Annotated in this window: 55 protein-coding genes and 3 tRNA genes (2 of these 58 cut by a window edge); 21 read left to right on the forward strand and 37 right to left on the reverse strand. The window is 59.0% G+C overall.

The window, feature by feature from the left end; translation table 11 throughout:
* Positions 1-112, reverse strand: partial view of a malate dehydrogenase gene (gene mdh / locus H7A77_RS08005; protein ID WP_033636811.1) — the 5' end (the start) only. The gene continues 827 nt to the left of window position 1, outside the view; the window shows 112 of its 939 coding nt (coding positions 1-112); its start codon is at positions 110-112; its stop codon lies beyond the left edge, outside the window.
* 464 nt (positions 113-576) lie between these two features.
* On the opposite strand from mdh, the gene argR reads away from it, so the two are divergent.
* From argR to yhcN (H7A77_RS08020), 3 genes are all read left to right on the forward strand, one after another.
* Positions 577-1,047: a transcriptional regulator ArgR gene (gene argR, locus H7A77_RS08010; RefSeq protein ID WP_016929335.1), complete on the forward strand. Its 471-nt coding sequence runs from the start codon at positions 577-579 to the stop codon at positions 1,045-1,047.
* 403 nt (positions 1,048-1,450) lie between these two features.
* Positions 1,451-1,714 carry a peroxide/acid stress response protein YhcN gene (yhcN, locus tag H7A77_RS08015; protein ID WP_004933574.1) on the forward strand — a complete coding sequence of 88 codons (264 nt, stop codon included), beginning with the start codon at positions 1,451-1,453 and terminating at the stop codon, positions 1,712-1,714.
* A gap of 120 nt (positions 1,715-1,834) precedes the next feature.
* Positions 1,835-2,098, forward strand: coding sequence for a peroxide/acid stress response protein YhcN (gene yhcN, locus H7A77_RS08020; RefSeq protein ID WP_025305042.1), 264 nt, complete (start codon positions 1,835-1,837; stop codon positions 2,096-2,098).
* 197 nt (positions 2,099-2,295) lie between these two features.
* Here yhcN (H7A77_RS08020) and mpl read toward each other — a convergent pair whose 3' ends face one another.
* The gene (gene mpl, locus H7A77_RS08025) at positions 2,296-3,675 is read right to left on the reverse strand and encodes a UDP-N-acetylmuramate:L-alanyl-gamma-D-glutamyl-meso-diaminopimelate ligase (protein ID WP_033651482.1); all 1,380 of its coding nucleotides are present in this window, start codon (positions 3,673-3,675) and stop codon (positions 2,296-2,298) included.
* 169 nt (positions 3,676-3,844) lie between these two features.
* Here mpl and fbp point away from each other — a divergent pair, with 169 nt between their 5' ends.
* A complete protein-coding gene (gene fbp, locus H7A77_RS08030) occupies positions 3,845-4,849 on the forward strand; it encodes a class 1 fructose-bisphosphatase (protein ID WP_004933587.1) in 1,005 nt (334 codons plus the stop codon).
* Between the two features lie 45 nt (positions 4,850-4,894).
* Here fbp and H7A77_RS08035 read toward each other — a convergent pair whose 3' ends face one another.
* Positions 4,895-6,448, reverse strand: a complete 1,554-nt coding sequence (locus tag H7A77_RS08035; RefSeq protein WP_089192485.1) for a methyl-accepting chemotaxis protein — start codon at positions 6,446-6,448, stop codon at positions 4,895-4,897.
* Positions 6,449-6,708: 260 nt separating this feature from the next.
* On the opposite strand from H7A77_RS08035, the gene ppa reads away from it, so the two are divergent.
* Positions 6,709-7,239, forward strand: a complete 531-nt coding sequence (gene ppa / locus H7A77_RS08040; RefSeq protein ID WP_004933594.1) for an inorganic diphosphatase — start codon at positions 6,709-6,711, stop codon at positions 7,237-7,239.
* A gap of 53 nt (positions 7,240-7,292) precedes the next feature.
* Here the strand turns inward: ppa and H7A77_RS08045 are convergent, their stop codons facing one another.
* From H7A77_RS08045 to H7A77_RS08055, 3 genes are read right to left on the reverse strand one after another with little or no spacing between them, the layout of a single operon-like run.
* Positions 7,293-7,640, reverse strand: coding sequence for a gamma-glutamylcyclotransferase (locus H7A77_RS08045; RefSeq protein WP_025159589.1), 348 nt, complete (start codon positions 7,638-7,640; stop codon positions 7,293-7,295).
* A 2-nt stretch (positions 7,641-7,642) separates the two neighbouring features.
* The gene (locus H7A77_RS08050; protein WP_089192484.1) at positions 7,643-11,461 is read right to left on the reverse strand and encodes a translocation/assembly module TamB domain-containing protein; all 3,819 of its coding nucleotides are present in this window, start codon (positions 11,459-11,461) and stop codon (positions 7,643-7,645) included.
* On the reverse strand, positions 11,458-13,176 hold the full coding sequence (locus H7A77_RS08055; protein WP_169539905.1) for an autotransporter assembly complex family protein: 1,719 nt from the start codon (positions 13,174-13,176) through the stop codon (positions 11,458-11,460). The genes H7A77_RS08050 and H7A77_RS08055 overlap by 4 nt, the downstream gene beginning before the upstream one ends.
* 304 nt (positions 13,177-13,480) lie before the next feature.
* On the opposite strand from H7A77_RS08055, the gene msrA reads away from it, so the two are divergent.
* The 5 genes from msrA to H7A77_RS08080 all read left to right on the forward strand — a co-directional run bounded on the left by msrA (position 13,481) and on the right by H7A77_RS08080 (position 17,806).
* Positions 13,481-14,119, forward strand: coding sequence for a peptide-methionine (S)-S-oxide reductase MsrA (gene msrA / locus H7A77_RS08060; RefSeq protein ID WP_089192653.1), 639 nt, complete (start codon positions 13,481-13,483; stop codon positions 14,117-14,119).
* Positions 14,120-14,330: 211 nt separating this feature from the next.
* Complete coding sequence (locus H7A77_RS08065; RefSeq protein WP_182074027.1) at positions 14,331-14,726, forward strand: hypothetical protein; 396 nt, start codon at positions 14,331-14,333, stop codon at positions 14,724-14,726.
* A gap of 2 nt (positions 14,727-14,728) precedes the next feature.
* Positions 14,729-15,571, forward strand: coding sequence for an SEC-C metal-binding domain-containing protein (locus tag H7A77_RS08070; RefSeq protein ID WP_182074028.1), 843 nt, complete (start codon positions 14,729-14,731; stop codon positions 15,569-15,571).
* Positions 15,572-15,585: 14 nt separating this feature from the next.
* Positions 15,586-16,056, forward strand: coding sequence for a hypothetical protein (locus H7A77_RS08075; protein WP_182074029.1), 471 nt, complete (start codon positions 15,586-15,588; stop codon positions 16,054-16,056).
* 418 nt (positions 16,057-16,474) lie between these two features.
* Positions 16,475-17,806: a hemolysin family protein gene (locus tag H7A77_RS08080; RefSeq protein WP_042783527.1), complete on the forward strand. Its 1,332-nt coding sequence runs from the start codon at positions 16,475-16,477 to the stop codon at positions 17,804-17,806.
* A 69-nt stretch (positions 17,807-17,875) separates the two neighbouring features.
* On the opposite strand, the gene H7A77_RS08085 is transcribed toward H7A77_RS08080, so the two are convergent.
* Positions 17,876-18,082: a DUF1107 domain-containing protein gene (locus tag H7A77_RS08085; RefSeq protein WP_033641639.1), complete on the reverse strand. Its 207-nt coding sequence runs from the start codon at positions 18,080-18,082 to the stop codon at positions 17,876-17,878.
* Positions 18,083-18,412: 330 nt separating this feature from the next.
* On the opposite strand from H7A77_RS08085, the gene H7A77_RS08090 reads away from it, so the two are divergent.
* The gene (locus H7A77_RS08090; RefSeq protein ID WP_025159587.1) at positions 18,413-18,970 is read left to right on the forward strand and encodes a YtfJ family protein; all 558 of its coding nucleotides are present in this window, start codon (positions 18,413-18,415) and stop codon (positions 18,968-18,970) included.
* A gap of 1 nt (position 18,971) precedes the next feature.
* On the opposite strand, the gene cysQ is transcribed toward H7A77_RS08090, so the two are convergent.
* Positions 18,972-19,712, reverse strand: coding sequence for a 3'(2'),5'-bisphosphate nucleotidase CysQ (gene cysQ / locus H7A77_RS08095; protein WP_033644177.1), 741 nt, complete (start codon positions 19,710-19,712; stop codon positions 18,972-18,974).
* Positions 19,713-19,967: 255 nt separating this feature from the next.
* Here cysQ and H7A77_RS08100 point away from each other — a divergent pair, with 255 nt between their 5' ends.
* A complete protein-coding gene (locus H7A77_RS08100) occupies positions 19,968-21,920 on the forward strand; it encodes a bifunctional 2',3'-cyclic-nucleotide 2'-phosphodiesterase/3'-nucleotidase (protein WP_033651488.1) in 1,953 nt (650 codons plus the stop codon).
* Between the two features lie 100 nt (positions 21,921-22,020).
* Here H7A77_RS08100 and fklB read toward each other — a convergent pair whose 3' ends face one another.
* A complete protein-coding gene (fklB, locus tag H7A77_RS08105; RefSeq protein ID WP_004933618.1) occupies positions 22,021-22,641 on the reverse strand; it encodes an FKBP-type peptidyl-prolyl cis-trans isomerase in 621 nt (206 codons plus the stop codon).
* 267 nt (positions 22,642-22,908) lie between these two features.
* Here fklB and H7A77_RS08110 point away from each other — a divergent pair, with 267 nt between their 5' ends.
* Positions 22,909-23,583 (forward strand): OapA family protein, encoded by a 675-nt coding sequence (locus tag H7A77_RS08110; protein ID WP_182074030.1) that lies wholly within the window; start codon positions 22,909-22,911, stop codon positions 23,581-23,583.
* Between the two features lie 3 nt (positions 23,584-23,586).
* Here the strand turns inward: H7A77_RS08110 and H7A77_RS08115 are convergent, their stop codons facing one another.
* From H7A77_RS08115 to rpsF, 5 genes are all read right to left on the reverse strand, one after another.
* On the reverse strand, positions 23,587-23,940 hold the full coding sequence (locus H7A77_RS08115) for a DUF488 domain-containing protein (protein ID WP_182074031.1): 354 nt from the start codon (positions 23,938-23,940) through the stop codon (positions 23,587-23,589).
* Positions 23,941-24,052: 112 nt separating this feature from the next.
* On the reverse strand, positions 24,053-24,505 hold the full coding sequence (gene rplI, locus H7A77_RS08120; protein ID WP_004933629.1) for a 50S ribosomal protein L9: 453 nt from the start codon (positions 24,503-24,505) through the stop codon (positions 24,053-24,055).
* Positions 24,506-24,544: 39 nt separating this feature from the next.
* Positions 24,545-24,772 carry a 30S ribosomal protein S18 gene (gene rpsR / locus H7A77_RS08125; RefSeq protein ID WP_000135199.1) on the reverse strand — a complete coding sequence of 76 codons (228 nt, stop codon included), beginning with the start codon at positions 24,770-24,772 and terminating at the stop codon, positions 24,545-24,547.
* A 4-nt stretch (positions 24,773-24,776) separates the two neighbouring features.
* Positions 24,777-25,094, reverse strand: a complete 318-nt coding sequence (gene priB, locus H7A77_RS08130) for a primosomal replication protein N (RefSeq protein ID WP_049233092.1) — start codon at positions 25,092-25,094, stop codon at positions 24,777-24,779.
* Between the two features lie 8 nt (positions 25,095-25,102).
* Positions 25,103-25,501, reverse strand: a complete 399-nt coding sequence (rpsF, locus tag H7A77_RS08135) for a 30S ribosomal protein S6 (RefSeq protein WP_004933634.1) — start codon at positions 25,499-25,501, stop codon at positions 25,103-25,105.
* 236 nt (positions 25,502-25,737) lie between these two features.
* Here rpsF and H7A77_RS08140 point away from each other — a divergent pair, with 236 nt between their 5' ends.
* Together H7A77_RS08140 and H7A77_RS08145 are read left to right on the forward strand one after the other, a co-directional pair.
* Positions 25,738-25,944, forward strand: a complete 207-nt coding sequence (locus H7A77_RS08140) for a hypothetical protein (protein WP_127897167.1) — start codon at positions 25,738-25,740, stop codon at positions 25,942-25,944.
* Positions 25,945-25,954: 10 nt separating this feature from the next.
* Positions 25,955-26,221, forward strand: coding sequence for a DUF1471 domain-containing protein (locus H7A77_RS08145; RefSeq protein ID WP_033638913.1), 267 nt, complete (start codon positions 25,955-25,957; stop codon positions 26,219-26,221).
* 99 nt (positions 26,222-26,320) lie between these two features.
* On the opposite strand, the gene H7A77_RS08150 is transcribed toward H7A77_RS08145, so the two are convergent.
* Positions 26,321-26,695 carry a hypothetical protein gene (locus H7A77_RS08150; RefSeq protein ID WP_182074032.1) on the reverse strand — a complete coding sequence of 125 codons (375 nt, stop codon included), beginning with the start codon at positions 26,693-26,695 and terminating at the stop codon, positions 26,321-26,323.
* Between the two features lie 124 nt (positions 26,696-26,819).
* Positions 26,820-27,572, reverse strand: coding sequence for an esterase (gene yjfP / locus H7A77_RS08155; protein WP_033651491.1), 753 nt, complete (start codon positions 27,570-27,572; stop codon positions 26,820-26,822).
* A 127-nt stretch (positions 27,573-27,699) separates the two neighbouring features.
* Between yjfP and bsmA the strand changes: the two genes are divergently transcribed.
* Positions 27,700-28,008 carry a biofilm peroxide resistance protein BsmA gene (gene bsmA, locus H7A77_RS08160; RefSeq protein WP_033651492.1) on the forward strand — a complete coding sequence of 103 codons (309 nt, stop codon included), beginning with the start codon at positions 27,700-27,702 and terminating at the stop codon, positions 28,006-28,008.
* 123 nt (positions 28,009-28,131) lie between these two features.
* Positions 28,132-28,407 carry a DUF1471 domain-containing protein gene (locus H7A77_RS08165; RefSeq protein WP_025305027.1) on the forward strand — a complete coding sequence of 92 codons (276 nt, stop codon included), beginning with the start codon at positions 28,132-28,134 and terminating at the stop codon, positions 28,405-28,407.
* On the opposite strand, the gene H7A77_RS08170 is transcribed toward H7A77_RS08165, so the two are convergent.
* The 16 genes from H7A77_RS08170 to nnr form a co-directional block, all read right to left on the reverse strand.
* On the reverse strand, positions 28,404-28,802 hold the full coding sequence (locus H7A77_RS08170) for a DUF350 domain-containing protein (protein WP_015376394.1): 399 nt from the start codon (positions 28,800-28,802) through the stop codon (positions 28,404-28,406). The two genes, H7A77_RS08165 and H7A77_RS08170, sit on opposite strands and share 4 nt — an antisense overlap.
* Positions 28,803-28,868: 66 nt before the next feature.
* Complete coding sequence (locus tag H7A77_RS08175) at positions 28,869-30,497, reverse strand: isovaleryl-CoA dehydrogenase (protein WP_182074033.1); 1,629 nt, start codon at positions 30,495-30,497, stop codon at positions 28,869-28,871.
* A gap of 116 nt (positions 30,498-30,613) precedes the next feature.
* A complete protein-coding gene (gene rlmB / locus H7A77_RS08180; protein ID WP_004933653.1) occupies positions 30,614-31,345 on the reverse strand; it encodes a 23S rRNA (guanosine(2251)-2'-O)-methyltransferase RlmB in 732 nt (243 codons plus the stop codon).
* Positions 31,346-31,406: 61 nt separating this feature from the next.
* On the reverse strand, positions 31,407-33,881 hold the full coding sequence (rnr, locus tag H7A77_RS08185) for a ribonuclease R (protein ID WP_033651494.1): 2,475 nt from the start codon (positions 33,879-33,881) through the stop codon (positions 31,407-31,409).
* Positions 33,882-33,940: 59 nt separating this feature from the next.
* Complete coding sequence (nsrR, locus tag H7A77_RS08190; RefSeq protein WP_015376391.1) at positions 33,941-34,366, reverse strand: nitric oxide-sensing transcriptional repressor NsrR; 426 nt, start codon at positions 34,364-34,366, stop codon at positions 33,941-33,943.
* Between the two features lie 233 nt (positions 34,367-34,599).
* Positions 34,600-35,898, reverse strand: a complete 1,299-nt coding sequence (locus tag H7A77_RS08195; protein WP_025159583.1) for an adenylosuccinate synthase — start codon at positions 35,896-35,898, stop codon at positions 34,600-34,602.
* 98 nt (positions 35,899-35,996) lie between these two features.
* Positions 35,997-36,197: a DUF2065 domain-containing protein gene (locus tag H7A77_RS08200; protein WP_004933666.1), complete on the reverse strand. Its 201-nt coding sequence runs from the start codon at positions 36,195-36,197 to the stop codon at positions 35,997-35,999.
* A 62-nt stretch (positions 36,198-36,259) separates the two neighbouring features.
* The gene (gene hflC / locus H7A77_RS08205; RefSeq protein ID WP_004933669.1) at positions 36,260-37,264 is read right to left on the reverse strand and encodes a protease modulator HflC; all 1,005 of its coding nucleotides are present in this window, start codon (positions 37,262-37,264) and stop codon (positions 36,260-36,262) included.
* Positions 37,265-37,267: 3 nt separating this feature from the next.
* A complete protein-coding gene (hflK, locus tag H7A77_RS08210; RefSeq protein ID WP_033641626.1) occupies positions 37,268-38,518 on the reverse strand; it encodes an FtsH protease activity modulator HflK in 1,251 nt (416 codons plus the stop codon).
* A 68-nt stretch (positions 38,519-38,586) separates the two neighbouring features.
* Complete coding sequence (hflX, locus tag H7A77_RS08215; RefSeq protein ID WP_033641625.1) at positions 38,587-39,867, reverse strand: ribosome rescue GTPase HflX; 1,281 nt, start codon at positions 39,865-39,867, stop codon at positions 38,587-38,589.
* A 98-nt stretch (positions 39,868-39,965) separates the two neighbouring features.
* Entirely contained in the window at positions 39,966-40,274 is a 309-nt protein-coding gene (gene hfq, locus H7A77_RS08220; RefSeq protein ID WP_004933678.1) for an RNA chaperone Hfq, read from the reverse strand.
* Between the two features lie 114 nt (positions 40,275-40,388).
* The gene (miaA, locus tag H7A77_RS08225; RefSeq protein ID WP_182074034.1) at positions 40,389-41,330 is read right to left on the reverse strand and encodes a tRNA (adenosine(37)-N6)-dimethylallyltransferase MiaA; all 942 of its coding nucleotides are present in this window, start codon (positions 41,328-41,330) and stop codon (positions 40,389-40,391) included.
* On the reverse strand, positions 41,323-43,206 hold the full coding sequence (gene mutL / locus H7A77_RS08230; RefSeq protein ID WP_182074035.1) for a DNA mismatch repair endonuclease MutL: 1,884 nt from the start codon (positions 43,204-43,206) through the stop codon (positions 41,323-41,325). The genes miaA and mutL overlap by 8 nt, the downstream gene beginning before the upstream one ends.
* 22 nt (positions 43,207-43,228) lie before the next feature.
* Entirely contained in the window at positions 43,229-45,025 is a 1,797-nt protein-coding gene (gene amiB, locus H7A77_RS08235) for an N-acetylmuramoyl-L-alanine amidase AmiB (protein ID WP_182074036.1), read from the reverse strand.
* 7 nt (positions 45,026-45,032) lie between these two features.
* Positions 45,033-45,503, reverse strand: a complete 471-nt coding sequence (gene tsaE / locus H7A77_RS08240) for a tRNA (adenosine(37)-N6)-threonylcarbamoyltransferase complex ATPase subunit type 1 TsaE (protein WP_025305017.1) — start codon at positions 45,501-45,503, stop codon at positions 45,033-45,035.
* 10 nt (positions 45,504-45,513) lie between these two features.
* Entirely contained in the window at positions 45,514-47,028 is a 1,515-nt protein-coding gene (gene nnr / locus H7A77_RS08245) for a bifunctional ADP-dependent NAD(P)H-hydrate dehydratase/NAD(P)H-hydrate epimerase (RefSeq protein ID WP_147880179.1), read from the reverse strand.
* Here nnr and queG point away from each other — a divergent pair.
* Positions 47,027-48,166: a tRNA epoxyqueuosine(34) reductase QueG gene (queG, locus tag H7A77_RS08250; protein ID WP_033651499.1), complete on the forward strand. Its 1,140-nt coding sequence runs from the start codon at positions 47,027-47,029 to the stop codon at positions 48,164-48,166. The genes nnr and queG overlap by 2 nt on opposite strands.
* A 311-nt stretch (positions 48,167-48,477) precedes the next feature.
* Here queG and H7A77_RS08255 read toward each other — a convergent pair.
* The 4 genes from H7A77_RS08255 to orn all read right to left on the reverse strand — a co-directional run bounded on the left by H7A77_RS08255 (position 48,478) and on the right by orn (position 49,563).
* A tRNA-Gly gene (locus H7A77_RS08255) sits at positions 48,478-48,553 on the reverse strand.
* Between the two features lie 54 nt (positions 48,554-48,607).
* A tRNA-Gly gene (locus H7A77_RS08260) sits at positions 48,608-48,683 on the reverse strand.
* Between the two features lie 66 nt (positions 48,684-48,749).
* Positions 48,750-48,825: transfer RNA gene (locus H7A77_RS08265), tRNA-Gly, on the reverse strand.
* A 192-nt stretch (positions 48,826-49,017) separates the two neighbouring features.
* Entirely contained in the window at positions 49,018-49,563 is a 546-nt protein-coding gene (gene orn / locus H7A77_RS08270; protein ID WP_033641618.1) for an oligoribonuclease, read from the reverse strand.
* 245 nt (positions 49,564-49,808) lie between these two features.
* On the opposite strand from orn, the gene rsgA reads away from it, so the two are divergent.
* The 3 genes from rsgA (at position 49,809) to mscM (ending at position 55,189) form a co-directional block, all read left to right on the forward strand.
* Positions 49,809-50,858 carry a small ribosomal subunit biogenesis GTPase RsgA gene (rsgA, locus tag H7A77_RS08275; protein WP_033641617.1) on the forward strand — a complete coding sequence of 350 codons (1,050 nt, stop codon included), beginning with the start codon at positions 49,809-49,811 and terminating at the stop codon, positions 50,856-50,858.
* A 76-nt stretch (positions 50,859-50,934) separates the two neighbouring features.
* A complete protein-coding gene (asd, locus tag H7A77_RS08280; RefSeq protein ID WP_147838218.1) occupies positions 50,935-51,828 on the forward strand; it encodes an archaetidylserine decarboxylase in 894 nt (297 codons plus the stop codon).
* A 13-nt stretch (positions 51,829-51,841) separates the two neighbouring features.
* Positions 51,842-55,189 carry a miniconductance mechanosensitive channel MscM gene (gene mscM, locus H7A77_RS08285; RefSeq protein WP_042783512.1) on the forward strand — a complete coding sequence of 1,116 codons (3,348 nt, stop codon included), beginning with the start codon at positions 51,842-51,844 and terminating at the stop codon, positions 55,187-55,189.
* Between the two features lie 67 nt (positions 55,190-55,256).
* On the opposite strand, the gene epmA is transcribed toward mscM, so the two are convergent.
* Positions 55,257-56,062, reverse strand: partial view of an elongation factor P--(R)-beta-lysine ligase gene (gene epmA, locus H7A77_RS08290; RefSeq protein ID WP_004929681.1) — the 3' portion only. Its footprint extends 172 nt past the window's final position; the window shows 806 of its 978 coding nt (coding positions 173-978); its start codon lies beyond the right edge, outside the window; it ends in the stop codon at positions 55,257-55,259.

Consider the following 56,062-nt stretch of genomic DNA (forward strand, 5'->3'; position numbering starts at 1 on the left):
CGGGGGCAATGTCGTAGAGAGAGAGTTCAGAACCTGAAGGAAGCTGGGTTTTGAGTAGAAGGGCGAGGGCCTGGCCGATACCGCCAGCAGCACCGAGAACTGCAACTTTCATCCTATACTCCTTTATTGTCTTAAATATATAAAGCGCCGTGAATGTGTTGGTGACGGACCTTAAATTATTACACCTTTAAAAACAATAAATTAGCTAATTGTTGCCTGCAGGTGCAATAAAATGACCGCTGTCGCGCCCATTTTAGATTAAATCGCTTACGCATGAAGGGCATAGCGCACACTAATCAAAAATAGTGCGAGGTTATTCACGAGCAAGTTAACCGGCCGTTACATTACACCCTTACGCAACATCAGAACAACATCATTTTAATAACATTTTATTTACCAGCGCAGGCCGATTTTCCGACGTCAAAAGGGCATATTCATCACGGCCGGATTTTGTTAAAATGCCGCCCTTTCCTCGCCGCCCGGTCATGTTTATTTTCTTTGGGTCGGCCTTTGTTGCATAAAAATTCATCTATATGCATAATCATGACTTCCATTATCAACATTCCACGGTGCAAAATGCGTAATCCCGCAAAACAGGAAGATCTGATCAAGACGTTCAAAGCGTTATTGAAAGAAGAAAAATTCAGTTCTCAAGGCGAGATCGTTTTGGCGCTGCAAGAAGAAGGCTTCGAAAACATTAACCAATCCAAAGTATCGCGCATGCTGACCAAGTTCGGTGCGGTACGTACGCGCAATGCCAAAATGGAAATGGTGTATTGCCTTCCTGCCGAACTCGGCGTGCCGACCACCACCAGCCCGCTGAAGAACCTGGTGCTGGACGTCGACCATAACGACGCCGTCGTGGTGATCCACACCAGTCCGGGCGCCGCACAGCTGATCGCCCGCCTGCTTGACTCCTTGGGCAAATCCCAGGGCATCCTCGGCACTATCGCCGGCGACGACACGATTTTCGTCACGCCGTCCAGCGGCTTTACCGCTCAGAAGCTGCATGAAGCGATCCTGGGCGTGTTCGAGCAAGAGCTGTGAAACCTGGCGCTAACAAAGTGCGGCTACCGCCCGCATTTTGTTAGCGCTTCTTTAACCCTCGCGTTACCTTTCCGGCCTTCAACCGCGTTTAACACTGCTTTTTTATCCCGCAACAACACATTTCCATGACATATCCATGTAACCAGCAGTACCCACTGTGATCTTCCGCACTTTTGGTCAAAAGCACTTACCTTATTGAAATTACATAAATTTAACATCGAAAGATCGTTTTATGAGCGTTTTTTATTCCTTGTAGTTATAAAAAATAAGGTTCATCGGTTTAAAGTTTCACTAGCAACTGTTAGCGAACTATTAATTTTTCACGTTACTAGCTGTATACTCATTTCCGTGAACTGAATCACAGTTCGTTGGAACTGATAAAAGAATACGATGAGGTGAGATGATGAAAATTAAAGCTACCGTTGCAACCCTGAGCGTTCTGTCCATGCTTTCCTTTGGCGCATTCGCAGCACAATCTGTTGACGCAACCCAGGCCGCAAAACTGCAGCCCGCCGGTGTGATCACCGTGAGCGGCGTCGCCGCTGCGCCTTCCGACATTCGTCAGGCGCTGTCCGATAAAGCCGACGCCAAAGGGGCAACCGCTTACCGCGTGATCGAAGCGCGCAACGACGGCAACTTCCACGCGACCGCTGAAATCTACAAATAAGTACCGGCATTACCCGGCAACGGGCAATACATCTCTGGAATCAAACGCTGTCATAACGGCCTTCAAGAATAAAAATCGCTGCCAAGCCCTTCCAGGCTGTTATGACCAAGGATCGCTATCATGAACATGAAAACTACTCTCGCTGCACTCGGTTTGCTGTCTGTCATCTCCTTTGGCGCGTCTGCCGCCCAGTTGGTGACTAACGATCAGACCGCCAATCTGCAATCTATCGGCACCATTACCGTCAGCGGTATCGACGGCGCACCGACCGACATTCGCCAGGCGCTGTCGGAGAAAGCCGATGCTAAAGGCGCGACCGCCTACCGCGTGATCGAAGCGCGTAACGAAGGCAACTACCACGCCACCGCCGAGATTTACAAATAACAACTCTGGGAACGGCTTTGCAGAGCTGATTACCCTCGTCACTGCCACTGCCGAGTTCTGACGCAAACGCCGATTTCCCAGAGACCCTCTCGTCGTCCTATCCGACGAACCCCGTTGCCCTCGCTCGCGAGGGCTTTTTTATGGGCGTAAAAAAGGCCGCGAATGCGGCCCTTAGGTTGGCTTATGCGGCTGAACAATCAGTAGGTCACCTTCGGTTCCTGCTTTTTCGCCAACGCGTCCAACAGGCGATCGTGAATGCCGCCGAAACCGCCGTTGCTCATCACCAGAATGTGGTCGCCCGGCTGTGCGGTTTTCACCACCATCTCCACCAACGTGTCGAGATCCGCGCTCCAGTGCGCCGGCTGCACGCAGGCATCCGCCACTTCCGCAACCTGCCACGGAATGTGATGCGGCTGGAACAGGAACACTTCATCGGCACGGCCGAGCGAAGGCGCCAGATCGTTTTTGCTGATGCCCATTTTCATGGTGTTGGATCGCGGCTCCAGCACCGCCAGAATGCGCGCCGTGCCGCCTACCTTGCCGCGCAGCGCGGCCAGAGTGGCCAGGATCGCCGTCGGGTGGTGCGCGAAATCGTCGTAGACCGTGACGCCGTTGGCTTCGCCACGCAGCTCCAGGCGGCGACGGGCGTTGATGAAGTCGCCCAAGGCGCGGCAGGCGTCCGCCGGCTGCACGCCGACGTGACGGGTCGCTGCGATGGCCATCAGGCCGTTATGCATGTTGTGCTCGCCCACCAGCGCCCAGTTCACTTCGCCAACCTGCTCGCCGTCGAGGAACACCGCGTAATGACTGGCGTCCGGCGTCAGCTTCTGCGCGCGCCAGGTGCCCTCTTCGCCCACCAGCTCCTGTTCGCTCCAGCAGCCCATCGCCATCACCTGCTTCAGGTGGCTGTCGTTGTCCGGCAGGATGATCTTGCCTTTGCCCGGCACCAGGCGCACCAGGTGGTGGAATTGTTTCTGAATGGCTTTCAGATCGTCGAAGATATCGGCGTGGTCGAACTCCAGGTTGTTCATGATCAGCGTGCGCGGGCTGTAGTGCACGAACTTGGAGCGCTTGTCGAAGAACGCGCAGTCATACTCGTCGGCCTCGATCACGAAGAACGGGCTGCCGCCGAGGCGAGCCGAGACGTCGAAGTTGCCCGGCACGCCGCCGATGACGAAGCCCGGCTGGTAGCCGCAGGCTTCGAGGATCCAGGTCGCCATGCCGGCGGTGGTGGTTTTGCCGTGGGTGCCGGCGACCGCCAGTACCCAGCGATCGCGCAACACGGCGTCGTGCAGCCACTGCGGGCCGGAAACGTAAGGGATACCACGCTCCAGCACCGCCTCCACGCACGGGTTGCCGCGCGTCATGGCGTTGCCGATGATCACCAGATCCGGCGCCGGATCCAGCTGGGCCGGATCATAACCCTGAATAAGATCGATCCCCTGGTTCTCCAGCAGCGTGCTCATCGGCGGATAGACGTTGGCGTCCGAACCGGTGACGTCATGCCCCAGTGAGCGCGCCAGCATCGCCAGCCCGCCCATAAAGGTGCCACAGATCCCAAGAATGTGAATGCGCATAGGTTTCTCATGTGAGTGCATCGAATGTCGGCATATTCTAACGCTCAGAATCGTCCAGAAGAAATGGATTTGCCTATGAATGGCGCGCATCTTTGGGCTACACTGCTCGCGAAAACGTTGGCGGTTTGTTAACAGGCCGCTATCCATCCGTAGATTCAGGGATTGTGTCATGAAAACGTTAGGCGAATTTATCGTCGAGAAACAGCACGACTTCTCGCACGCCACCGGCGAGCTGACCGCGTTACTTTCTGCCATTAAACTGGGCGCCAAAATCATTCACCGCGACATCAACAAGGCCGGCCTGGTTGATATTCTGGGGACCAGCGGGGTGTCCAACGTACAGGGCGAAGTTCAGATGAAACTGGACCTGTACGCGAACGAAAAACTGAAAGCGGCGTTGAAAGCGCGTGGTGAAGTTGCGGGTATCGCTTCCGAAGAAGAAGATGAAATCGTGATATTCGACGGCGAGCGAGCTGAAAATGCCAAGTATGTCGTATTGATGGATCCGTTGGACGGTTCGTCCAACATCGATGTCAACGTCTCGGTCGGTACGATTTTCTCTATCTATCGTCGCATCACGCCGGTCGGCACGCCGGTGACCGAAGAAGACTTCCTGCAGCCGGGCAGCGCCCAGGTCGCAGCGGGTTACGTGGTTTACGGTTCGTCCACCATGCTGGTGTACACCACCGGTTACGGCGTCCACGCCTTCACGTACGATCCGTCTCTGGGCGTGTTCTGTCTCTCTCACGAGAAAGTGCGTTTCCCGGCGAGCGGCAACATGTATTCCATCAACGAAGGCAACTACATCAAGTTCCCTCTCGGCGTGAAGAAATACATCAAGTACTGCCAGGAGCAGGATGAAGCGACGCAGCGCCCTTACACCTCGCGCTACATCGGTTCTCTGGTGGCGGACTTCCACCGCAACCTGCTGAAAGGCGGCATCTACATCTACCCAAGCACCGCCAGCCACCCGCAAGGCAAGCTGCGCCTGCTGTACGAATGCAACCCGATGGCGTTCCTGGCCGAACAGGCCGGCGGCAAGGCCAGCGACGGCAAAAACCGCATTCTGGACATCACGCCGGTGAAACTGCACCAGCGCGCGCCATTCTTCGTCGGCACCAAGTCGATGGTGGAAGACGCAGAACGCTTCATCGCCGAAAACCCAGACGAGTAACGCGTTCTTTGCCAGGGTTCGGCGCCTTGCCGAACCCTTATTGCCTTACAGCTTGAACGCCGCCATGCTCTGCGCCAGCAGCTGAGCCTGATCTTCCAGCGAGCGCGTCGCCGCCGCAGACTCCTCCACCAGCGCCGCATTCTGTTGCGCCACCTGATCCATCTGCGCCACCGCCAGGTTCACCTGTTCGATACCGCTGCTTTGTTCGCGCGTCGCCGCCGAGATCTCACGCATCAACGCCGTCACCCGGCCCACTTCACCGGTGATGCCGCTCATGGTCTGCGCCGCCGACTCCACCATTTGTTCGCCTTCCTGCACCCGGTTTTGCGACGCTTCGATCAGCCCTTTGATCTCTTTCGCCGACTGGGCGCTGCGCTGCGCCAGGTTGCGCACTTCACCGGCCACCACCGCGAAACCGCGGCCCTGTTCGCCGGCGCGCGCGGCTTCCACCGCCGCATTCAGCGCCAGGATGTTGGTCTGGAAGGCGATGCCGTCCATCACGCTGATGATATCGGCGATGCGGCGCGAGCTGTCGGTGATCGCCTGCATCTTGCTCATCACCTGGCTGACCACCTCACTGCCCTGGTTGGCGATATCGGACACGCTCAGCGCCAGCTGGTTGGCCTGTTCACAGTTCTCGGCGTTCATTTTCACCGTCGAGGTCAGCTGTTCCATGCTGGCGGCGGTCTCTTCCAGCGACGCGGCCGATTCTTCGGTGCGCTGCGCCAGATGCAGGTTGCCGGCCGCCAGTTCGCGCGAACCGGTGTCGATCTGGCTGCTGGCGTCGCGCACTTTGCTGACCGAACTGGCCAGCGCCTGCTGCATGCGCTGCATCGCCCGCACCAGGCGCCCCATCTCGGTATCGCCCTCGCCGCGGATCTCGTGGGTCAGATCGCCGGCGGCGATGTGTTCCAGCTGCGCGATGGACTCATCCAGCGGACGCAAAATGATCACGCGCAGCGCGAACCAGGCCAGCAACGCCAACAGCACGCTGAGCAGGCCCGCCACCACGATCAGCGAGATCTTGGTGCTGGCGTTGCTTTCCGCCTCATACACCTGCTTCTCGCCGAGCTTCATGGCGAAGCTGCGGAAATCGGTGAGATCCTTTTCAAACGCGATGCTCAAGGCGGAAATGCGCGTCTCCTGGATATGGTAATACTCATCGATCTTGCCGGCCTTGATGGCGGCGGCCATCGGCTTCACGCCCTGCTCCAGATAGGCGCGATAGCTGTTTTGCAGGCGGCTGGAGAGTTCGCGGCCGCGCTCGGTCACGGTGCCGACGCCGACAAAGCGCGCCATTTCCTTGTTCGACTGCTCGAGGTAGCCGTAGATGCGGCCCACGGTGGCGTCGGAGACATCAGTCTGGCCGATCTCCCGTTGGCGCACCGCCAGCGAAGCGGCGGTTCGGGCGCGCAGCGTCAGGTTGGAGCTGTTGGCCAGCGAGCCCAGCTCTTCGCCGAGGATCTGGTTTAAGGTATGGATCGAGCGCGATCCTTCGTTAATCGCGTTGACGCCAATAACGCTGACCATGATCAGCAGCATGGTCATCAGGCTCAGCAGGGCGATCAGCCCAGCCTTCACCGTAATCTTTTTTAGCATGAGTTCTTCCCGGCTTCAGAATAGTGAGATCAGACGTAGTAGGGGTGGCAAAACGCGGAGCCAGCTTTGCTGGCTCATTATTGTTTGTTGAAGTTATCGGCAGGCGGAGGCAAAACTTCATGCCGCAGCGGGATTAATCTGGAAATTCTCCCTGCGTCGGCGCGCGGGGTTTTCGACGATGAAAAGGGCAGGAAATCGCAAAAGAGTCCGCTATAATAGCCGCCACTCCATTTCTGGTTTGATGATTAAAGGAAACCGACATGAGCTTGAATCTGGTCCCTGCTGGCAAAGACCTGCCGGAAGACATCTACGTAGTAATCGAAATCCCGGCCAACGCCGATCCAATCAAATACGAAATCGACAAAGAAACCGGCGCGCTGTTCGTTGACCGTTTCATGTCCACCGCGATGTTCTACCCGTGCAACTACGGCTACATCAACCACACCCTGTCTCTGGACGGTGACCCGGTTGACGTGCTGGTTCCAACCCCATACCCGCTGCAGCCGGGCTCCGTGATCCGCTGCCGTCCTGTTGGCGTGCTGAAAATGACCGACGAAGCCGGTGAAGACGCCAAGCTGGTTGCGGTGCCGCACAGCAAGCTGACCAAAGAGTACGATCACGTGAAAGACGTGAACGACCTGCCGGAACTGCTGAAAGCTCAGATCGCTCACTTCTTCGAGCACTACAAAGATCTGGAAAAAGGCAAATGGGTGAAAGTGGAAGGCTGGGCAGACGCTGCCGCGGCTAAAGCGGAAATCATCGCCTCCTTCGAACGCGCTGCCAAGAAGTAATTCCAGCCGCCGTCCGATGAAAAAACACCGCTCATTGAGCGGTGTTTTTTTTCTTACTGTTCTTCGAGACGCTTCAGCCAGTCACCGCTGGTAATTCGCGGGTAACCGTCCACGCTGTGTTTGTACAGGTAGATCCACGCACTCCCATAAGGCGTCTGAATCAGCTCGCGCTTATAGTCCTTGGTGTTGCTTTTCAGTTCGTCCAGCTCTGCCAGAATCGATGAGTTAATACGATACACCTCGCAATGTATCGTGCCCTCTCCAGGGATCGCCGCCGGGTAATGGCCCAGATTGTAAATCTGATAGCCTTCGAGCTCGTGCTCGCCGAGCCATTGGGCGTTGGTCATCCAATGGCTGTTTCCCTGTTTGCGTCGTAAACTGCCGTAGACAATTATTCGCATCGCTAAAACTCAAACTGATAGAGCAAATCTAATGCCTGGTCGAGACCAGACACCGCTTCAAGATACAACTTAGGCATCAGGCGATAACGCAACGTCAGCGTGGCCAGCGAGTCGAAAATGCCCACCCCATATTTTACTTGTAAGCCTGGGAGGACATAGCCGCTCACGACAACCTGGGAATTGTCGCCAACCCCTTGAGTGTCCAGAGCCAAATTACTCACGCCGAATGCCTCGCCGATTTTACCCACAAGTTGACCACTTTGTGCAACCCCCATGCCGATTAACATCGACGTCATGGCGTTGCCGTCGGCGCCTGAGCTGTTCAAGCCCTGGCCGCGCAGCAGATAAGACAGAGCTTCCTGTTGCGATTTGGCCGGATCGGAGAACACTTCCAGCTTCGGCGCATCCGCCAGGCCGGTCACGCGCACGCCGGCGGTCACGTCGTCCTCGGTGGATTCCGGGTTGCGGATCGCTTCGATATTGAGCAGCGGCTGATCCGGCGGGCCGGAGAACATCAGCTGCCCTTTACGCACGATCAAATCCTGACCATAAGCATGGAAGCGACCGGAAGGGATGTCAATCTGGCCGTTGAGGCCCAGCCCTTTCTTGTCCTGCACCACTTTCAAATCACCCTTCAAGCGGGCTTTGAGGCCGAAGGCGTCCAGCCGCACGTCATTGCCGACGTGGATCATCAGGTTGCTATTGATCGGAATCGAGGCGGTCTTCGGTTGAATCGGCTTCAGCTGGTCGTCCAGCATCACTTCGTCGGAAGAGACGCCCACCGCGCTTTCCGGCAGCTCCTGCACCGTGATGCGCGCCCAAGGGATGTCGACCTTGCCGTTGAGCGAGAACAGCTGCGGCGTGGCTTCGAACACCAGATCCGGCGACACGTCGATGCGGATCATCGGCGGCACCGTCACCCGCAGCTTGTCGCCCTTGGCGGCAATGCGCGCACGCCAGGCGTTGATGTCACGCCAGTCGGCATCGCCCGCCAGATTCAGTTGGCCGCGCGTGGTGCTGAGCAGCCCTTCCAGCGTCGAGGTCATGCCATTGAAATTCACCGCCAGCCGCGCGTCGGTCATATCGAACGGCATCCAGTGGCCCTGCACCTTCGCCCGATCCAACGCCAGACGCCCGAACACCAGCGGCTTCTGCGCGCTGCCGCCCAGACGCAGGTTGGCGTTCAGCATGCCCGCCGCGCTTTCGCCCTTCATCAGCGCCGGGTTGATCAGCGCCAACGAAATGTTGGTGATATTGACATTGCCACTGATGGTGCGCCGCACCTGCGGATCCGCCACCTGGATATTGCCGTCGAACTGGCCGTTGTTGGTCAGTTTGATCCGCCAGTCGGCCTGCGCGCGGCCGTTGTTCAGACCGGCGTTGAGGGTCAGCGTATCGAAGGCAATCGGCAGCGCGTTGCCCTGCACCTGCTGCACCACCTTGACGCCGTTGCCGGCCAACGTGACCTTCGCCTCCGGCAGCGCGCCGCCCGGTTTCCAGCTGACGTCGGCTCGGCCGGTGAACACGCCGCTCAGGGCGGTCTCCGGGCCGAGGAACGGCTTGATCATCGCCAGATCGAACCGGTTGAGCACCACGCTGGCCTGGCCGCTCTGGCCGGCTTCGATGGTCTTCGGCACGCACAGCTCGGCATTCGGGTTCTGCCAACAGTGCGGCCCGATACTGATTTTCTGCGCGGTGTTCAGGTAGTCCAGCGCGATGGCGCGCGTCAGGCGCCACTCCCCCACCGGCGTATCGAAGCGGGTATTGTTCAGATTGCCGCGCCAGCGCTGCTGCTGACGATCGAAGCTGCCCTGCAGCGCCAGCTGGCCGGAGACCGGCTTACCGTCGATCTTCAACTGCAGCTGATGCTGCTTCTCGCTGCCTTTGGCGTCCAGGGTCAGCAGGCTGACTTCCAGCGCGTCCTGCTTCAGCTGCTCGACGCGAACCGCCAACTGCCCCTGGATCTGATCCGTGGAGCGCACGTCACCGTCGATCTTCACCCGGTTGATGCGCAGCGCCTGCCACTGCAAGCCGGAGGCGGTCAAATCCGCCAGCAGCTGGGGCGCCTGCAGATTGCCGCGCAGCTTCAGCAGCCCTTTGGCGGTGCCGCCCAGGCCCGGCAGCGCGCCGTCCAGACGCGGCGCGTCGATGTTGGCATCCAGGTTCCAGCTCTTCTCGTCCAGTTGTCCTTTGACGTTCAGTTGGTTGCGCCCCAGCGTCAGATCGATGCCGGGGATTTTCCACTGCCCGGCGGCGTTGCCGCTCAGCGTGCCGCGCGCCGTGACCTTGTTCTGCTTCACGTTGCCGTCCAGTTGCAGCACCGGCACCTGCAGCTGCCAGCTGCCGCCGTGCAGGCTGCCGCGCGTGGTGATCTTGCCGTCGAGTTTCGCCGGCCATTCCGGCCACTGCTTGGCGGTATTGATGCCGCTCAGCGTCAATTGCGAGTTCCAACTGATGGCCTTGCTCCAGTCCACCAGCGCGGTGAGATCGGTATTGCCCTGCAGCGCCGCCAGCCGCAGGCGCTCCAGCTTGAACTGCTCGACGTTGCCTTTGCCGTCCAGCGTCAGCACCGCCGGCGGCAGATCCTGACCTTTCAGATTGGCGCGCGTCGACAACGCATAGTCAGTCGCCTTGCCGTTAAAGCGCAGGCGGAAATCGTTAACCTGGTACTGCGCCTCGCCGCTCAGCGGCCATTTCAGCTGTTTGCTCTGCAGCGTCAGCGCCAGCGGCAGGCCGGCTTCGGCCAGCCGGGTTTGCACATCGAGCTGGGCGCCGACCGGGCCGGACAGGTTCAGCGCGACCTTCAGCTCATCACGCAACCCGCCGCCGATGTTCAGCTTCACCTTTTCGCCCTTCAGCGGCTCGATGTTCAACGCGCTGTTGGCGGTCAGGGCCACCGGCCAATCGCCGGTCAGGGTCGCCTGCCCCTGCACCGACAGCGTGCCCTGCGGCGACTTCACGTCAAAGTTGTCCAGTTGGATATGCTGATCCTGCGTGCTGGCCTGCAGCAACAGACTCGTGATCAGCACGTCGGTATCGCCGGTCAAGCGCAGCTGTTCGCCGCTGATCTCTTTCACGGTGATATCCAGCGGCAGGCGGATGTCCGGCAGATCCGGCAACAGCGGTTTGGCGAACAGTTCCTTCAGCGTTTCGCCAAGCGGCTTCTCTTCCGGCTGCGGCGCCGGTTTCGCCGCGTCGGTAACCTGCTCACCGACCTTTTTCGCCACCTCGACCGCCGGTTGCACCGCTTCCGGCAACGGATTTTGCGGCGTTTTCGGCAAGGCGATCAGCAACGAGCCGATCTTGGTCGGCATCAGCGTCAGCGCGCGCTCTTGCCACTGTGCGCCGGTGCGGAACTCGGCCAGAGAGATGGCGGTGTCGTCGACGGTGACCTTGACGTTGTTCAGCGCCAGCAGGCGCAGGGTGATCGGATAAGGCGTACTGAGATTGGTGGTCGGCTCACTGCTCTCCTCCACCGGCGCGGAGGGCGCCATCTCTTTGGTGTTCACCGCCACGTCCACGTCCTGAGCGGTCAAGGCGTTGACGCACAGCGAGCTGCGTTTAAAGCAGGAGAGCTCGAGGGACAGATGGAATTGCCCGGCGTTGACCGTCACGCCCGGCATCTGATACTTCACGCCCTTCAGCGTCAGATCGCGCCAGCCGCCGCTGACGCCGGCGATCTCCAGCCCCGGCACCCAGCGCGCCGCGCCGTTGATGACCATATGCAAACCGGTGGTGGTCCCCACCAGAAAGGCCAGCCCGCCGATCAGCAGCAGCAGGACGACCAGAAATCCGAGACAAATCTTTTTAACCAGGCTCATAGTTCAGGCCCCAAACCGATGTAGAACTGCATCCCGTGAGTGTCCTTGTCCCCCACGGGCGCGGCGATATCCAGCTTCACCGGCCCCACCGGCGACTGCCAGCGCACGCCTACGCCGGCGCCGGTCTTGAAGTTGCTCTGCTTGATATCGTTCACCGCTTCACCGGAATCGACGAACATCGCCCCCCACCATTTGCCGGTCACGTTGTATTGATACTCCAGCGAGCCGGTCAGCATCTTGGAGGCGCCGGTCAGCTTGCCGTCGTCGCCGCGCGGCGAAATGTCTTTGTACTTGTAGCCGCGAATGCTGCGGTCACCGCCGGCGAAGAAGCGCAAATCCGGCGGCACCTTGTCGAAGTCGTTGGTTTCTATCCATCCCACCTGCCCGCGCGCCACGAAACGATGCTTGTCGGCGAGCGTGCGGATCCAGACGTTCTGCGCCTGCATCAGCGCGAAGTCCACGCCCGAGCCCCAGGTGGTGTCGGATACGTCGATGGAGTAGCGCTGGCTGTCGCCCCAGGTCGGCATCAGGCCGCCGCGCGAGCGGGTGCGGTTGAAGCTGACGCCGGGGTACAGCAGCATGGTGGTGTTGCTGACGTTGCCCTGGGTAAAGTTATCCCAGCGCCAGGTCAGGTTGATCGCCCGCTGCCAGCCGCTGGAGAGATCCCAGTTGCGCGAAGCCACCACTTTGGAGGTCACGGATTTGGTGTCGTTAAGGTCGACGTTCTTGAGCCCGCCCTGCAGCAGGTAATACTGCTCCAGCGGATTCTTCAGCAGCGGGATCTTATAGGTCAGATCCAGCTGCTGCTCCGGCGCCGACACGCTGGCGCTGGTTTCCAGGCTGTGGCCGCGATCGTTGAGCCAGGGCTTTTTCCAGGTGCCTTTCACCCGCGGGCCGACGTCGGTGGAGTAACCGATACCGGTTTCGATGGTATTGCGCGTACGCGGCGTTACCAGCGCGTCCAACGGCAAAATCTTGTTCTCTTTGGCATCGTTGAAATCAGGGGACACCACCACCGAGTTGAACCAGTTGGTGGCGGACAAACGGCGGTTCAGCTCGGCCAAATCCTCCGAACTGTAGTAATCCCCCTGATGAAAGGGCACCAGATTTTGCAGATAGTCTTCGCGGATTTGCGAACCGGTGAATTTCACCTTGCCGAAGCGGTAACGTTCGCCGCTGTTGAAATCGATATCCCAAAACGCCTTGTGCAGATCTTCTGCCACGCCGAGCTGGCTTTTGGTCATGTCGGCGTCGAAGTAGCCTTTGCGCAGCGCCAGGCCGGTCAGCGAGCCTTTGAAACTGTCATACTTGCCGTGGTTGAGGATCTCGCCGATGGTCGGCCGATCCTTCTTTACCAGCGCCAGGTAGTCCTCATCGGTCTTCGCGCCGCCTTCCAGCACGATGTTGGCGCCGGCGATGCGCACCGGTTCGCCCGGATTGACCTTGGCATGCAGCACCGGACGCGACATCCCCGGCCGATCGTCCAGCGTAAACTCGATGGTCGGCTGGTAATAGCCGAGCGCGCGCAGCCCCTGGCGCACCGCCTCATCCACCCGTGCGCGGAAGCGACCGTCGGTGCCGACCTCTTCAGGCGTGATCGACGACAGCCGCACCCGGACGTTTTTTTCCAACTCTCCGCTTAACCCCTCCACCTGCAGCCGCACGTTGGCCGCATAGGCTGCAGGTGCCGCAAGCAACACAGATATCAAGCACATGACCGGGTACTTTGGCACGTGTTCTCCTTATTGATTTTACTTTCCTGTTATGGTGTTCGCTCCGGGGCCAGGGCAGACTCCGCGCTATCATGACGGCAGCCCTCTTCAACCTTCTTCCGGACGCCGCCCGCCGCGCTTTGCCGCCGCGCAACAGGCGAATTCTTCACTTTTGGCGCTCAAAATACTGCGTTAAGCTTATACAAAATCCCACTTGCCGCTTATTGTGGGCAAAGACGCGGTGAGATACAACCGAACCGCCGCCATGTAGGGTCAATTCTTACTGTGACAACAGGAGTCAACCGTGGTGCCATTTTTTGATAAATCACAAACCGTCGATAAGGCAAGCGCGCTGCCTGGCCGCACCACGCCAATGCCTGTCGCAACGCTCAACGTCGTCACCGAACACTCGATGACTCAGGTGCCTGCCGGCATGGAAGTGGCGATCTTCGCCATGGGCTGTTTCTGGGGCGTTGAGCGTCTGTTCTGGCAACAGCCGGGCGTCTACAGCACCGCCGCCGGCTACAGCGGCGGCTACACGCCGAACCCGACCTACCGCGAAGTGTGCAGCGGCCAGACCGGCCACGCCGAAGTGGTGCGCGTGGTGTTCGATCCGCAGGTCGTCAGCTACAAGCAGCTGCTGCAGGTGTTCTGGGAAAATCACGATCCGGCGCAGGGCATGCGCCAGGGCGGCGACGTCGGCACGCAGTACCGCTCGGCGATTTACACGCTGAGCCCAGAGCAGCAGGCCGAGGCGGAAAGCAGCCTGCAACGCTTCCAGCAGGCGATGGCGGCGGCGGGCGACAAGCGCATCATCACCACCGAGATCGCGCCGGCGCTGCCGTTCTATTATGCGGAAGACGATCACCAGCAGTACCTGTTCAAAAATCCGGAAGGTTACTGCGGGCTGGGCGGCATCGGCGTTTGCCTGCCGCCACAGGGCTGATCCGATGCCGGCCGGCGGCACTTTTTTAACCGCTGGCGGCCCCTGTGGGGCAACTGCTATACTGTGCGGGCCGCTTCTGCGGCCCGATAGCTACCCTTCTGGTTGTTATCGCTGCTTTTTTTACTATGTACTACCCTTCCTCTAAGAATTATTAATAAGCTCATTACCATTAATATTCTTAATTTATGGCTTTAGTAACAGTGTGAAAATTATGAAAATAGAGATATTAGGTAATAACCACTACGATGGTGCAGTTCCAACAGAATCAGGGAATTTTAAGAAATGGATAAAATTAAACTATCCAGATATTGAAGTTAGTTTACCTAATAACGCTAAAAAATACGCACTGCATGACTACTCCCTCATATTACCTTTAGTAAATCTAGCTCTAGAAGGTACACTAGTAAATTATCTTAATTTAGTTTATGAATATGCTGAATTTATTTTTAGAGGTTTTCTTAAAGATGAAAAAAACGAGATAAAATTCACTGTAAAATACAAAGACAGCAAAGCAGGGGTTGAGAAGGAATTTCACTTCGAAGGGAGTAGTAAAGACCTAAAAGCCACAATAACAAAATTCAATATAAACAAATTCATGGATGAATAGAAATGTATGGATTGAAATTAAATACACTAAAGTTATCGTTTAATCCTGAGAATGTATTACATGATATCCTTTGCGATTTAAGTAACAGAAATTACAACAGCATGGATATCTCCGTAAAAGAACTAATTTCATCAATAAATTCATCAAAAGAAAAAACCAGTATAGAACAAGAAAAAAACGAAGGCTATATATGGAGTGTTTTTTTCACTCTATTTATAAAGGTGGCATCATTTTGGCGTGAGATTGAAAGGAAAAATTATTATGACTCTTGGGTTAGCTTACAAGATGCTATGGATACTCTTAGACAAGTAAAAAAATTCTACTATCAAGAATCCATAATAATAGATTTTTTTGAAAAACAACTTTTGTCGCTTGAGAAGCTATATCCTTATACAATATTTTCCAGTATAGGCTTCATTGAGGATGGACATGAATGTAGCATATGCAAAAATGATATGGATAGTGATAAATGTGAACATCTGAAAGGAGAGTTGTATTCTGGAGAGGTAGCGTATGCTATAGTAAGAAAAATAGAGAGACTTGATCATTTGGCTTTGGTATATACGCCGCTAGACAAAAGACTTGTCGTAGGCATAAATGACTCACATCCATCATTCAGTGTTTTTTCAGATTTAATGTCTTTTTTTGATAACAAAAACATGAACCCTGTAAACTTTACCGAAGCCGTTACTTTGGACTTTAAAAAGAAAAACCCACAATGGGTTAAGGCTCCTAGAAATTCGATGTGCACTTGTGGTAGTGGATTAAAATACAAAAAATGTTGTATTGCAAATGAGTTTGTAGAACAAAGGCATGTAGAATTCAGGCCTTTTAAGTTGATTTGAATAAGGATGGCAACATGAGAAAAGACGAAATAGATCCAGAATTAAAAGAACTTGCTTATGACTTTTTTTATTGGTATAGCCGCTTTGAATGCGCGCTAAAGGAGAATTCGTTTTTAAAAAGCAATACACCCGGTGATAACGCAGATCCTTGTTGGAATAAATTCATAGTCACTTACAACAAGAACTTCACCCATTCTAGTTCAACTATAAAAATAATAAACCTACACCCCAAAAGACAAAAAATATCCGCAATTGGAAAAATAGAATGGAAAGATGTTGGAGTTGAGCATTGTAGGAACGAACTAGAGAAAACAATAACAATGATAAAAACGGTTAGAAACAACCTGTTTCACGGAGGTAAAAGTGGAGATCGTGAAGTTGATGATGTAAAAAGAAATAAAGATCTCTTGAAATCATGCGTGTCTGCTCTTGCAGAACTAGCTAAATTAGCTAATTTTGACGATGATTTCAGAAGATACTATTAAAAACGAGCAAAAAATGGCTTCTGGTAGGATAGCCTTGAGTCATAAGGCTATTATTTCACATTTCCTTTAACAGTGGAAAATAAAGCTCAGCAGTAATATATAAATATAAAAATTTACATGATAATCTGAAGAAAAATATAGACACGGACTAATAACAAAACCAAGATTTTTATAAAAAAATAAAATATTAACTGATATTCAATTTAATTGCATTCATTATAGTCCATAAACTATGGGTTGCATTTTACTCTCTTTTTATAGACATTCTACAAGCAGTAGCAAAATTCCTCATCCTTAAGCTATACTAGCCCGAGAAGAAATTGCTGCTCGACTCATTGTTGTTGAACAGTTTTTCTAGATAGCGTATCAAATGTTTTTAACTTCCCTTCCGAGGATCTGGTGTGTAACCGGATAGTATATGTTAAACAGTATCTTACTGATTCTTTTTCTGATCGCGGTGAGTGCGTTCTTTTCACTGTCGGAAATCTCTCTGGCCGCCTCGCGCAAGATCAAACTGAAGCTGATGGCGGATGAAGGCAACATCAACGCCGCCAGAGTGCTTAAACTGCAAGAAACCCCAGGCATCTTCTTCACCGTGGTGCAGATCGGCCTGAACGCCGTGGCCATCCTCGGCGGTATCGTCGGCGACGCGGCTTTTTCCCCCACGTTCAAGGTGGTGTTTGATCGCTTCCTGTCGCCCGAACTGGCGGAACAGGTCAGTTTCATCTGCTCCTTCGTGCTGGTGACCAGCCTGTTTATCCTGTTCGCCGATTTGACCCCGAAGCGCATCGGTATGATTGCACCAGAGACGGTCGCCGTCCGGATCATCAACCCGATGCGTTTCTCCATCATGATCTTCCGCCCGCTGGTGTGGTTCTTCAACGGCATGGCCAACCTGATCTTCCGCATGTTCAAGCTGCCGATGGTGCGTAAAGACGACATCACCTCCGATGACATCTACGCGGTGGTGGAAGCCGGTGCCCTGGCGGGCGTGCTGCGCAAGCAGGAGCACGAGCTGATTGAAAACGTGTTCGAACTGGAATCGCGCACCGTGCCGTCTTCGATGACCTCGCGCGAAAGCGTGGTGTACTTCGATCTGCGCGAAAGCGAAGAGAGCATCAAGGAGAAGGTCTCGACCCATCCGCACTCCAAGTTCCTGGTGTGCGACGGCCATATCGATCAGGTGGTGGGTTACGTCGATTCCAAAGACCTGCTGAACCGCGTGCTGGGCAACCAGAGCCTGGTGTTGAGCAGCGGCGTGCAGATCCGCTCGGCGCTGATCGTGCCGGACACATTGACGCTGTCCGAAGCGCTGGAAAGCTTCAAAACCGCCGGCGAAGACTTCGCGGTGATCCTCAATGAATATGCGTTGGTGGTGGGCATCATCACCCTTAACGACGTGATGACCACGCTGATGGGCGATCTGGTCGGCCAGGGCCAGGAAGAGCAGATCGTGGCGCGCGACGAAAGCTCATGGCTGATTGAAGGCGGCACGCCGATCGACGACGTGATGCGCGTGCTGGATATCGACGAGTTCCCGCAGGCGGGCAACTACGAAACCATTGGCGGCTTTATGATGTACATGCTGCGCAAGATCCCGAAACGCACCGACTTCGTCAAATACGCCGGCTACAAGTTCGAAGTGGTGGATATCGACAGCTACAAGATAGATCAGCTGCTGGTCACCCGACTGAGCGACAAACCGGCGGCGGTGCTGCCGAAAGCGCCGGACGACACGCCTGCGGCCTGACGGCGCGAAGGACAAAAACATCAGCGGCCCCACCGGGGCCGCATTTTTTTACCGCTGTCAGCGCCGTGTTCAGCCGACCTCGGCCTGCAGCAGCAGCACCTGGCGGTTCACTTCGGACATCACGCTGAAATGGCGCTTGTCGCGAATCTTCGGCGGCAGGATTTTCCCCTCGTCGAATTCAAATGCGCCCACGTCCTTGATATACAGCCTTCCGCGAAACAGGGTCTTAACGTACTTCGCCACTTTCAAAGGGTTATAACGCTGGAAGATTCTCATTCTTTTACGCTCCTCCCGTTGATCCATGCGCTCAGCGAGCCGCCAAAGGTGGCAGCCTCGAAATTCAGAACGCAACTTGATTGCATGTAGTAGACCCAGTAAAGACCAGATCGTTCACTTCCGCCCGGTGATCTGCACTGGATTTACACTTTTTGACAGAATTGTATATGATGATTTATAACGTTTTCAGGATATCCCTTCAAAATCTGATGATTAGCGAACCAAGGGAAAAACTGCGATCCGGTTAACAGGACAGACCTCTTATCACATCCTATGCTTTAGGCTGTCGAAGTGCTGTCGCACAAATTCCCCCATTTACAAGGAGAAAGCATGAAAACAAGTCGCATGCTGATGGTATCCCTGCTGCTCGCCCCGCTTTTCGCTTCCGCGCACAACTTCCAGCTCCAGCAGCGCGTGGCGCCGGTTGGCGTCAGCGATAAAGGAGAGCTCAATTACGCTGACGGTAATTTTAGCTACCAGAATTGGAACAGCGCGCAGCTCAGTGGAAAAGTGCGGGTGATACAGCACATTGCCGGCCGCAGCTCCGCCAAAGACATGAACGACCCACTGATTGAAGCGATTAAGAAGGCGAAGCTACCACACGATCGTTACCAAACGACGACAATCGTCAACACCGACGATGCCCTGATGGGCACCGCCATGTTCGTGCGCAGCAGCATCGAAGACAGCAAGAAAGAGTTCCCGTGGTCGCAGTTTATCGTCGACAGCGACGGCAACGTGCGCAAAGCCTGGGATCTGCAGCCGAAAGGTTCCGCCATCGTGGTGCTGGATAAGCAAGGGCGCATTCAGTTCGCCAAAGACGGCGCGCTGACGCCGGAAGAGGTGCAGCAGGTGATGTCCAAGCTGCACCAGCTGTTGGCGAACTGACTCAGAACAGCGAAACCCGGAAGCCGGGGTTGAGGAAAGATTCACGCGGGGTATAAAGCAACGGCTTGCCCTGCCAATCGTGAATTTGCGCCCCGGCGGCCACCGCCACCGCGTGTCCTGCGGCGGTATCCCAAATATTGGTTGGCCCGAAGCGCGGATAGAGCTGCGCCTTGCCTTCCGCCACCAGGCAGAACTTCAGTGAGGAACCGACGGACACGGTCTGGTGCTCGCCCAACTGCTGCAGATAGTCTTTCAATTCGTCGTCGATATGCGAGCGGCTCACCACCACCAGCGGCGGATGCGCGTTGCTGACGCCGATCGCCTGCCGCACGCCCTTCTCTTCTTTCCAGGCCTTGCCGCGCTCCGCCAGGTACAACACGTCGATCGCCGGGGCGTACACCACGCCCATCACCGCCTGCCCGTCTTCAATCAAGGCGATATTGACCGTGAACTCGCCATTGCGATGCAAGAACTCTTTGGTGCCGTCCAGCGGATCGACCAGCCAGTAGCGCGTCCAGTTGCGGCGCTCTTCCCACGCCGGCGGATCCTCTTCCGACAGCAGCGGCACCTCCGGCGTCAGGGCCGCCAGGCCGCGCTTGATGATGTGATGCGCCGCCAGATCGGCCGCCGTCACCGGTGAGTCATCTTTTTTCTGTGCGACATCAAGCGGTTGTTCACCGTCGTACACCGCCATGATCGCCGCCCCCGCCTCGCGGGACAGTTGGCAAATTCGCTCTAACATCATGCACCTCAACTCTGCATCTCCGTGGGAAATTTCCCTCTGTCTCTGCTAGCAGACTAGTTTTTTTTACGCCGAATATCCATCTCAACCGGCTAAGCCGCGGGAATTCCTCAGATCTTGTTGGGCACAACTGTGAACTTCCCCGCGTTACCCGCCGCCGTTTTCTGCCACACTTCACAGTTTACTGTGGCAAGCAGTGTTAATTACATTTCCCTCTGCGATAACACTCGAATAATGGAATGGAGAGAACCCCAAATGATGAAGCATCCACTGACGCTGTCCGCGCTTGCGCTGCTGGTATGCGCCTCGGCGCAGGCGGCCACCGTCGATCTGCGCGTGCTGGAAACCACCGATCTGCACAGCAACATGATGGACTTCGATTACTACAAGGACACGCCGACCGACAAGTTCGGCCTGGTGCGCACCGCCAGCCTGATCCAACAGGCGCGCCAGCAGGCCGCCAACGCGGTGTTGGTGGATAACGGCGACATCATTCAGGGCAGCCCGCTCGGCGATTATATGGCGGCCAAGGGGCTGAAACCGGGCGACGTGCACCCGGTCTATAAGGCGATGAACACGCTGGACTATGTGGTCGGCAACATCGGCAACCATGAGTTCAACTACGGGCTGGACTACCTGAAGAACGCCATCGCCGGCGCCAAATTCCCGTACATCAACGCCAACGTCATCGACGCCAAAACGCAAAAACCACTGTTCACGCCATACATCATCGTCGATACCCCGGTGAAGGATCGCGATGGCAAGGCGCATACGCTGCGCATCGGCTACATCGGCTTCGTGCCGCCGCAGATCCTGGTGTGGGACAAAGCCAACCTGCAGGGCAAAGTGACGGTGGACGACATCACCGCCACCGCCAAGCGCTACGTGCCGCAGATGCGTAAACAGGGCGCCGATCTGGTGGTGGCGATCCCGCATTCCGGGTTGTCCAGCGAGCCTTACAAGGCGATGGCGGAAAACTCGGTCTATTACCTCAGCCAGGTGCCCGGCATCGACGCCATCATGTTCGGCCACGCCCACGCGGTGTTCCCGAGCAAGGACTTCGCCAACATCAAAGGCGCGGATATCGACAAAGGCCTGCTGAATGGCGTACCGGCGGTGATGCCGGGCCAATGGGGCGACCATCTCGGCGTGGTCGATCTGCAGCTCAACAACGATGGCGGTAGCTGGAAAGTGACCGCCGCCAAAGCGGAAGCGCGGCCGATCTACGACAAAGAGAACAAGAAATCGCTGGCGGCGGAAGATGCCGCGCTGGTGAAGGTGTTGGCGGACGATCACAAAGGCACGCGCGAGTTCGTCAGCCAGCCGATCGGTAAATCCGACGGCAACATGTACAGCTACCTGGCGCTGGTGCAGGACGATCCGACGGTGCAGATCGTCAACAATGCGCAGAAGGCCTACGTCGAACATTACATCCAGGGCGACCCGGACCTGGCCGATCTGCCGGTGCTGTCCGCGGCGGCCCCGTTCAAGGTCGGCGGCCGCAAGAACGACCCCGCCAGCTTCGTCGAAGTGGAAAAAGGCCAGCTCACCTTCCGCAACGCCGCCGATCTCTATCTCTATCCCAATACGCTGGTGGTGGTGAAGGCCAGCGGCAAAGAGGTGAAAGAGTGGCTGGAGTGCTCCGCCGGCCAGTTCAACCAGATCGACGTCAACAGCGCCAAGCCACAAGGCTTGATCAACTGGGACGGCTTCCGCACCTATAACTTCGACGTGATCGACGGCGTCAACTACCAGATCGACGTCAGCCAACCGGCGCGCTACGACGGCGAATGCCAGCTGATCAACGCTAAGGCGGAGCGCATCAAGCAGCTGACCTTCAACGGCAAGCCGATCGATCCGAACGCCACCTTCCTGGTTGCCACCAACAACTACCGCGCCTACGGCGGCAAGTTTGCCGGCACCGGCGACAAACATATCGCCTTCGCTTCGCCGGATGAAAACCGCTCGGTGCTGGCGGCCTACATCACCGCCGAAACCCAGCGGCATGGCGCGGTGCGCCCGCAGGCGGACAACAATTGGCGTTTGGCTAACTTCAGCAGCAAGCAGCCGCTGGATATCCGCTTCGAGACCTCGCCTTCGGACAAAGCGACGAAGTTTATCAAAGAGCACGCCCAATACCCGATGAGCGCCGCAGGCAGCGACAGCATCGGCTTCGCGGTTTATCGCATCGATTTAAGCGGTAAGTAACTCACTGTCACTGGCCGGCTCGCCCGGCCATTCATCGCCCGTTTGCGCGGCGCATAAAATAAGGGCGCCACGAAGGCGCCCAGAGTAATCCTCGGTGGGATTACAGGATTTCCAGCAGCTCGACGTCGAACACCAGCGCGCTGAACGGCGGGATGGACGCGCCTGCGCCACGCTCGCCGTAGGCCAGGTTGTGCGGGATATACAGCTGCCATTTGGAACCGACCGGCATCAGGGTCAGCGCTTCGATCCAGCCTGGGATCACGCCGCTGACCGGGAATTCTGCCGGCTGGCCGCGTTCAACCGAGCTGTCGAACACGTCGCCGTTGATCAGACGGCCGGTGTAGTGCACACGCACGCGATCCTGACGGGACGGGATTGGGCCGTTGCCCTGCTCCAGTACGGAGAACTGCAGGCCAGACTCGGTCAGCGTCACGTCGTCGCGCTTGGCGTTGTCGTCCAGGAATTTCTGGCCTTCAACGGCCATCGCCTGCTGGCGCTCGCGGCGCACCGCATCCGCACGCTCGTGGATTTCACGCAGCGCACGGTGCACCACGTCTACCGGAACCGCCGGGGCATTCCCTTCCAGCGCGTCGCGCAGACCCGCCAGCAAAGCTTCCGGTTGCAAACCTTCCAGCCCGGACTCTTGCAGCTGCTGGCCGACCTGTAAACCAATCCCGTAACTTGCTTGCGCTTCAACGCTGTCAAAAGAAGGGGTTGTCATGGGGTTTTCCTTAAGTCTGTAAAAAGTCGAAAGCGCAGCATAACAGCGCGTCAATGCCGGGTAAAATCTTGTGTGGAGAATGATGACTTTTGTCGTAGAAAAAGAAACAATAACCTTCTGTTAACGCCCGCAGCCGCAAACCCCGGCCCTGCCGCTCAGCCGCCTTTCACTTCAATCAGTTAGCGGACTATACTGAAAGCAGGATATCGGGCAGGCGACGCGCTTGCCGCGCCGTGCTTATTATTACGCCGTCGAAGAGAGGTCACCATGGGCAGAATCGCGCCCAGGAGAAGGAAAACCACCCGCATCTACCAGCCGCTGCTGCGCACCTGGCTGAACATCAGCCAGCGCCTGAAACCCGGCGCCGCACCCACGCAGGAAGACGCGGAGTCGCCATCGGAACCGCCGTCGGCCAACGACAAGATGCAGCGGGTCAAAACGCTGCTGGCCAAAGTCTGGCATCTGCCGGACGGCTTCCATTGGATGGAACCACTGCCCTACTTTCACCGCCGCTGGGTGCTGATCTTCGGCATCATTCTGCTGCTGGCGTTGCTGTGGCCCTACTCGCCCGAAAGACAACCGTTCCCGGTCTCTCAGCAGGAAACCAGCGTGCCGCTGCAGGCTGAGCTGCAAAACGGCGGTGGCGCCGCCACGCCGGCCAACGAACCGACGCCGGCGGGCAACTGGCAGCGTTATCAGATCCAGCCCGGCCAGACGCTGGCCCAGCTGTTTCGCGACAACAATCTGCCGGTGAATGAGGTGTTCGCCATGGCGCAGGTGGAAGGCGGCGACAAGCCGCTGAGCAACATGAAAGCCGGTCAGGAAGTGCGCATCGAACGCGACGCCAACGGCGTGATTAACGCGCTGTCGGTCACCACCGTGGACAACAGCCAGGCGCTGTTCCGCCGCCAGGCCGACGGCAGCTACCGCCGGGAACGTTAATCGCTAAAGCTGCGCCAGCAGAAACTCGCGCAGCACTACGCCCTGGTTGTGCGCGGTATCTTTGCTGCCATACAGCAGCGTCAGCGCCTCCCCCTGCCGCAACAGCACCACCAGCGGCTGCCAGGTGTCGTTGGCCGCCAGCTGTTGGCGGTAACGCGCCTCGAAGGCTTCCCACTGGTCGGTATGCTGATGGAACCACTTGCGCAGCTCGTCATCCGGCGCCACCTGTTTCAACCACTGCACGCCCGCCAGCCTCTCCTTGCTGATGCCGCGCGGCCATAGCCTGTCTATCAGATAGCAATGCGCCGGCGCCGGCGCGCTGAAGTCGTAAACCCGCTGTAGCGTAATCGTTGCCATCACACGCTCTCCCTTTTCATCCCGTCTTCTAGCGTAGCGCGTTTTGCCGGGCGCAGAAAAGCAAAACGCCAGCGCGAGGCTGGCGTTTTAACCGGGTTAACAGCAGCGTAAATTACGCTTCTGCAACCACAACTACATTCAGCTGTGCGAACACGTCGCTGTGTACCTGGAAGTGCACTTCGTGCTCACCAGTGGTACGCAGAACGCCGTTCGGCAGACGAACTTCGCTCTTGGCAACTTCAACGCCTGCCGCAGTCACTGCGTCAGCGATGTCGCGGGTGCCGATAGAGCCGAACAGTTTACCTTCGTCGCCAGATTTGGAAGCGATGGTCACTGAACCCAGTTCGTTGATCTTGGTTGCGCGAGCTTCAGCAGCAGCCAGAACGTCAGCCAGTTTGGCTTCCAGTTCAGCACGGCGTGCTTCGAAGAACTCAACGTTTTTCTTGGTAGCAGGAACAGCTTTGCCCTGTGGTACCAGGAAGTTACGAGCGTAGCCCGCTTTAACGTTAACTTGATCACCCAGGCTGCCCAGGTTTGCTACTTTATCAAGCAGAATAACTTGCATTACCTTATCCTCTCAAAGTCGTTAATGGACAGTGGCCGATTACTGATGACGATCAGTGTACGGCAACAAAGACAGGTAGCGCGCGCGCTTGATAGCACGGGCCAGCTGGCGCTGATATTTTGCACGAGTACCGGTGATACGGCTCGGTACAATTTTACCACTTTCGGTGATGTAGTTTTTCAGCGTAGCGATGTCTTTATAGTCAATCTCTTGAACGCCTTCCGCGGTGAAACGGCAGAACTTGCGACGACGGAAATAACGTGCCATTTGGCTAGTCTCCAGAATCTATCAATTCAATCTGCTCGGCATGCAGAACCAATTTGCTCAGCCCGTTGCGCCCTTGATGGCAGCTTACAAAGCCTTGCACGGTAATCTGACTGCCGACCGTTAATCTTTGAGTTAGTGCTTGTGACTGTTGTCCGCTGACAACCACGGGCATTCGGCACCATGCTTGTCTGCTGAATCCGGCTTCCATCTGCTGCGAACGGTGCTCTAGCACAAATTGGCAGTGCGGTATCCCGGAAGGACTCACTTTTCGAACCGGCGCCTTGCACACAGTGCCCGACAAAACCAGACGATTAGCCGTCACGGCGGCAATTACTCTTCAGAATCCCCAGCATCTGCATCATCTGCGGTTTCGTTAGCGAAGTCTTCGCGGCGATCGCCACGACGTTCGTCTTTCGCTTTAACCATCGGAGATGCTTCAGTTACCGCGTGCTTAACGCGCATAACCATGCTGCGGATAACGGCGTCGTTGAAGCGGAAGTTAGTTTCCAGCTCATCGATCGCTTCCTGCGGCGCTTCAACGTTCAGCAGAACGTAGTGAGCTTTGTGCAGTTTGTTGATCGGATAAGCCAGCTGACGGCGGCCCCAGTCTTCCAGACGGTGAATCTGACCTTGCGCGTTAGTGATGGTAGCACTGTAACGCTCGATCATGCCCGGAACCTGTTCGCTTTGGTCAGGATGGACCATAAAAACGATTTCGTAATGACGCATCGAATTGCTCCTTACGGATTATTCAGCCTCCTGTCAGGGTCAACCGCGGCCCATGGAAGCAAGGAACGTGTTTAGTGTGCGGCTGAAAAATGACGCGTAATCATACTGACGCAGGGCGGGAAACTCAAGGACTGCGTGGGTTTTATTCGCGTTATTGAGAGGGGGTATGGGAAATAGCACGATTTGCTGGCGGGGAAACCTATGTACGCCAATCCATCAGTTTCAAAAATCTTTCAATGAAATCAGCGCTGAGTCACAAATCTATTTCATTTTTTTTGAAAGAGGCCATCAAAACGCCCCGCTTTTTAATCCGCCGCAACCGACTAAAATTAACCTTATCCGCCGCAGACAGCGCGACGAAAAAGATTCCAGGTTATTCAATGCAGATAAATGACTTTTTGCCGCAGCGACACTCGCTGTCAGGCCGTAACGGCAAAAAGTAAGAGAGGCACTATGAAACGCATCATTCTCGCGACGGCGCTTGCCGCCCTGTTCTCCGCCAACGTGATGGCCGCGACGGAGATCTCCTCGCACCAGGCCGATCAACGCCAGAGCGTTGGCTTCGTCACCCTGAACCAGAACGTGGTCTCGCCGGATGACGCCAGCAGCCAGGTCAGTAAAATCGCCGATCAACGCGGTGCAAGCTCTTATCGCATCATCGCCCTGCATGAACCGGGCGACAACAGCACGATGCACGTTAGCGCCGAGCTGTACCGTTAAAAAGACGCGCCACGCCAGGGAAATCCCCAGGGCTTCATCAGAAAGCCCGTTCAGTCCGCATCGGAGCGCCGCCTGTCGGGCGCTCCACTTCCTCACCCATCACAGTTTGAGCAACGTCGGCGCGCTGAACGCCTTGCCCGGATTGTGCAATTGCAGCGCCATCCGCAGATAGTTTGTCCGTACCTGCAGCAGTTCGGCGCTTTCCTCCAGCGTCGCCCGCTGCTCGAAGGAGAGCGAGCCGGCCTTCGCGGTTTGCGCGGCCGCCGCTTTCGGCGCGGAGGCGAACAGCGCCGTCATGTTTTGCACCGTATGCGCGGTGATGCGCGACAGCGGATTTGACTTGTTTTGCCGCGCCTTGCCGTCGGCTGCCCCCAGCATCTCACTGAAGGCGATTGAGTTAAGATCGGCGCGCGCTTTCATCGTTCCCGTCAGCCCGCGCGCTGTCTCGGCCGTATTGCTGATACCCTTTATCATGCTCTCCGCTCCTTGCCGCCCCTGAAAGAATTCACGCTGACATTCTCCTCCGCCATGCGTCAAACAATGACCGAAACAGCCTACAGAGAGCACCGCAATTCCACGCATCGCGCCCGGAGGCGCATTACAATTCGCGGCGAAAGAAATCGGTGGTGGCGGACAGCGCCAGCGGCGTGATGCGATGCTTCACGCCCGGCTCGACGAGCGATGTCAAACGGCCGTCCGCACCTTGCTGCCGCAGTTCAGCCGCCAAACGCAGGCTGTCCGCCGCCGGCACCACGTCGTCCGTCTCGCCGTGCCACAGCAGCAGCGGCCGCCCTGCAATCTGCGCCAAACGTCCTTCCAGCTCATACTCCGCCAGCACGGCGGTGCGCGCCGCAAACGCCGTCGGCGAGAGCGCCTCGCCCGTCTCGCCCAACGGCGGATACAGCGTTTGCGCCAGCGCACGGTAATAGCCGGAACCCATCAGGCTGGCGGCCGCACGGATCCACGGAAAGCGCGCGAAGGCGCCAAGCGCGGTCATGCCGCCCATTGAGGCGCCGGCGACGCCGATGCGGCCGTCGGCGATCAGGCCAAGCCGCTCAAAATGCGCGTTGATCTGCGGCAGTTCATCGATATTGCTGCGCAGGATCTCCCAGAATGACGCCAGGCGCCGCGCCTCATCGCCGTCGAATCGCTCGCCGTGCCGATCGGCATCCGGCAACACCGCCCGAAAACCGGCGCGCGCCAGCGCATAGGCGAAATAAGCGTACACCTCTTTCGACGAGGTATAGCCATGGCAGAAGAACACCGTCGGCAGCGGCCGATGATACTGCCCCGCCGGCACCGCATGGATCACCGCGATATCGCCAACCCGCTCGTCATGAATTTCGATCATCCGTTCATCCTCAACTCACCTGTTGGCATTCATCATGACAAACTTGCGCGAAGCAGCGTTAGCTCAATCTGTTACAGCTTATATTGCGTTACACTGAAGCCATCGCACCGGCGCTTACGAGGTCACCATGACGATTGCCCGCACACTCATTACCCTGACGCTGGCCGCACAGCTTTCCGCCTGCGGCATCATGACCACCACGCCGAAACCGCCGCCGCCCCCCACCGCTCAGGCGCAGGAGATCGTCCGCGCGCAGACCGCCGAGCTGGTGAAAATGGGCACCGTCACCGCAGTGGTGCGCGGCAGCCCGATGGACGTGGAAGCGGAGATCCAACGCAAGGCCACCGCCGCCGGCGCCCGTTATTACGTGATCATCATGAACAGCGAAACCGTCGTGCCGGGCCAATGGTATTCCCAGGCGATCCTGTATCGCTAAGGCGGGGATTTTTTAAGCAGCTTTACACTGGCTTTGCACTGGCTGAAGAAGGGTGTTGCACACTGAGGGACAGCATGCCGCATGTTGCGGGTGTCGATTCAGGATCTGACGAAGGGGAACGCCATGAAACGCTCCACCGCACTCACCTCCCTCTTGCTTTCCATGGGATTGCTCAGCACCGGCGCACAGTCCGCCGAGCTGGCGCCCGCCGATCGCGTTACGCCGCTCAGTGAAATCGCCGAGATCACCTTCAACGATTTACCCGGCTCACCGCAGGAGGCGGAACTGGCCATCGCCCGCACCGCCGACCAACACGGCGCCAGCTATTACCGCATCCTGCGGATGGAAGAGCAGGCGCACCCGCTTGGCTGGCGCGCCTCGGCCATCTTATACCTTTAGTAGCTCATGCAAGCCGCATTCAACACCCCGCCGCTGACGGAGACGCCCCCCAGGAAAATCCCGGCGGCCAGGTGATTCGCTTCTATCTTGTCGCTGATGCGCGGCATGTAGATCTTCACGGCGGCGAACAGCAGCAGTTGCACCACCAGCGCCACCACGCCCCACAGCAGGTAATCCAGCAGGCTGATCGAGTTGATCGCCGCGCTGGCCAGCGGGATCACATATCCCAGGCAAGCGCCGATAAAAGCAAAGGCGGCGGATTGATTATCGGCCTTGATCAGCGCCCATTCGTCGTGCGGGGTGATGCGGGTATAGACGAACAGAAACACCAAAATCATGGCGAAGCCGCTGAAGAAGTAAGAGGCGAACGCCGCCAACGCGCTGAGAATATCCATGTGCATTTTCCTGTCAGAGTGAGGCTGAATTAAAAAGGTTTTCGCCGCCGGGCGCCACCCTTTTCCCTAACCGCCGATGGCGCGATTCAGCAGAAGTTCGCACGCCTCGGCCGACAGCAGGCTCTCGCCGCGGTGATCCAGCGTCAGATGACACCAGGCGTCGGCGATCAGCGGGCTGGCGTGCTGCAGCAGCTGCGCGGCGCAGCACAGGTCGAACAGCTGTTGAGTCAGCAGCCGCCCCATCTCCTCGCTCGGTTGCCGGGCACGCTGCTGCCACTGCCGCCAGGCGTGATCGAACAACCGATTCTGGCCGCGCACCGGCTGCAGCTCGAACTGCAACATCTCGAGCGCGCCCGGCAGTTTATGCAGACTGCGCAACACGTCCAGACACATGATGTTGCCGGAGCCCTCCCAGATGCTGTTCACCGGCATTTCACGGTACAGGCGCGGCAGCTCACTCTCCTCGCAGTAACCGATGCCGCCCAGCACCTCCATCGCCTCGGCGATGAACGGCATGCCCTGACGGCAAATGCTGTATTTAGCCGCCGGGGTCAGCAGCCGGCTGTAGATCAGTTCGCCTTCATTGCTGCGGCTCTCCCAGGCGCGAGCCAGCCGGAACAGCAACGCGGTATGCCCTTCCAGCCGCAGCGCCATGCGCGCCAAGACCTGGCGCATCAGCGGTTGTTCTATCAACAATTTGCCGAACGCCTGCCGCTGCAGCGCATGATACAGCGCCACCGACAGCCCGCGGCGCATCAGGCCGTGGCAGCCCAGCGAACAGTCGAAACGGGTCAGGCCGCCCATCTTCAGGATATGCCGCACCCCGTCGCCCTCATCGCCCAGCAGCCAGGCCGTGGCGTCCTGAAACTCCACCTCGCTGCTGGCGTTGGAGCGGTTGCCCAGCTTGTCTTTCAACCGCTCAAGGCGAATGGCGTTGCGGCTGCCGTCCGGCAAAATGCGCGGCAGGAAGAAACAGGACAGCCCGCCTTCGGCCTGCGCCAGCACCAGGTGCGCATCGCTTTGCGGCACCGAGAAGAACCACTTGTGCCCCACCAGCCGGTAGGCTTCGCCCGGCCCGCGCGCGCCGAGCGGCGTGGCGGTGGTGGTATTGCTCAAGACATCGGAGCCGCCCTGCTTCTCTGTCATGCCCATGCCGATCAGCAGGCCGCGCTTTTGCCCGCCCGGCAGCAGATGAGCGTCATAACGATCCGACAGCAGCGGCGTCAGCCAGGCGCGAAACTCGGCCGGTAACGCCTGCAGCAGCAGCGGCGTGGCGCCGAAGGTCATGGTCACCGGGCAGAGCGTGCCGGCCTCGACCTGCGCATGCAGCATAAAGCGCGCGGCGCGCGCCACGAAGGAACCGATGCGCGCATCCTCCTGCCAGGGCAGGTTGTGCACCCGGTTGGCGATCAGCCCCTGCATCAGGATATGCCAGGCCGGGTGAAAGCGAACGTCGTCCAGCCGCTGGCCGGTGGCATCGTAGCGCAGCAGCTCCGGCGGGTTGGCGTTGGCCAGCCGCCCCAGCTCCAGCGACTCCTGCGTGCCGAGCTGCTGGCCCAGCGAAGCCAATACCTCGGCGTCCCAACCGCCTTGCTCGCGCTGCAACGCTTCGCGCAGCGGCGTATCGGAGAGAAACAGGTTGCTGTTACCCAGCGGCTTGGGTTGGTTAAAAACGGTGTGCGTAGTCCAGACCATGAGAGTGCTCCCTGAAAAAAGCGTCAGGAGTAAGTATGGTCGGCGCAGAGATTTCTGCCGCAGGCGGGATCACAAGAGGGGGAATTAACGGGAGCACGGCGCCCCCGTCAGAAGAATCAGCCGCGCTGGCGCACCGCTTCGAACAGGCAGATGCCGGTGGCGACCGACACGTTCAGTGAAGAGACGGTACCGGCCATCGGGATGCTGATCAGCTCATCGCAGTGTTCGCGGGTCAGGCGGCGCATGCCTTCGCCTTCCGCGCCCATCACCAGCGCCATCGGGCCGGTCATTTTGCTCTGATACAGGGTATGGTCAGCTTCGCCGGCGGTGCCGACGACCCAGACATTCATCTCTTGCAGCAGACGCAGCGTGCGCGCCAGGTTGGTCACGCGGATCAACGGCACGTTTTCGGCGGCGCCGCAGGCCACTTTCTTGGCGGTGGCGTTCAACTGGGCGGAACGATCGCGGGGCACGATCACCGCGTGCACGCCGGCCGCATCGGCGCTGCGCAGGCAGGCGCCGAGGTTATGCGGGTCGGTCACGCCGTCCAGCACCAGCAGGAATGGCGTTTCCACGCTCTCCAACAGGCCCGGCAGATCGTTCTCCTGATACTGACGCCCTTCGCGCACCCGGGCGATGATCCCCTGGTGCACCGCGCCTTCAACCTTGTCATCCAGCCATTGGCGATTCGCCACCTGGATCACGATGCCGGTCGCTTCCAGCTCGGCGATCAGCGGCTGCAGGCGGCGATCTTCGCGGCCTTTCAGGATAAACACTTCCAGGAAGCGTTGCGGATCGCGCTCTAACAGGGCTTTGACGGCGTGGATGCCGTAAATAATTTCGCTCATGATGCTCTTTTAAAGTCGTGCGGCCGGCGATAACCGGCCGATGGTAACGATGTGCGGCAGGTTAAGCCTGCTCGGCACCTTTCTTCTTGGCTGCGCGTTTGGCTTTGGTCGCCGCCGCGATTTTCCGCGTTTTGTCGGACGCTTTCTTGGCTTTCTTTTTCGCCTTCTTCACGTTGTCCGCGGGCTTGGCGTCATCCTGCTTGCGGAAGGCGCTGTCCGGCTCGAAGTTGGCCGGCGGTTTGCCGCCGCGGCGCTTGCCGCGCCCCGCATTGCCGCTGTCGCGCAGCGTGCGCTGGCCGCCCTTCTTGGCGCGATCGCGCTCGGTTTTGCCTTCACCGCGCGCTTTGCGGGTACTGGACACCAGCGCGAAGTCGATCTTGCGCTCGTCCATATGCACCGCATCCACGCGGATCTCCACCGTATCCCCCAGGCGATAGACCGTGCCGGAAGACTCGCCGATCAGGCGCTGGCCGATATTATCGTAGCGATAGTAATCATTATCCAGCGTTGATACGTGCACCAGCCCGTCGATGAACAGATCGTTCAGGCGCACGAAGAAGCCGAAGCCGGTCACGCTGGAGATAATGCCGCTGAACACTTCACCGACGTGATCCTGCATGAAGTCGCACTTCAGCCAGTCGGCGACGTTGCGCGTCGCTTCGTCCGCGCGGCGCTCGGTCATCGAACAGTGTTCGCCCAGCTGCAGCATCTCTTCGAATTCGCTGTGCCAGCCGCCGGTCGGCGTCCAGCGCTCTTTCGGCTCGCCATGCTCTTTGGCCAGCTGGTATTTGATCGCGCGGTGCAACGCCAGATCCGGATAACGGCGGATCGGCGAGGTGAAGTGGCCGTAAGAGGCCAGCGCCAGGCCGAAGTGGCCGCGGTTTTCCGGATCGTAAATCGCCTGCTTCATCGAGCGCAGCAACATGGTTTGCAGCATTTCGTGGTCAGGGCGCTCGGACACTTCATCCATCAGCACCGCATAGTCCTTCGGCTGCGGCTTGTTGCCGCCGCCCAGCGTCAGCCCCAGCTCGCTCAGCACGCTGCGCAGCGCGGAGATGTGGTCATCGCTCGGACGATCGTGCACGCGGTACAGCGCCGGCTCGTTGCGTTTCTCGACGAAGCGCGCGGCCGCCACGTTGGCCATGATCATGCACTCTTCGATCAGCTTGTGGGCGTCGTTGCGCACCGTCGGCTCCACGCGCTCGATGCGGCGTTCGGCGTTGAAGATGAATTTGGCTTCTTCGGTTTCAAACGCGATGCCGCCGCGCTCGGCGCGCGCCTTATCCAGCACCTTGTACATGGCGTGCAGCTCTTCCAGGTGCTTGACCAGCGGGTGGTAATGCTCGCGCAGCTCCTGATCGCCCTGCAGAATGTGCCACACCTTGTTGTAGGTCAGGCGGGCGTGGGAGCTCATCACCGCCTCGTAGAACTTGGCCGTGGACAGGCGCCCTTGGGCGGAGATGGTCATCTCGCACACCATGCACAGGCGATCGACCTGCGGGTTCAGGGAGCACAGCCCGTTGGACAGCACTTCCGGCAGCATCGGGATCACCTGCGACGGGAAATACACCGAGTTGCCGCGGCTGCGCGCTTCGTCGTCCAGCGCGGTGCGTGGACGCACATAGTAGCTGACGTCGGCGATCGCGACCCACAGGCGCCAGCCGCCGCCGCGTTTTTTCTCGCAGTACACGGCATCATCGAAGTCGCGCGCGTCTTCACCGTCGATGGTGACCAACGGCAGCTTGCGCAGATCGACGCGGCCCTTCTTGGCCGCTTCCGGCACCTGTTCGCTGAGATCGGCCACCTGCTTTTCCACCTGCGGTGGCCAGGTATGCGGGATCTCATGGGTGCGCAGCGCGATATCCACCGCCATGCTGGTGCCCATTTTGTCGCCGAGGATCTCGACGATCTTGCCGACCGCTTTGGTGCGGCGGGTTGGGCGTTGAGTCAGCTCCACCACCACCATATACCCCATGCGCGCGCCGCTGACGCTGTCCGCCGGGATCAGAATATCGAAGCTCAGACGGCTGTCGTCCGGCACCACGAAGCCGGTACCGGCATCCATGAAGAAGCGGCCGACGATCTGGCTGGTTTTCGGCACCAGCACGCGCACGATGCGCGCTTCGCGACGCCCTTTGCGATCCGCGCCCAGCGCCTGCGCCAGCACCACGTCACCGTGGATCGCCATTTTCATCTGTTCGGCGGACAGGTACAGATCGTCTTTGCTGCCTTCAACGCGCAGGAAGCCGTAGCCGTCGCGGTGGCCAATCACCGTGCCGCGCAGCAGGTCCAAACGTTCCGGCAGCGCGTAGCACTGGCGGCGGGTAAACACTAACTGGCCATCGCGCTCCATGGCGCGCAGGCGGCGGCGCAGCGCTTCCAGCTGTTCTTCGCCGCTGAGGCCCAATTCGTTGCCCAGTTCTTCGCGGCTGGCCGGCGTTTCTCGTTTCGCCAAATGGGCCAGGATATATTCACGGCTGGGAATGGGAGATTCGTATTTTTCTGCTTCTCGTTCCAGGAATGGATCTTGTGACATTGCGGTTCCTCCGTTGTCATCAGCAGGATGACGTTGAGCCTTGTCTTCTCAACGTCGTTTTATTCGACAAGCAATAGCTTGTAGAGCGGCGGATTGTCTTCGACCATGTCGGCCAACGTATGCTTATCCAGCTCTTCAAGGAAATTCTGTACGCCCTGTTGGAGCACCTGCTTCAATCGGCAGGCAGGGGTGATGTGGCAAAACTCGCTGCTGCAGTTAACCAGCGCAAGCGGCTCCAGCGCCCGCACGACATCGCCGAGGCGAATGCTCTCGGCCGGTTTGCCCAAACGGATGCCGCCATGCTTGCCGCGCACCGCCGTGACAAAACCGACCCGGCTCAACTGATTGATGATCTTCACCATATGGTTGCGAGACACGCCATACACCTCGGTCACTTCCGAGATACTGGTCATCTTGTCCTGCGGCAACGAGGCCATGTAGATCAACGCCCGCAGACCATAATCAGTAAAACTTGTTAACTGCACATCTTACCTCTGGGTATGACTTTACCCGTCTGATACGCCGCTTTTCGGCGCTATTCAAAAGATTACTCATTGGATAATAAACCAGCCGGAGAGTTCGTCGCTAATTATTTAGCGAATCCCGCGCCCTAAGGCGGGTTTATGAAAGGATTTTTTGACGTGAAACCGCAATCGGAGGGAGTCAGGATAAAAACAAACCGGGACGCGCCCGGTTTGTTTAATGCCGCAAAGCCTGATTATGCGTCGAACGGGTCGCGCAGGATCATGGTTTCGCTGCGATCCGGGCCGGTAGAGATGATGTCTACCGGTACGCCGGTCACTTCTTCGATGCGCTTGATGTAGTTCAGCGCAGCCTGAGGCAGCTTGCTGTGCTCTTTCACGCCAAAGGTGGTTTCGCTCCAGCCCGGCATGGTTTCGTAGATAGGCTCAATGCCTTCCCAGCCTTCAGCCGCCAGCGGAGTGGTGTCCACTTCACGGCCGTCCGGCATGCGGTAACCCACGCAGATCTTCACTTCTTTCAGGCCGTCCAGGACGTCCAGTTTGGTCAGGCAGAAGCCAGACAGGGAGTTGATCTGCACCGCGCGACGCACCGCTACCGCGTCCAGCCAGCCGGTACGACGACGACGGCCGGTGGTGGCGCCGAACTCGTTACCCTGCTTGCACAGGTACTCGCCGGTTTCATCGAACAGCTCGGTTGGGAACGGGCCTGCACCCACGCGAGTGGAGTAGGCTTTCACGATGCCCAGCACGTAGTCCACATAACGCGGGCCGATACCGGAACCGGTAGCCACGCCGCCGGCGGTGGTGTTGGAAGAGGTCACATACGGGTAAGTACCGTGGTCGATATCCAGCAGGGTGCCCTGAGCGCCTTCGAACATGATCAGATCGCCACGCTTGCGCGCGCCGTCCAGCAGTTCGGAAACGTCAACCACCATCGCGGTCAGGATATCGGCGATAGACAGCACGTAGTCCAGCGTCGCCTGATAATCGACGGCTTCAACTTTGTAGTAGTTGACCAGTTGGAAGTTGTGGTAATCGACGATCTCTTTCAGCTTAACGGCGAAGGTTTCTTTGTTGAACAGATCGCCGACGCGCAGACCGCGACGAGCCACTTTATCTTCGTAAGCCGGGCCGATGCCGCGACCGGTGGTGCCGATCGCTTTCGCGCCGCGCGCTTTCTCACGCGCGTTATCCAACGCAACGTGGTAAGGCAGGATCAACGGGCAAGCTTCAGAGAGTAACAAACGTTCGCGTACCGGGATGCCACGCGCTTCGAGTTCACCCATTTCTTTCATCAACGCGTCCGGCGCCAGAACAACACCGTTGCCGATGATGCTGGTGACGTTTTCACGCAGAATGCCTGAAGGAATTAAATGAAGAACGGTTTTTTCACCGTTGATTACCAGAGTGTGGCCAGCGTTATGGCCACCTTGGTAGCGCACAACATATTGAGCCCGTTCAGTCAGCAGGTCTACAACCTTGCCTTTACCTTCGTCACCCCATTGGGTGCCCAGTACGACGACGTTCTTACCCATTTTTCAAAATCACCGATTGCTTAAAAATGGATTCTACCACCGTAATTTTCGATTTTCAGCACTTTTAGCATACGATTGCATAAATTTTGGGCTAGACTTTAAAGACCCGTGCGGCCGCTCAACATGTAGTAGATCACGCAGCCCGCAACCACTATTCCACCGCCAAATCGCCGCAGCGTCGCGTCCGGCAACTGCGACATCGCCACAATCATTTTGCGCCAGGCCTGCGGAAACAGCATCGGCCCCAATCCTTCCAGCACGAGGACCAGCCCGAGCGCCAGCCAAATCGTTGAGTTCATGCATCCCCCAAAACGAGAAAGGGCCCGCGAAAACGGGCCCTCGATCAGATTGCCTGCCGCGCTTATTTGCGCAGGGTATCAGGCGACTTCATGTAGCGGAAGAAATCGCTGTCAGGGCTCAGTACCAGCACGTCCTGGTTGTCCTTGAAGCTGGCTTCATAGGCACGCAGGCTGCGGATAAAGGCATAGAAGTCCGGATCCTGGCTGAACGCGTTGGCGAACAGCTTGGCTGCTTCAGCATCGCCTTCACCACGGGTGATACGCGCCTGACGCTCGGCTTCCGCCAGGGTACGGGTCACTTCGTAGTCCGCGCTGGCGCGCAGTTTCTCGGCTTCTTCCTGGCCCTGCGAGCGCAGGCGACGGGCTACCGCTTCACGCTCGGCGCGCATACGCTGGTAGATGGCGTCGGAGACTTCGGCCGGCAGGTTGATCTGCTTGATACGCACGTCGATCACTTCGATGCCCAACGCCGCCATGCTGTTCGGGTTCACCTGCGGCTGTTTGCCGGTGGTTTCCCGCTCAACGCGCGCCGCCGCAGAGGCGATAGCGTCATCGGCTTCGGTGGTCGCCACTTCTTCGCCGTCACCCACGGTGCCGGTGTTCAGCGCGTCACGCACGTCAGACATCAGCTTGCCGCGCGAGTCGGTCACGATGTCTTTCACGTCCAGGCGGCCAATCTCGGAACGCAGACGGTCGCTGAACTTACGCTTCAGCAGCACTTCGGCCTGGGAGACGTCGCCGCCGCCGGTCGCCAGATAGTAGCGGCTGAAATCGCTGATGCGCCACTTCAGATAGGAGTCAACGATCAGGTCTTTCTTCTCGCTGGTCACGAAGCGATCGGCCTGGTTGTCCATGGTCTGGATACGCGCATCCAGGTTCTTCACGGTCTCAATGAACGGGATCTTGAGGTGCAGACCCGGCGCATACACCAGCGGCTTGTTTTCGCCGTCGCGCAGCACTTTGCCGAAGCGCAGCACGATGCCACGCTGGCCTTCCTGCACCACGAACAGCGAAGCGTACAGCACCACCAGCACCGCGAGGACAATAACTACAAAAGACTTACGCATTGATTACTCTCTCCCTACGCGAGTGGTGTCGTCACGCTGCGCATTCGCCCGGCGCTGATCCATAACCGATCCGCTGCTGGTGCGCGGAGTGCTGCTGTTGGCAGCCGGCGCTGGATTCGGATTGAGGCGAATCAGGCTGGTATCCTTGTTGCCGCTCTCCGTCGCCGCGCCTTGGCCGCGCAGCATCTGATCCAGCGGCAGCACCATCAGGTTGTTGCCTTTGTCGCTCACCAACACCTTACGGGTATGGCCCAGCACTTTTTCCATGGTTTCGATATACAGACGCTCGCGGGTGATCTGCGGTGCGGACTTGTATTCCGGCAACAGCTTGGCAAAGCGCGCCACCTCACCCTGAGCTTCCAGGACGGTGCGGTCTTTATAAGCCTTGGAGTCTTCCAGCAGACGCTGCGCCTGGCCGTTCGCACGCGGCTGAACTTCGTTGGCGTAAGCTTCCGCTTCACGGATGTATTGCTGCTCGTTCTCACGCGCGGCGATCGCATCGTCGAACGACGCCTTCACCTCTTCCGGCGGACGCGCCGCCTGGAAGTTGACGTCCAGCAGCGTGATGCCCATGTTGTAAGGACGAATAGTCTCTTCCAGCATGCGCTGCGTATCGTTACGCACCACGGTACGGCCTTCGGTCAGGATGCGATCCATCGAGTATTTGCCGATCACGCCGCGCAGGGCGCTGTCGGTCGCCTGGCTCAGGCTGTCGTCGGCATTGACGACGCTGAACAGGTACGCTTCCGGATTGGTCACGCGGTACTGTACGTTCATTTCCACGCGCACCACGTTTTCATCGGAGGTCAGCATCACGCCGGACGCCGCCAGCTCACGCACGGATTCCACGTTCACCGGACGCACGTCGTCGATGAAGGTCGGCTTCCAGTTCAGGCCCGGCTGCACCAGGTGGCTGAACTTACCGAAACGCGTCACGACGCCGCGCTCGGCTTCCTTGATGGTGTAGAAGCCGCTGGCGGCCCAGATCACCACCACGGCAACCGCCGCGATACCGATAATGCGGCCGCTGAAGCCCGGGCCGGAGGCCCCGGTGCCGCCGCTATTGCTGTTGGAGCCTTTGCCCCCGCCAAAACCGCTCAATTTCTTGCTCAGTTTGCGGAAGATATCATCCAAATCAGGTGGCCCTTGATCACGACCGCCTTTGTTGTTACCGCCAGAGTTGCCGCCATTGTTATTGCTGCTCCCCCACGGGTCGCGGTCCTGTCCGTTATTACCGGGCTGATTCCACGCCATGTTTTAGCTCCATATTCTGTGATTGGGTACTTCAGGCTTTCGCGAAGCATAAATGTAACAGGATATGATCATACGATAAAGTCAATCAGGTCCTGTTCTTGCTTGCAGAGACGACGCCATTCGACGATCGGCATTCGCACCACCACGCCAATGCTGCCGTCCTCTTCGTTCCACTCTTTTTCAATCGCCTGAAGCTGGTAAAAACGGCTGCGAAGACGGCCTGCCCGTGGCGGTAAGCGCAATTCGTAATGCGCGATCTCCCCCGATAAGCGCTCCGTCAACGCCTGATACAGCAACGGAATACCCTCTCCGCTGGCGGCGGACAGCCACACCCGGATCGGCAGGTTTTCATCGTTGCGGTCGATACGCGGCACAAAATCGTCCAGCATATCTATTTTGTTCATCACTAACAGTGTAGGGATTTCATCCGAGTCTATCTCCGCCAGCACGGTGTTCACCGCGTCGATGTTCTCGTCGACACGCGGATCCGCCGCGTCGATGACGTGCAGCAGCAAAGAGGCCTGGCGCGTCTCCTGCAGCGTCGCCTTGAAGGCGGCCACCAGATCGTGCGGCAGGTGCCGGATAAAGCCTACGGTATCCGCCAACACGGTATCCCCCACGTCCGGCACGTCAATGCGCCGCAACGTAGGATCCAGGGTGGCAAATAGCTGGTCCGCCGCATACACCTCGGCAGACGTTATTCGGTTAAACAGGGTGGATTTGCCGGCGTTGGTATAGCCCACCAGCGATACGGTCGGCACATCGGCGCGGGTCCGCGCGCGTCGGCCTTGTTCACGCTGCTTCTCTACCCGCTCCAGGCGGCGCAGAATCAAGCTGATGCGATCGCGTAACAGGCGACGGTCGGTCTCAAGCTGGGTTTCCCCCGGCCCGCGCAGGCCTATCCCCCCTTTTTGCCGCTCCAGGTGCGTCCAGCCGCGTACCAGACGCGTGGCGATGTGACGCAGCTGCGCCAGCTCCACCTGCAGCTTACCTTCATGGGTGCGGGCACGCTGGGCGAAAATGTCTAAAATCAGCCCGGTGCGATCGATCACCCGGCATTCGCACAGGCGCTCGAGGTTTCTTTCCTGCGCCGGGGAAAGGGAATGATCAAACAGGACAACAGACGCGCCGCTGGCTTTCACCGCATCTGCAATTTCTTCGGCCTTTCCTTCACCGACAAAGTACTTCGGATGCGGGGCTTTGCGGCTACCAGTCACCACTTGCAAAGCTTCTACACCGGCTGAGGAGACCAGCGATTCGAACTCGCTGAGATCTTCCGTATCTTTGTCTTGCGAGAAATAGATATGAACCAGTACGGCCTGCTCACCGGCTTCATAACGGTCAAACAAGCGTGCAACCTCTCAAACGGACACTCACCGTGAGTTTGGGGGACATAAACAGCCCGCGGCTGCTTATGCTCCCCGTCATGGTTGACTTGCAACGCGCTTTATTCAGCGTCATCGCTTTCCTGCTGCGGCTGTTGCTGCGCAGACGGATTGTTACCATGGTGATAGTTGCTTGAACCGCCGCTCGGATTGTTGCTGTGATGCGAGACCGGGCGTGACGGGACAACGGTAGAGATAGCGTGCTTGTACACCATCTGGCTAACCGTGTTCTTCAACAGGATGACAAACTGGTCAAAAGACTCAATCTGGCCTTGCAGCTTAATACCATTCACCAAATAAATAGAAACCGGAACACGTTCACGACGCAATGCGTTCAGGAACGGATCTTGCAAAGATTGCCCCTTAGCCATTCTATCTTTTCCTTATTTGCTTGTTGTTTGTAACTAAGAACCTGTCGGCTCTAAAATAAACGACGTAAAAAATTTGCGCGCTGAATACTCAGCAATTGTACACAATCACCCAACCTATGCACTAACAACCTGTGTCACCGAGTCCAAAGCCTCTCCCGGCTTTTCACTGTCCAACCAATGGACCGACTCCCAACCCCGTAACCAGGTCATCTGGCGTTTAGCCAACTGACGTGTTGCGCAAATACCACGATAAACCATCTCATCGTAACTAATTTCACCAGACAAGTATGACCACATCTGGCGGTAACCGACACAGCGAATGGAGGGCAAGTCCGTATGCAAATCACCCCGTGCGAAAAGTGCACGCGCTTCCGTCTCAAAACCCGCCGCCAACATGTGATGGTACCGCAGCTCGATGCGTTGATGGATCAACTCACGGCTGGTCGGCGCTATCGCAAATTGGTGAACTTGATACGGTAACGATTCACCCGAAATTTTAGTCAGTTCCGTTAAAGTTTTACCCGAAATAAAAAAAACTTCCAGTGCTCTGGACAGTCTCTGCGGATCATTCGGATGAATTCTCACTGCCGCGACCGGATCGATCGCCTGTAACTGACGGTGCAACGCCTCCCAGCCCTGCTCCGCCGCTTGCCGTTCGATGCGCTCGCGCACCGCGGGATCGGCGGACGGCAACGGCGACAATCCTTCCAGCAACGCCTTGAAATACAACATGGTGCCGCCCACCAACAGCGGAATGCGGCCGGCGGCGGTGATATCGGCCATCTCTTTCAGCGCATCGGCGCGGAACTCCGCAGCCGAGTAAGCTTCGGCGGGATCGCGAATATCGATCAGCCGATGCGGCGCCTGCGCCAATTCTTCGGCGCTCGGCTTGGCGGTGCCGATATCCATGCCGCGATAAATCAGCGCGGAATCGACGCTGATCAGTTCCACCGGCAGGCGCTCGCGCAGCGCGATCGCCAGCGCGGTCTTGCCCGAGGCGGTCGGCCCCATAATGAAAATAGCCGGGGGACGTGGTGTCATTTCAGTGTCAGTCATGCTTGAGGGCCGCCAGTGCGGCCTGTAAATCAACGGGTTGTAAAAGTCCGCTCGGTGGCGATTTGACCAGCTGCGGGCAAAGTCGTTCAACGTCGGTCAGCAATTGTATCGCTTGCGAGGTGTTCCACTGTTTATGTTCGCTGCCGAGACGGCGAGCGAGCCAGGTGGCCAACACCGCGGGCGACATCTCCTGATGCTCGGCCAGATAGCCTAACAGTTCGGGTATCAGTTTTTGTAAATTTTGTTGGCGTAATGGTAAAGGCACTGCGCGCAGCGTCACACGGCCGTGATCCGTCTGCAAATCCAGCCCCATCATCGTCAGCAGCGCCTGATGCCGTGGGATGGCCGCCGCTTCGTTCTTGTCCAACGTCAGCTTGACTGGGATCAGCAGCGGCTGCGGCCGCAGCCCTTCCGTCGGCGGATTGAGCTGCGCCTGGCGCAGCCAGCGCTCGGCCACCGTCAGGTTGAGCAACGCCGGCTGCTGGCGCTGTTCAATCAGCGCGTAGCACGGCGGATGGATCATCAGCACCCGGCCAAAGCTGTGTTGCCCGCTCGCCAACGGCGTTTCCACGGCGGCTTTCACCGGTGGGAACAGCGGCGGCCGACTCGGGGCTTCCGGCGCGGCCTCAGCCTGCGGCTCGGCGGCAGGCCGCATCAGTTTGCCGTACAGCTCGCCTTCGCGTTTCTGGTAACCGCCCGCCGTTTGCCAACCGGGCTGCGGCGCGCGCTCGCGGGCAGCGCCGGCCGGTGGCGGCGTTTCGCGACGCGGCGCCGGCTGTGAAAAATGGTTGCCGCCGGCGGCGACGCGGTTTTCCTGCTGCCAGACCGGCGCAGGCGCCTCGTCAGGCGCTTCCGCCAGCGGCAGCGACGGCGTCTGCCCGGCCTGTTGCAGCACCGTGGTCACCGCCTGGTAGATAAAATCGTGCACCAGCCGCGCCTGATGGAAACGCACCTCGTGCTTGGCGGGATGAACGTTGACGTCCACCTGGTGCGGATCCACCTCCAGATACAACACGTAAGCGGGCTGCTGATCGTCTTTCAGCTGATCCTGATAGGCCTGACGAATGGCGTGGTTGATCAAGCGATCGCGCATCATGCGGCTGTTGACGTAGCAATACTGCATTTCACCCAGCTGGCGCGCCCCGTCCGGATCCGCCACCCAACCGCGGATGCTCAGATCGCCATGCTGCCAGTCGATGTTCAGCGCATGCTGCAAAAACGCCGGGCCGCAGATGCTGCCCAAACGGCGCTCGGGCTGGCTTTCTTCCTTCGCCGCCCGATATTGGCGGATCAGTTTGCCGTTGTGGCTGAGGTTGATCGCCACATCGAAGCGCGCCAGCGCGATGCGCCGCACCACTTCATCGATATGGCCGAATTCGGTTTTCTCGGTGCGCATGAATTTGCGGCGCGCCGGGGTGTTGTAAAACAGATCCAGCACTTCCAGCGTGCTGCCGACCGGGTGCGCGGCGGGTTTGACCGTCACCGCCTGCTCGCGCCCTTCGGCATAGGCTTGCCACGCTTCGCTCTGGTCTGCGGTGCGCGACGTCAGGGTCAAACGGGAAACCGAGCTGATGCTGGCCAGCGCTTCGCCGCGAAAACCGAGGCTGACGATAGCCTCCAGGTCGTCGAGCGTGCTGATTTTACTGGTGGCGTGCCGCGCCAGCGCCAGCGCCAGATCGTCCTTGCCGATGCCGCAGCCGTTGTCGCGAATGCGGATCAACTTGGCGCCGCCGCGTTCGATATCGATATCGATGCGCGTCGCACCGGCGTCCAGGCTGTTTTCCACCAGCTCTTTGACGACCGACGCGGGGCGTTCGACCACCTCTCCGGCGGCGATCTGGTTGGCGAGCTGTGGCGGTAACACCTGGATAGGCATGCTGACTCCTGTAGCGGTGGCGCTAGGCCTGCGGAATGGTCAGCGTCCGATCCAGCGGCGCGACGTCCGACTTCAGATTATTGACCCGTTTCAAATCGCCGACGCTGACCCCGTAGCGAGAAGCGATGGAGGACAGCGTGTCCCCGCGGGCCACTTTATGTTTAGACGGCTTCTTCGCCGGCGTTTTCGCTTTGGCGACGGCGGTGACGGCGGCGGTTTTCCCCGCCGGCACCTTCAGGCGTTGCCCGACCCACACGCCGTCTTTCTTCAGTTTGTTCAGATCCCGCAGCGCCGCCATGGTCGTGCCGTAGCTGTCGGCGATGCCGGACAGCGTCTCCGCCCGTTTCACCACGTGGATCTGGGTCTTGCCGCTTACGCTGCGGCCCGCGCCGGCCGAGCTGACGATAGGCTCAGGCTGGCGCACGTCTGGTGTTGAGGTGTTAACCGCCGCTGCGACGTCCAGCGGTCGGTTTTCCACCTTTGGGTCGGCTTGCAGCGGATGCGCCAGGAAGTAGCTGCGCAGGCCGTTATGAATGGCCTTGGCAATCTTCTCCTGATACGCGCTACTGCCCAGCAGCCGCTCCTCCGTGCTATTACTGATAAATCCTGTTTCCACCAGCAGCGATGGAATATCCGGCGAACGCAGCACGCCCAGGCTGGCGTGTTCCGGCCGGCGTTTATGCAACGATCCGACGCTCTGCAGCTGCTGCAGCACCTTCACCGCCACATCGTAGCCAACGCGCTGCGAGTGGCCGAACTGCAGATCCAGCACCGCCTGGCTCAGATAAGGGTCGGCCTGGCTGTTGGCCAGCAAGTCGCCGGCGCCGCCGAGCAGCTCGGACTGCTTCTCATGCTGTTCGAGCCAACCGGCCATTTCGCTGTTGGCGCGGCGATTGGACAGCACCCAGACGGAAGCCCCGCTGGCGCTGCGGTTTGGCGCGGCGTCGGCGTGGATGGAGACCAGTACGTTGGCGCCCTGTTTACGCGCAACGTCGGAACGCCCCATCACCGAAATAAAATAGTCGCCGTTACGCGTCAGCACCGGCTTGAACTGCGGGTCGGCGTCCAGCATCGCCTGCAGGCGACGCGCGATGGCGATAGTGACATTCTTCTCCTTCAACCCGCTCGGGCCGATGGCGCCCGGATCCTGGCCGCCGTGGCCGGCGTCGATCGCCACCACCACCCGATCGCCGGAACCGGCGGAAACGCGGCTGCTGCGCGGCGTCACCTCAGTGGCGGTGCCCGCGACCACGCTCTGTTTATTGGTAAAGGGATTCGATCCCGTCGGCGCTTTGCGCAGCGGCGGCTCCGGCGCTTCACGCACTGCGACCGGCGCCTGACGCGGCGGTTGGCTGACGGCGACCGGCGCAGGCGTTTGGACCGGCGCTTTACGCGCCACGGTATTGACGCCGCCTTCGGCCGTAAGGGTGAATACCACGGTGTGCACGCCGCCGTTCTGGCGGGTGGAGACGCGGGTTTTAGCGCGCTGAGTCAGATCAAACACCAGGCGCACGCTCTGAGCGTCTTTCGGCGCGCTGGAGCGAATGCTTTTCACCAGGTTTTGGCCGCTGAAATTGAGCGGCAGCCCGCCAACCTTGCCTTTCTGGTTGACGTCCAGCACCACGCGCTCCGGGCCGTGCAGCGGGAAAAACGCGTAGTCCGGCGGGCCATTGAAGCTCACCGACACCGTCGCTTCGCGCTGGGCGTTGGACACTTTGATATCGGACAGCGAGGACGCCGCCAGCGCGTTCAACGCGCCGAGCGACCCCAGCACGGCGATCAGCATGATGACCGCAAATTTTTTCAACGCATGCGTCATTGCAGCATCATCCCTGTGATCCATGAATACGGTCTAACAGCTGGCTGCCGTAAGCAGAAATCGCCTCGATCTTCGCCTCTCGCCCCTCGCCCTGATAGCTGAGGTGCAGCGCCAGATCCGGCTCCGGCAGCACGCCGGTGCCCTGCTGCGGCCATTCGACCAGGCAGATGGCGTCTTGCGCGAAGTAATCGCGAATGCCCATAAATTCAAGCTCTTCCGGATCGGCCAGGCGATACAGATCGAAGTGATATACCGCCAAGGGCTGCAAGGCATAGGGCTCCACCAGCGTGTAGGTCGGGCTTTTGACATTGCCCTGATGCCCCAACGCCTGCAGGAAGCCACGGCTGAAGGTGGTTTTACCGGCGCCCAGGTCGCCGTAGAGATAGATGACGCTGGCGCGATCGCAGGCCTTGGCCAAAGTGGTGCCCAAAGCGACAGTCGCTGCCTCGTCCGGCAGAGGTAAAACGAGTTCTTTCATTCGATAAAGTCTATTTTGCCCACTCAGGGTTAACGAAATGAAGGATGTCCGGCAGTAAATCGGTCGCCAACATGCCTCTTGTTCCTTGTCTTTCCGCTACGCGATCGCCGGCCGCGCCGTGTACGACGCAGCCCGCACAGGCGGCATCATACAGCGAGAGCTTTTGCGCCAGCAAACCGCCGATGATGCCCGACAGCACATCGCCCATGCCGCCGGAGGCCATGCCGGCATTGCCGACGTCGGCGATCGCCATCTGGCCCTGCTCATCGGCGATCAGCGTGCCGGCGCCTTTCAGCACCGCCACGCCGCCGTAGCGCGCCGTCAGGTTACGCACGGCAAGTAAGCGATCACTCTCGATGTCGGCAGTGCTGCAGCTCAACAGCCGCGCCGCCTCTCCGGGATGCGGAGTCATCACGCGATTCTGCCGTTTCTCGGGATTTAATGCCAGCAAGTTCAGCGCATCGGCGTCCCACAAGGCCGGTTTATCGCTGGTTTGCAGCACGTTCAAGGCGTTTTTGCCCCACTCAGCCTGGCCCAGCCCCGGGCCAATCACCAGCACGTCCGCCCATTGCATCGCCTGCCGCAAGGTCGTCTCGTCCAGCGCCTGCGCCATCAACTCCGGCCTGGCCGCCAGCAGCGGCGCGACGTGCTCAATGTGAGTAAGCACTCGCACCAATCCAGCCCCGCTGCGCAGCGCCGCTTCCGCCGCCATGCGAATGGCGCCGCCGAATCCGCGGTCGCCGCCCACCAGCAGCAGACGGCCATGCTCGCCCTTATGGGCGCAGGGGCGCCGCGGATGCAGCCAGCGCGGCAACGCCTCGGCGGTAAGCCGCTGAATCTGTTCCGGTTGCTTCGCCAACCAATCCGATAAGCCTAGCGTATTCTGATGAAGTTGCCCGACCCAGTCGCGCGCCTGCCCGGTCAGCAAGCCCGGTTTGAGGCCAATGAACGTGACGGTATGCGCGGCACGCACGACCGCGCCCGGCGCCGCGCCGCTTTCCGCCAGCAGCCCGGACGGAATATCGAGCGCCACCACCGGCGCCGAATGGCGGTTGGCGGCCTCGATCAGCGCATCGTAAGGCGCGCGCGGCGCGCTGCCCAGGCCGGTGCCTAACAGACCGTCGATAATAAGAGAGACGGACGCCGGCCAGCGGCTGTTCGCCGGCAGAATATCGCCGCCAGCGGCCAGCCAGGCCTCGCGGGCCGCTGCCGCCTCCGGCGGCAAAGGGCGTGCGCCTTCGCAGGCGATCACCGTCACCTGCACGCCCGCCGCCTTCGCCAAACGCGCCACCACATAGCCGTCGCCGCCGTTGTTGCCGTGGCCACAGAGCACCAGCCAGTGGTTGCAGGAGGGATAAGTGTCGCGCGCCAGCACGTAGGCCGCCTGACCGGCGCGCAGCATTAAATCGTAAAGAGAAAGACCGAGCGAGGCCGCCGCCGCAGGTTCCGAACGACGGATCCAATCCGCAGGCCAGACAGAGTGTGGTAAACTGTCAGCGTATGCTTTTTCACTGTGGCCCGTCATGACGCACCCCCTCGATCTCCATCAACTCGCCCAACATATCAAGCAATGGGGGCAATCGCTAGGATTCCAGCAGGTTGGCATCTGCGATACCGATCTCAGCCTGGAAGAGCCGAAGCTGCAGGCCTGGCTCGACAAACAGTACCACGGCGAGATGGAGTGGATGGCGCGCCACGGCATGCTGCGCGCACGCCCTCACGAGCTGTTGCCGGGCACGCTGCGGGTGATCAGCGTACGCATGAACTACCTGCCGGCCAAGGCGGCGTTCGCCAGCACCCTGCAGAACCCGCAATTGGGCTACGTCAGCCGCTATGCGCTGGGGCGCGATTATCACAAGCTGTTGCGTCAGCGCCTGAAAAAGTTGGGCGATCAGATCCAGGCCTACTGCGGCGAACTGAATTTCCGCCCCTTTGTCGACTCGGCGCCGGTCATGGAGCGCGCGCTTGCCGCCAAGGCGGGCATTGGCTGGGTTGGTAAACACTCACTAATTCTTAACCGCGAAGCCGGATCCTGGTTTTTCCTCGGCGAACTGCTGATCGACCTGCCGCTGCCGGTGGATCAGCCGCAGGAAGAGCAGTGCGGCCGCTGCGTCGCCTGCATCACCACTTGCCCGACCGGGGCCATCGTCGCGCCCTACACCGTCGATGCCCGGCGCTGCATTTCCTATCTGACCATCGAACTGGAAGGCGCGATCCCGGAGGAATTCCGGCCGCTGCTCGGCAACCGTATCTACGGCTGCGACGACTGCCAGCTGATCTGCCCGTGGAACCGATTTTCGCAACTCACCGACGAAGACGATTTCAGCCCGCGCGCCGCGCTGCATGCGCCGCAGCTGATCGATCTGTTCAGTTGGACGGAAGAAAAATTCCTGCGCATCACCGAAGGCTCGGCGATACGCCGCATCGGTCACCTGCGCTGGCTGCGCAATATCGCCGTGGCGCTGGGCAATGCGCCTTATGAGGACAGCATCGTGCTCGCGCTGCGCACGCGTTTGGACCAGGACGCCATGCTGGACGAACATATCCACTGGGCGCTGGCGCAACAGCTCGCTCGCCGTGAAGCGCAGGGCATCGAGGTGCAAACGGCGCAGAAAAAACGGTTGATACGGGCTGTGGAAAAAGGTTTGCCAAGGGATGCCTGACGGGGTGCGCCGCACGGGCGTATCGCCCGAAATCTCACTCTGTGGATTTGTGCATAAAAATAAAAACACGTTGTCTTTCAACTGCAACAAAAAGAGCAAGTGATCGGCATAACGTTTTGGGATAAATAAATAAGCTTATAAATCAAATATATAAATATTTAATTTGTATGACGTTGATTTTTCAGGCTGGCGGGTTTATGTACAGAGACTGTGGATAACTCTGTTCACAACGTTTTTAGCAGGTGTGTAAAACGGGACAAAAACCCGCGCCGGAGAAGGCGTTGGATTTGAGTTTGAAACGAAGAGAAAATTGGAGCGGGAAACGAGACTCGAACTCGCGACCCCGACCTTGGCAAGGTCGTGCTCTACCAACTGAGCTATTCCCGCATTGAGATGCTTTTGGCATCCGGTCACCAAACACTGGCGTGACCTTTGAATTTTTGGAGCGGGAAACGAGGCTCGAACTCGCGACCTCAACCTTGGCAAGGTTGCGCTCTACCAACTGAGCTATTCCCGCGTCGCATAGGTACTGCTTGATACTGCTTTATTTATTCATCATGCCGCATCGCGACATTGTTGAATTTGGAGCGGGAAACGAGACTCGAACTCGCGACCCCGACCTTGGCAAGGTCGTGCTCTACCAACTGAGCTATTCCCGCCCGGCGTATCGATGGTGGAACGTTACGAAATTCTTCATCGGTACGGGGTGCGCATTATACGAGAAATCCTTTTTGTCGCAAGCCCCTGAAAGCAAAAAAACGCGATTTTTGTTTGATTGCCGATTAAAGCGCCAGATTGGCGAATTAAGCGGCTAAAAACGGCATTTTTTCCCCGCAGAGGCCGCCATCGCCTTAAAGCTGAATGAAATGCTCGCGGTAATAAGCCAGTTCGGCCACCGATTCGCGGATGTCATCCAGCGCCTGATGGGTGCCCTGCTTCTTAAAGCCGCCGAGAATTTCCGGCTTCCAACGGCGCGCCAGTTCTTTCAGCGTGCTGACGTCCAGGTAGCGGTAATGGAAGTAGGCCTCCAGCTCCGGCATGTAGCGGAACAGGAAACGGCGATCCTGGCCCACGCTGTTGCCGCAGATCGGCGATTTACCGGCCGGCACCCATTGCTGCAGGAAGGCGATGGTTTCCAGCTCGGCGGCGCGATCGTCCTGCCGGCTGGCTTTCACCCGCTCCACCAGCCCGCTGCCGGTATGGGTGCGCACGTTCCACTCGTCCATCAAGGCCAGCTGCTCGTCGGATTGGTGCACGGCGATCACCGGCCCTTCCGCCAGGATGTTCAGATTGGCGTCGGTGACCAGCGTGGCGATCTCGATAATGCGGTCACGCTCGGGATCCAGCCCGGTCATCTCCAAATCGATCCAAATCAGGTTATTTTCGTTTGCTGTCATGATGTTTCCTGCCTAAAAGCCGAGAGAAAAACGCTGTGCGGACGAGACGACGGCCGCCGCCGATGGCGACACGCCGCAGCTGGCGGCTAACAACGGTTATTTAATATAAAATAGCGTGTATCATAGTCTTTTTGGTCGCCATGGGCGACATATACCCTGACGGGTTCAAGGCTGCGCCCGGGGCAAGTCCCCCGCCGCGGCTGTGCGTATACGTAAAGGTATAAAACCGATTCAAGTGAGGCGCAGTGAGTAAGAACAAACTGTCCAAAGGTCAGCAACGCCGCGTGCAGGCGAACCATCAGCGCCGTCTGAAGCGCGCCGATAACAAACCGGAACCGGATGATTCCCAGCTGGGCGAGCCGCAGGAAGGCGTCGTCATCAGTCGTTTCGGCATGCACGCCGACGTTGAGGCGCCGGATGGCACTCAGCACCGCTGCAACATCCGCCGCACATTGCGTTCGCTGGTGACCGGCGATCGCGTGGTGTGGCGCCCCGGCCTGGGCGCCCATGAAGGGGTAAAAGGCATTGTGGAAGCGGTGCACGAACGCACCTCGGTGCTGACGCGCCCGGACTTCTATGACGGCGTGAAGCCGATCGCCGCCAATATCAATCAGATCGTCATCGTGTCGGCGATCCTGCCCGAGCTGTCGCTGAACATCATCGACCGTTATCTGGTGGCCTGCGAAACGCTCGAAGTCGAGCCGCTGATCGTGCTCAACAAAATTGACCTGCTGGACGCCGAAGCGCGCAAGCTGGTCGACGGCATGATGGATATCTATCGCAAGATTGGCTACCGGGTGCTGGAAGTCTCCAGCCAAACGCGGGAAGGCATGGCGGAGTTCGAACAGGCGCTGGCCGGGCGCATCAGCATCTTCGCCGGTCAGTCCGGGGTCGGCAAGTCCAGCTTGCTGAACGCGCTGCTGCCGCCGTCTGAAGAGCAAATTCTGGTAAATCAGGTTTCCGACGTCTCGGGCCTCGGGCAACATACCACCACCGCCGCGCGGCTGTACCATTTCCAGCACGGCGGCGACGTGATCGACTCCCCGGGGGTGCGCGAGTTTGGCCTGTGGCACCTGGAGCCGGAACAAATCACCCGCGGCTTTGTCGAATTCCGTGATTATTTAGGCGGTTGCAAATTCCGCGACTGCCGCCACGATACCGATCCCGGCTGCGCCATTCGCGCGGCGATGGAGAAAGGCGATATCGCGCAAGAGCGGTTCGACAACTATCACCGTATTCTGGAAAGCATGGCGCAGGTGAAGGTTCGCAAGAACTTCACGGACGCCGCAGACTGACACTGACGAGCGAGCATTGACGACGGCGGAGCCCTCGTTACAATGCGCGCCCTTTACCCTGATTCACGAGGTTAACGTGCTGGATAGCATCAAGATTAAACTGCAATATTGGCTGCCGAAGCTGGCGCTGACCCGCCTGGCGGGCTGGGGCGCCGACAAACGGGCCGGCTGGCTGACCCAACTGGTGGTCAAAACCTTCGCCCGCTACTACCGCGTGGACATGCAGGAAGCGCAAAATCCGGACCTGGCGTCTTACGCCACCTTCAACGACTTCTTCGTGCGCCCGCTGCGCGACGGCGCGCGCCCCATCATCGCCGACGCCAACTGGCTGGCGCTGCCTGCCGATGGCGCCATCAGCCAGCTCGGCCCGATCCGCGACGATCAAATCTTCCAGGCCAAAGGCCACCACTACAGCCTCGAAGCGCTGCTGGCCGGCAACTATCTGTTGGCCGAGCCGTTCCGCAACGGCCTGTTCGCCACCACCTATCTGGCGCCGCGCGACTATCACCGCGTACACATGCCGTGCGCCGGCGTGCTGCGCGAAATGATCTATGTGCCGGGCGATTTGTTCTCGGTCAACCCGCTCACCGCCGCCAACGTGCCTAATCTGTTCGCGCGCAACGAGCGCGTGATCTGCGTATTCGACACCGACATTGGGCCGATGGTGCAAATCCTGGTCGGCGCCACCATCGTCGGCAGCATCGAAACCGTCTGGGCCGGCACCGTCACGCCGCCGCGCGAAGGCATCATCAAGCGCTGGACCTACCCGGCCGCCGGCGAAGAAGGCGCTATCGCGCTGGAAAAAGGCGCCGAGATGGGCCGTTTCAAACTCGGCTCTACGGTGATCAACCTGTTTACCGCAGGCAGCGTGCAGTTTGCGCCGCAGCTGCATAACGGCACCGTCACCCGCATGGGTGAAGCCTTCGCCGAAATCCCGGCCGCCGCTGAAACGCCACAGACCCCGCTCTAAAGGAATCGACGCCGTGCGCCTTTTCATCACGCTTTTGCTCGGTTGCCTGCTGTGGCAACCGGCGCTGGCCGCCCCCGTGCCGACCGAGACCCAGCTCAAACAGGAGCTGAAGCAGGCGGAAAGCAGCAAAAACGCGCCGAATCAGGCGGAAACCACCGAGGCGCTGCAAAGCGCCCTCAACTGGCTGACGGAGCGCAAAGAGTCGCAGACTCGCTCCGAGCAGTATCAGAGGGTGATCGACGATTTTCCGAAGATGACGCAGGAGCTGCGCCGTCAGCTGGTGCTGGAAAGCAACAAGATCTTGCCTAACGGCGACGATCTGCCGGCCGCCGAGCTGGAACAGCAGATCCTGCAAACCAGCAGCCTGCTGCTGGAACAGGCGCGCCTGCTGCAGCAAGAACAGGATCGCACGCGGGAGATCAGCGATTCGCTCGGCCAGCTGCCGCAGCAGCAGACCGACGCCCGCCGTGCGCTGACGGAAGTGCAGCGCCGCCTGCAGGCGCAGCCCGCCAACCCAACCACGCCGTATGCGCAGGCCGCCCTGGCCCTGCTGCAGGCCGAAGCCGCGGCGCGCAAAGCCAAAGTGGACGAGCTGGAGCTGGCGCAGCTGTCGGCCAACAACCGTCAGGAGCTGGCGCGCATGCGCGCCGAGGTCTATAAAAAGCGCCACGAGAAAATAGACGTTCAGCTGCAGGCGCTGCGCAATAACCTCAACGCCCAACGCCAACGCGAAGCAGAGCTGGCGCTGGAAAAAACCGAGCAGTTGGCCGAGCAGAACGGCGATTTGCCAAAAAGCATCAGCCAGCAGCTGCAGATCAACCGCGAACTGTCCGCCGCGCTGAACAGCCAGGCGCAGCGCATGGATCTGATTTCATCGCAGCAGCGGCAGGCGGCGGCGCAGACGCTGCAGGTGCGCCAGGCGCTGAGCACCATCATCGAGCAGGCCCAATGGCTCGGTTCGTCGTCGGCGCTGGGGGAAACCCTGCGCGCCCAGGTGGCGACACTGCCGGAAATGCCCAAGCCGCAACAGCTGGACGGCGACATGGCCCAGCTGCGCGTGCAGCGCCTGCAGTTTGAAAACCAGCTGGAAAAACTGTCGCAGCGCGAATTCAAACGCGACGACGGCAGCGCGCTGACCAACCAGGAGCAACGCATCGTCGATGCCCAGCTGCGCACCCAGCGCGAGCTGCTCAACTCGTTGTTATCCGGGTGCGACACCCAAATCCTCGAGCTGACCAAGCTGAAGGTGGCCAACACCCAGCTGATCGAAGCGTTGAACGAAATTCGCGACGCCACCCACCGCTATCTGTTCTGGGTGCCGGACGTCAATCCGATCAACTTCTCCTACCCGCTCAACGTGGCGCACGATCTGACGCGCGTTCTGTCGCTGGACACGCTGTCTCAACTCGGCGGCGCCTTCATGATGATGGTGACCAGCCGCGAAACGCTGATCCCGATCTTCGGCGCCCTGCTGCTGGTGATTTTCAGCATCAGCTCGCGCAAGCACTACCACGCCTTCCTCGAGCGCGCGAGCAGCCGCGTCGGCAAGGTGACGCAGGACGAATTCTTCCTGACGGTGCGCACCGTGTTCTGGTCGATTCTGGTGGCGATGCCGCTGCCGGTGCTGTGGGCCGCGCTCGGTTACGGCCTGCAAAGCGCCTGGAACTACCCGGTGGCGGAAGCGATCGGCAAAGGGGTAACCGCCACGCTGCCGATCCTGTGGATCTGCATGATCTGCGCCGCCTTCGCCCACCCGCAGGGGCTGTTCATCGTGCACTTCCGCTGGCCGGCGAAGCAGGTTTCGCGCGCCATGCGCTACTACAAGATGTCGATCTGGCTGATCGTGCCGCTGATCATGGCGCTGATCACCTTCGATAGCCTGAAAGAACGCGAATTCGCCAACACCCTGGGGCGGCTGTGCTTCATCCTGCTGTGTCTGGCGCTGGCGCTGGTCACCCACAGTCTGAAACGCGCCGGCATTCCGCTGTATCTGGATAAAAACGGCTCCGGCGACAACATGCTCAACAGCGCCTTCTGGGGGCTGTTGCTGTCGGCGCCGCTGCTGGCGGCGCTGGCCTCGACCGTCGGTTACCTCACCACCGCGCAGGCGCTGTTGGCGCGTCTGGAAACTTCGGTGGCGATCTGGTTCCTGCTGCTGGTCGTCTACCACATCATCCGCCGTTGGATGTTGATCCAACGGCGGCGCATCGCCTTCGATCGTGCCAAGCAGCGCCGCGCCGACATTCTGGCCCAGCGCGCCCGCGGCGAAGACGAAACTTCACATACCCCGAACAGCACCGAAGGCGCCATCGATCCGGACGATTCGGACTTCGATCTGGACACCATCAGCGCCCAGTCGCTACGGCTGGTGCGTTCGATCCTAACGCTGATCGCGCTGGTGTCGGTGATCGTACTGTGGTCGGAGATCCACTCCGCGTTCGCCTTCCTGGAAAACATCTCGCTGTGGGACGTAACCTCGACGGTGAACGGCGTGGAAACCGCCCATCCGATCACCCTCGGCGCGGTTCTGATCGCCATTCTGGTGTTGATCATCACCATGCAGCTGGTGCGCAACCTGCCGGCGCTGCTGGAGCTGGCGGTGCTGCAGCACCTGGATCTGTCCCCGGGCACCGGCTACGCCATCACCACCATCACCAAGTACCTGCTGCTGCTGTTCGGCGCGGTGCTCAGCTTCGCCTGGATCGGCATCGAATGGTCGAAACTGCAGTGGGTGGTTACCGCGCTCAGTCTGGGGTTGGGCTTCGGCATGCAGGAGATCTTCTCCAACTTCATCTCCGGCTTGATCATCCTGTTCGAGAAACCGATCCGCATCGGCGACACCGTGACGATCCGCAATCTGACCGGCACCGTCACCAAGATCAATACCCGCGCCACCACCATCTCGGACTGGGACCGCAAAGAGATCATCGTGCCGAACAAAGCGTTTATCACCGAGCAGTTCGTCAACTGGTCGCTGTCGGATACCCTGACCCGTGTGGTGCTGACCGTACCGGCGCCGGGCGAGGCCAACAGCGAAGAAGTGACCAAGATCCTGATGAACGCCGCCGAGCGCTGCGCGCTGGTGCTGGATAACCCGGCGCCGGAGGTCTATCTGGTCGATCTGCAGCAAGGCATTCAGATCTTCGAGATGCGTATTTACGCCGCCGAGATGGGCCACCGTATGCCGCTGCGCCATGAGATCCACCAGCTGATCCTGGCGGGCTACCGCGAGCACGGCATCACGCTGCCGTACCCGCCGTTCCAGGTGCGTACCGAGACGCTGTCGCGGCTGACCAACAACGGCCGCACGCCGCCGTCCACGCCGGCGCCGAACACCAAGCGCGACGCCGGGGGGCTGTAAGCGTTTCTCGCGATAAAAAAAGGGCCGGCAAATGCCGACCCTTTTGCTTTTCTTACCGCCTGAAACGTCAGGCGATCCCGACCGGGAAGGCTAATACGTCGCTCAGGCTCTCGGCGCCCAGCGCCAGCATCACCAGACGATCCACGCCCAGCGCCACGCCGGAACACTCCGGCATGCCGTGCTGCAACGCCGCCAACAGGTTGTAGTCGATCGGTTGCTGCGGCAGGCCGCGCTCCGCGCGTTTGCGGTTGTCCTGCTCGAAGCGCTGCTGTTGTTCACGGCCGTCGGTAAGCTCGCGAAAACCGTTCGCCAGCTCGATCCCCTTGAAGTACACCTCGAAACGCTCCGCCACGCGGTGGTCTTCGGTGCTAATCTCCGCCAACGCCGCCTGGCTGGCCGGGAAGTGGTACACGAACGCCGGTTTTTCACGGCCGATATGCGGTTCCACGCCCACGGTGAACAGCAGCTGCAGCAGCGTATCGCGATCTTCTTCGGTATCGGCGATGTTGCTCAGATCGAGTTTGGCCGCCGCTTCGCGCAGCTGCGCCTTCTCCGCCGACAGCGGATCGATGTCCAGATGGCGCAGGAACGCCTGCTGATAGGACAGGGTCTCCGCGCTCTCGCAGTCCAGCACCTGTTGCAGCAGATCGTCCACTTCATTCATCAGGCGGTACATGTCGTAGTGCGGACGATACCACTCCAGCATGGTGAATTCCGGGTTGTGATGCCGCCCGGCTTCTTCATTGCGGAAGCTGCGCCCCATTTGGTAGATCGGGCCGCTGCCCGCCGCCAACAGGCGCTTCATGTGATATTCCGGGCTGGTCATCATGTATAGCGTCAGGCCCTCTGCCGCTCCCGGCCCGACGAAACGCG

It is taken from the genome of Serratia sp. ME47, from assembly GCF_903970925.1.
In the GTDB taxonomy this organism is placed as follows: Bacteria; Pseudomonadota; Gammaproteobacteria; order Enterobacterales; family Enterobacteriaceae; genus Serratia; species Serratia ureilytica.

What these genes read in the sequence shown, in the direction of transcription:
- argR (WP_016929335.1), top strand. Translation starts at nt 577, where the DNA reads ATGCGTAATCCCGCAAAACAGGAAGATCTGATCAAGACGTTCAAAGCG.
- yhcN (WP_004933574.1), top strand. Translation starts at nt 1,451, where the DNA reads ATGAAAATTAAAGCTACCGTTGCAACCCTGAGCGTTCTGTCCATGCTT.
- yhcN (WP_025305042.1), top strand. Translation starts at nt 1,835, where the DNA reads ATGAACATGAAAACTACTCTCGCTGCACTCGGTTTGCTGTCTGTCATC.
- mpl (WP_033651482.1), bottom strand. Translation starts at nt 3,675, where the DNA reads ATGCGCATTCACATTCTTGGGATCTGTGGCACCTTTATGGGCGGGCTG.
- fbp (WP_004933587.1), top strand. Translation starts at nt 3,845, where the DNA reads ATGAAAACGTTAGGCGAATTTATCGTCGAGAAACAGCACGACTTCTCG.
- H7A77_RS08035 (WP_089192485.1), bottom strand. Translation starts at nt 6,448, where the DNA reads ATGCTAAAAAAGATTACGGTGAAGGCTGGGCTGATCGCCCTGCTGAGC.
- ppa (WP_004933594.1), top strand. Translation starts at nt 6,709, where the DNA reads ATGAGCTTGAATCTGGTCCCTGCTGGCAAAGACCTGCCGGAAGACATC.
- H7A77_RS08045 (WP_025159589.1), bottom strand. Translation starts at nt 7,640, where the DNA reads ATGCGAATAATTGTCTACGGCAGTTTACGACGCAAACAGGGAAACAGC.
- H7A77_RS08050 (WP_089192484.1), bottom strand. Translation starts at nt 11,461, where the DNA reads ATGAGCCTGGTTAAAAAGATTTGTCTCGGATTTCTGGTCGTCCTGCTG.
- H7A77_RS08055 (WP_169539905.1), bottom strand. Translation starts at nt 13,176, where the DNA reads ATGTGCTTGATATCTGTGTTGCTTGCGGCACCTGCAGCCTATGCGGCC.
- H7A77_RS08065 (WP_182074027.1), top strand. Translation starts at nt 14,331, where the DNA reads ATGAAAATAGAGATATTAGGTAATAACCACTACGATGGTGCAGTTCCA.
- H7A77_RS08070 (WP_182074028.1), top strand. Translation starts at nt 14,729, where the DNA reads ATGTATGGATTGAAATTAAATACACTAAAGTTATCGTTTAATCCTGAG.
- H7A77_RS08075 (WP_182074029.1), top strand. Translation starts at nt 15,586, where the DNA reads ATGAGAAAAGACGAAATAGATCCAGAATTAAAAGAACTTGCTTATGAC.
- H7A77_RS08080 (WP_042783527.1), top strand. Translation starts at nt 16,475, where the DNA reads ATGTTAAACAGTATCTTACTGATTCTTTTTCTGATCGCGGTGAGTGCG.
- H7A77_RS08085 (WP_033641639.1), bottom strand. Translation starts at nt 18,082, where the DNA reads ATGAGAATCTTCCAGCGTTATAACCCTTTGAAAGTGGCGAAGTACGTT.
- H7A77_RS08090 (WP_025159587.1), top strand. Translation starts at nt 18,413, where the DNA reads ATGAAAACAAGTCGCATGCTGATGGTATCCCTGCTGCTCGCCCCGCTT.
- cysQ (WP_033644177.1), bottom strand. Translation starts at nt 19,712, where the DNA reads ATGTTAGAGCGAATTTGCCAACTGTCCCGCGAGGCGGGGGCGGCGATC.
- H7A77_RS08100 (WP_033651488.1), top strand. Translation starts at nt 19,968, where the DNA reads ATGATGAAGCATCCACTGACGCTGTCCGCGCTTGCGCTGCTGGTATGC.
- fklB (WP_004933618.1), bottom strand. Translation starts at nt 22,641, where the DNA reads ATGACAACCCCTTCTTTTGACAGCGTTGAAGCGCAAGCAAGTTACGGG.
- H7A77_RS08110 (WP_182074030.1), top strand. Translation starts at nt 22,909, where the DNA reads ATGGGCAGAATCGCGCCCAGGAGAAGGAAAACCACCCGCATCTACCAG.
- H7A77_RS08115 (WP_182074031.1), bottom strand. Translation starts at nt 23,940, where the DNA reads ATGGCAACGATTACGCTACAGCGGGTTTACGACTTCAGCGCGCCGGCG.
- rplI (WP_004933629.1), bottom strand. Translation starts at nt 24,505, where the DNA reads ATGCAAGTTATTCTGCTTGATAAAGTAGCAAACCTGGGCAGCCTGGGT.
- rpsR (WP_000135199.1), bottom strand. Translation starts at nt 24,772, where the DNA reads ATGGCACGTTATTTCCGTCGTCGCAAGTTCTGCCGTTTCACCGCGGAA.
- rpsF (WP_004933634.1), bottom strand. Translation starts at nt 25,501, where the DNA reads ATGCGTCATTACGAAATCGTTTTTATGGTCCATCCTGACCAAAGCGAA.
- H7A77_RS08140 (WP_127897167.1), top strand. Translation starts at nt 25,738, where the DNA reads ATGAAATCAGCGCTGAGTCACAAATCTATTTCATTTTTTTTGAAAGAG.
- H7A77_RS08145 (WP_033638913.1), top strand. Translation starts at nt 25,955, where the DNA reads ATGAAACGCATCATTCTCGCGACGGCGCTTGCCGCCCTGTTCTCCGCC.
- H7A77_RS08150 (WP_182074032.1), bottom strand. Translation starts at nt 26,695, where the DNA reads ATGATAAAGGGTATCAGCAATACGGCCGAGACAGCGCGCGGGCTGACG.
- yjfP (WP_033651491.1), bottom strand. Translation starts at nt 27,572, where the DNA reads ATGATCGAAATTCATGACGAGCGGGTTGGCGATATCGCGGTGATCCAT.
- bsmA (WP_033651492.1), top strand. Translation starts at nt 27,700, where the DNA reads ATGACGATTGCCCGCACACTCATTACCCTGACGCTGGCCGCACAGCTT.
- H7A77_RS08165 (WP_025305027.1), top strand. Translation starts at nt 28,132, where the DNA reads ATGAAACGCTCCACCGCACTCACCTCCCTCTTGCTTTCCATGGGATTG.
- H7A77_RS08170 (WP_015376394.1), bottom strand. Translation starts at nt 28,802, where the DNA reads ATGGATATTCTCAGCGCGTTGGCGGCGTTCGCCTCTTACTTCTTCAGC.
- H7A77_RS08175 (WP_182074033.1), bottom strand. Translation starts at nt 30,497, where the DNA reads ATGGTCTGGACTACGCACACCGTTTTTAACCAACCCAAGCCGCTGGGT.
- rlmB (WP_004933653.1), bottom strand. Translation starts at nt 31,345, where the DNA reads ATGAGCGAAATTATTTACGGCATCCACGCCGTCAAAGCCCTGTTAGAG.
- rnr (WP_033651494.1), bottom strand. Translation starts at nt 33,881, where the DNA reads ATGTCACAAGATCCATTCCTGGAACGAGAAGCAGAAAAATACGAATCT.
- H7A77_RS08195 (WP_025159583.1), bottom strand. Translation starts at nt 35,898, where the DNA reads ATGGGTAAGAACGTCGTCGTACTGGGCACCCAATGGGGTGACGAAGGT.
- H7A77_RS08200 (WP_004933666.1), bottom strand. Translation starts at nt 36,197, where the DNA reads ATGAACTCAACGATTTGGCTGGCGCTCGGGCTGGTCCTCGTGCTGGAA.
- hflC (WP_004933669.1), bottom strand. Translation starts at nt 37,264, where the DNA reads ATGCGTAAGTCTTTTGTAGTTATTGTCCTCGCGGTGCTGGTGGTGCTG.
- hflK (WP_033641626.1), bottom strand. Translation starts at nt 38,518, where the DNA reads ATGGCGTGGAATCAGCCCGGTAATAACGGACAGGACCGCGACCCGTGG.
- hfq (WP_004933678.1), bottom strand. Translation starts at nt 40,274, where the DNA reads ATGGCTAAGGGGCAATCTTTGCAAGATCCGTTCCTGAACGCATTGCGT.
- miaA (WP_182074034.1), bottom strand. Translation starts at nt 41,330, where the DNA reads ATGACTGACACTGAAATGACACCACGTCCCCCGGCTATTTTCATTATG.
- mutL (WP_182074035.1), bottom strand. Translation starts at nt 43,206, where the DNA reads ATGCCTATCCAGGTGTTACCGCCACAGCTCGCCAACCAGATCGCCGCC.
- amiB (WP_182074036.1), bottom strand. Translation starts at nt 45,025, where the DNA reads ATGACGCATGCGTTGAAAAAATTTGCGGTCATCATGCTGATCGCCGTG.
- tsaE (WP_025305017.1), bottom strand. Translation starts at nt 45,503, where the DNA reads ATGAAAGAACTCGTTTTACCTCTGCCGGACGAGGCAGCGACTGTCGCT.
- queG (WP_033651499.1), top strand. Translation starts at nt 47,027, where the DNA reads ATGACGCACCCCCTCGATCTCCATCAACTCGCCCAACATATCAAGCAA.
- nnr (WP_147880179.1), bottom strand. Translation starts at nt 47,028, where the DNA reads ATGACGGGCCACAGTGAAAAAGCATACGCTGACAGTTTACCACACTCT.
- orn (WP_033641618.1), bottom strand. Translation starts at nt 49,563, where the DNA reads ATGACAGCAAACGAAAATAACCTGATTTGGATCGATTTGGAGATGACC.